58 protein-coding genes and 1 pseudogene (1 of these 59 only partly in view) are annotated in these 53304 nt (G+C 74.9%); 33 read left to right on the top strand and 26 right to left on the bottom strand.

Going from position 1 to position 53304, the window contains the following annotated elements:
* Nucleotides 1-119: 119 nt before the first annotated feature.
* From ACGFSC_RS12810 to ACGFSC_RS12800, 3 genes are all read right to left on the bottom strand, one after another.
* Nucleotides 120-1364, bottom strand: a complete 1245-nt coding sequence (locus tag ACGFSC_RS12810; RefSeq protein WP_359912978.1) for a cytochrome P450 — start codon at nucleotides 1362-1364, stop codon at nucleotides 120-122.
* A 367-nt stretch (nucleotides 1365-1731) separates the two neighbouring features.
* Nucleotides 1732-2328 (bottom strand): GNAT family N-acetyltransferase, encoded by a 597-nt coding sequence (locus ACGFSC_RS12805; protein ID WP_359912980.1) that lies wholly within the window; start codon nucleotides 2326-2328, stop codon nucleotides 1732-1734.
* Between the two features lie 8 nt (nucleotides 2329-2336).
* Nucleotides 2337-3773 (bottom strand): ATP-grasp domain-containing protein, encoded by a 1437-nt coding sequence (locus tag ACGFSC_RS12800; protein ID WP_359912983.1) that lies wholly within the window; start codon nucleotides 3771-3773, stop codon nucleotides 2337-2339.
* A gap of 162 nt (nucleotides 3774-3935) precedes the next feature.
* Between ACGFSC_RS12800 and ACGFSC_RS12795 the strand changes: the two genes are divergently transcribed.
* The 3 genes from ACGFSC_RS12795 (at nucleotide 3936) to ACGFSC_RS12785 (ending at nucleotide 5603) form a co-directional block, all read left to right on the top strand.
* Nucleotides 3936-4541, top strand: a complete 606-nt coding sequence (locus ACGFSC_RS12795; protein ID WP_359912986.1) for a putative glycolipid-binding domain-containing protein — start codon at nucleotides 3936-3938, stop codon at nucleotides 4539-4541.
* A 116-nt stretch (nucleotides 4542-4657) separates the two neighbouring features.
* Nucleotides 4658-5146, top strand: a complete 489-nt coding sequence (locus ACGFSC_RS12790) for an SRPBCC family protein (protein ID WP_359912989.1) — start codon at nucleotides 4658-4660, stop codon at nucleotides 5144-5146.
* 202 nt (nucleotides 5147-5348) lie between these two features.
* A complete protein-coding gene (locus ACGFSC_RS12785; protein WP_359912992.1) occupies nucleotides 5349-5603 on the top strand; it encodes an acyl carrier protein in 255 nt (84 codons plus the stop codon).
* A gap of 55 nt (nucleotides 5604-5658) precedes the next feature.
* Here ACGFSC_RS12785 and ACGFSC_RS12780 read toward each other — a convergent pair whose 3' ends face one another.
* A complete protein-coding gene (locus ACGFSC_RS12780) occupies nucleotides 5659-5994 on the bottom strand; it encodes a cupin domain-containing protein (protein WP_359912995.1) in 336 nt (111 codons plus the stop codon).
* 71 nt (nucleotides 5995-6065) lie between these two features.
* Between ACGFSC_RS12780 and ACGFSC_RS12775 the strand changes: the two genes are divergently transcribed.
* The 5 genes from ACGFSC_RS12775 (at nucleotide 6066) to ACGFSC_RS12755 (ending at nucleotide 11667) form a co-directional block, all read left to right on the top strand.
* Nucleotides 6066-7049 (top strand): helix-turn-helix domain-containing protein, encoded by a 984-nt coding sequence (locus ACGFSC_RS12775; protein WP_359912998.1) that lies wholly within the window; start codon nucleotides 6066-6068, stop codon nucleotides 7047-7049.
* 263 nt (nucleotides 7050-7312) lie between these two features.
* On the top strand, nucleotides 7313-8419 hold the full coding sequence (locus ACGFSC_RS12770) for a hypothetical protein (protein ID WP_359913001.1): 1107 nt from the start codon (nucleotides 7313-7315) through the stop codon (nucleotides 8417-8419).
* An 86-nt stretch (nucleotides 8420-8505) separates the two neighbouring features.
* Entirely contained in the window at nucleotides 8506-9006 is a 501-nt protein-coding gene (locus tag ACGFSC_RS12765) for a peptidylprolyl isomerase (protein WP_359913003.1), read from the top strand.
* A gap of 155 nt (nucleotides 9007-9161) precedes the next feature.
* Entirely contained in the window at nucleotides 9162-9839 is a 678-nt protein-coding gene (locus ACGFSC_RS12760; RefSeq protein ID WP_359913007.1) for a GNAT family N-acetyltransferase, read from the top strand.
* A 205-nt stretch (nucleotides 9840-10044) separates the two neighbouring features.
* Nucleotides 10045-11667 carry a serine hydrolase gene (locus ACGFSC_RS12755; RefSeq protein ID WP_359913009.1) on the top strand — a complete coding sequence of 541 codons (1623 nt, stop codon included), beginning with the start codon at nucleotides 10045-10047 and terminating at the stop codon, nucleotides 11665-11667.
* A 9-nt stretch (nucleotides 11668-11676) separates the two neighbouring features.
* Here the strand turns inward: ACGFSC_RS12755 and zapE are convergent, their stop codons facing one another.
* A complete protein-coding gene (zapE, locus tag ACGFSC_RS12750) occupies nucleotides 11677-12753 on the bottom strand; it encodes a cell division protein ZapE (RefSeq protein ID WP_359913012.1) in 1077 nt (358 codons plus the stop codon).
* Between the two features lie 180 nt (nucleotides 12754-12933).
* Nucleotides 12934-13449 (bottom strand): DinB family protein, encoded by a 516-nt coding sequence (locus tag ACGFSC_RS12745; protein WP_359913014.1) that lies wholly within the window; start codon nucleotides 13447-13449, stop codon nucleotides 12934-12936.
* Between the two features lie 197 nt (nucleotides 13450-13646).
* Here ACGFSC_RS12745 and ACGFSC_RS12740 point away from each other — a divergent pair, with 197 nt between their 5' ends.
* Nucleotides 13647-14609 (top strand): phosphatidylinositol-specific phospholipase C, encoded by a 963-nt coding sequence (locus tag ACGFSC_RS12740; RefSeq protein WP_359913017.1) that lies wholly within the window; start codon nucleotides 13647-13649, stop codon nucleotides 14607-14609.
* A gap of 59 nt (nucleotides 14610-14668) precedes the next feature.
* On the opposite strand, the gene ACGFSC_RS12735 is transcribed toward ACGFSC_RS12740, so the two are convergent.
* The 4 genes from ACGFSC_RS12735 to ACGFSC_RS12720 form a co-directional block, all read right to left on the bottom strand.
* Nucleotides 14669-14872, bottom strand: a complete 204-nt coding sequence (locus tag ACGFSC_RS12735; protein WP_359913018.1) for a DUF397 domain-containing protein — start codon at nucleotides 14870-14872, stop codon at nucleotides 14669-14671.
* A 113-nt stretch (nucleotides 14873-14985) separates the two neighbouring features.
* Entirely contained in the window at nucleotides 14986-15234 is a 249-nt protein-coding gene (locus tag ACGFSC_RS12730; protein ID WP_359913019.1) for a hypothetical protein, read from the bottom strand.
* 193 nt (nucleotides 15235-15427) lie between these two features.
* Nucleotides 15428-15634, bottom strand: coding sequence for a DUF397 domain-containing protein (locus tag ACGFSC_RS12725; RefSeq protein WP_359913022.1), 207 nt, complete (start codon nucleotides 15632-15634; stop codon nucleotides 15428-15430).
* Nucleotides 15619-16461: a helix-turn-helix transcriptional regulator gene (locus tag ACGFSC_RS12720; protein ID WP_359913025.1), complete on the bottom strand. Its 843-nt coding sequence runs from the start codon at nucleotides 16459-16461 to the stop codon at nucleotides 15619-15621. Before ACGFSC_RS12720 ends, ACGFSC_RS12725 begins: the two co-directional genes overlap by 16 nt.
* 118 nt (nucleotides 16462-16579) lie before the next feature.
* On the opposite strand from ACGFSC_RS12720, the gene ACGFSC_RS12715 reads away from it, so the two are divergent.
* From ACGFSC_RS12715 to ACGFSC_RS12695, 5 genes are all read left to right on the top strand, one after another.
* Nucleotides 16580-16780 (top strand): hypothetical protein, encoded by a 201-nt coding sequence (locus ACGFSC_RS12715; protein ID WP_359913028.1) that lies wholly within the window; start codon nucleotides 16580-16582, stop codon nucleotides 16778-16780.
* 1 nt (nucleotide 16781) lies between these two features.
* A complete protein-coding gene (locus tag ACGFSC_RS12710) occupies nucleotides 16782-17027 on the top strand; it encodes a hypothetical protein (RefSeq protein ID WP_359913031.1) in 246 nt (81 codons plus the stop codon).
* Between the two features lie 36 nt (nucleotides 17028-17063).
* Complete coding sequence (locus ACGFSC_RS12705; protein ID WP_359913034.1) at nucleotides 17064-17531, top strand: NUDIX hydrolase; 468 nt, start codon at nucleotides 17064-17066, stop codon at nucleotides 17529-17531.
* 332 nt (nucleotides 17532-17863) lie between these two features.
* Nucleotides 17864-18217, top strand: coding sequence for a VOC family protein (locus ACGFSC_RS12700; RefSeq protein WP_359906643.1), 354 nt, complete (start codon nucleotides 17864-17866; stop codon nucleotides 18215-18217).
* A gap of 131 nt (nucleotides 18218-18348) precedes the next feature.
* Nucleotides 18349-18960: a DUF2306 domain-containing protein gene (locus ACGFSC_RS12695; RefSeq protein ID WP_359906641.1), complete on the top strand. Its 612-nt coding sequence runs from the start codon at nucleotides 18349-18351 to the stop codon at nucleotides 18958-18960.
* On the opposite strand, the gene ACGFSC_RS12690 is transcribed toward ACGFSC_RS12695, so the two are convergent.
* Nucleotides 18923-19111 carry a hypothetical protein gene (locus tag ACGFSC_RS12690; RefSeq protein ID WP_359906639.1) on the bottom strand — a complete coding sequence of 63 codons (189 nt, stop codon included), beginning with the start codon at nucleotides 19109-19111 and terminating at the stop codon, nucleotides 18923-18925. The genes ACGFSC_RS12695 and ACGFSC_RS12690 overlap by 38 nt on opposite strands.
* Before the next feature lie 197 nt (nucleotides 19112-19308).
* On the opposite strand from ACGFSC_RS12690, the gene ACGFSC_RS12685 reads away from it, so the two are divergent.
* Nucleotides 19309-19698 carry a hypothetical protein gene (locus tag ACGFSC_RS12685; RefSeq protein ID WP_359906637.1) on the top strand — a complete coding sequence of 130 codons (390 nt, stop codon included), beginning with the start codon at nucleotides 19309-19311 and terminating at the stop codon, nucleotides 19696-19698.
* A 66-nt stretch (nucleotides 19699-19764) separates the two neighbouring features.
* Here the strand turns inward: ACGFSC_RS12685 and sigJ are convergent, their stop codons facing one another.
* Nucleotides 19765-20730 (bottom strand): RNA polymerase sigma factor SigJ, encoded by a 966-nt coding sequence (gene sigJ / locus ACGFSC_RS12680; protein ID WP_359906635.1) that lies wholly within the window; start codon nucleotides 20728-20730, stop codon nucleotides 19765-19767.
* A gap of 173 nt (nucleotides 20731-20903) precedes the next feature.
* Between sigJ and ACGFSC_RS12675 the strand changes: the two genes are divergently transcribed.
* From ACGFSC_RS12675 to ACGFSC_RS12660, 4 genes are all read left to right on the top strand, one after another.
* Nucleotides 20904-21380 (top strand): carboxymuconolactone decarboxylase family protein, encoded by a 477-nt coding sequence (locus tag ACGFSC_RS12675; protein ID WP_359906633.1) that lies wholly within the window; start codon nucleotides 20904-20906, stop codon nucleotides 21378-21380.
* A 31-nt stretch (nucleotides 21381-21411) separates the two neighbouring features.
* The gene (locus ACGFSC_RS12670) at nucleotides 21412-21798 is read left to right on the top strand and encodes a DoxX family protein (RefSeq protein WP_359906631.1); all 387 of its coding nucleotides are present in this window, start codon (nucleotides 21412-21414) and stop codon (nucleotides 21796-21798) included.
* Nucleotides 21799-22001: 203 nt separating this feature from the next.
* Nucleotides 22002-22304 carry a trypco2 family protein gene (locus ACGFSC_RS12665; RefSeq protein ID WP_359906629.1) on the top strand — a complete coding sequence of 101 codons (303 nt, stop codon included), beginning with the start codon at nucleotides 22002-22004 and terminating at the stop codon, nucleotides 22302-22304.
* A gap of 84 nt (nucleotides 22305-22388) precedes the next feature.
* Entirely contained in the window at nucleotides 22389-26033 is a 3645-nt protein-coding gene (locus ACGFSC_RS12660) for a serine protease (protein ID WP_359906627.1), read from the top strand.
* 36 nt (nucleotides 26034-26069) lie between these two features.
* Here ACGFSC_RS12660 and ACGFSC_RS12655 read toward each other — a convergent pair whose 3' ends face one another.
* Entirely contained in the window at nucleotides 26070-26777 is a 708-nt protein-coding gene (locus ACGFSC_RS12655; protein ID WP_359906624.1) for a histone deacetylase, read from the bottom strand.
* Between the two features lie 442 nt (nucleotides 26778-27219).
* Between ACGFSC_RS12655 and ACGFSC_RS12650 the strand changes: the two genes are divergently transcribed.
* From ACGFSC_RS12650 to ACGFSC_RS12640, 3 genes are all read left to right on the top strand, one after another.
* Entirely contained in the window at nucleotides 27220-31194 is a 3975-nt protein-coding gene (locus ACGFSC_RS12650; RefSeq protein ID WP_359906621.1) for a Pls/PosA family non-ribosomal peptide synthetase, read from the top strand.
* Nucleotides 31195-31293: 99 nt separating this feature from the next.
* Entirely contained in the window at nucleotides 31294-31557 is a 264-nt protein-coding gene (locus ACGFSC_RS12645) for a DUF4287 domain-containing protein (protein WP_359906618.1), read from the top strand.
* A 228-nt stretch (nucleotides 31558-31785) separates the two neighbouring features.
* Nucleotides 31786-32292 carry a hypothetical protein gene (locus ACGFSC_RS12640; RefSeq protein ID WP_359906615.1) on the top strand — a complete coding sequence of 169 codons (507 nt, stop codon included), beginning with the start codon at nucleotides 31786-31788 and terminating at the stop codon, nucleotides 32290-32292.
* Between the two features lie 88 nt (nucleotides 32293-32380).
* On the opposite strand, the gene ACGFSC_RS12635 is transcribed toward ACGFSC_RS12640, so the two are convergent.
* Nucleotides 32381-33106 carry a class I SAM-dependent methyltransferase gene (locus tag ACGFSC_RS12635; RefSeq protein ID WP_359906612.1) on the bottom strand — a complete coding sequence of 242 codons (726 nt, stop codon included), beginning with the start codon at nucleotides 33104-33106 and terminating at the stop codon, nucleotides 32381-32383.
* Here ACGFSC_RS12635 and ACGFSC_RS12630 point away from each other — a divergent pair.
* A pseudogene (locus ACGFSC_RS12630) lies at nucleotides 33094-33351 on the top strand (lasso peptide biosynthesis B2 protein); the annotation flags it as partial. The gene ACGFSC_RS12635 and the pseudogene ACGFSC_RS12630 sit on opposite strands and share 13 nt — an antisense overlap.
* A gap of 297 nt (nucleotides 33352-33648) precedes the next feature.
* Here the strand turns inward: ACGFSC_RS12630 and ACGFSC_RS12625 are convergent.
* Nucleotides 33649-34425, bottom strand: a complete 777-nt coding sequence (locus ACGFSC_RS12625; RefSeq protein WP_359906609.1) for a MerR family transcriptional regulator — start codon at nucleotides 34423-34425, stop codon at nucleotides 33649-33651.
* 4 nt (nucleotides 34426-34429) lie between these two features.
* Nucleotides 34430-35578, bottom strand: coding sequence for a serine hydrolase domain-containing protein (locus ACGFSC_RS12620; protein WP_359906606.1), 1149 nt, complete (start codon nucleotides 35576-35578; stop codon nucleotides 34430-34432).
* Between the two features lie 387 nt (nucleotides 35579-35965).
* On the opposite strand from ACGFSC_RS12620, the gene ACGFSC_RS12615 reads away from it, so the two are divergent.
* Nucleotides 35966-36556 carry a hypothetical protein gene (locus tag ACGFSC_RS12615; RefSeq protein WP_359906603.1) on the top strand — a complete coding sequence of 197 codons (591 nt, stop codon included), beginning with the start codon at nucleotides 35966-35968 and terminating at the stop codon, nucleotides 36554-36556.
* A 105-nt stretch (nucleotides 36557-36661) separates the two neighbouring features.
* On the opposite strand, the gene ACGFSC_RS12610 is transcribed toward ACGFSC_RS12615, so the two are convergent.
* The 3 genes from ACGFSC_RS12610 to ACGFSC_RS12600 form a co-directional block, all read right to left on the bottom strand.
* A complete protein-coding gene (locus tag ACGFSC_RS12610) occupies nucleotides 36662-37294 on the bottom strand; it encodes a flavin reductase family protein (RefSeq protein WP_359906600.1) in 633 nt (210 codons plus the stop codon).
* A gap of 156 nt (nucleotides 37295-37450) precedes the next feature.
* A complete protein-coding gene (locus ACGFSC_RS12605) occupies nucleotides 37451-38029 on the bottom strand; it encodes a carbonic anhydrase (RefSeq protein WP_359906652.1) in 579 nt (192 codons plus the stop codon).
* 295 nt (nucleotides 38030-38324) lie between these two features.
* On the bottom strand, nucleotides 38325-39509 hold the full coding sequence (locus tag ACGFSC_RS12600; protein WP_359906598.1) for a PP2C family protein-serine/threonine phosphatase: 1185 nt from the start codon (nucleotides 39507-39509) through the stop codon (nucleotides 38325-38327).
* 273 nt (nucleotides 39510-39782) lie between these two features.
* Between ACGFSC_RS12600 and ACGFSC_RS12595 the strand changes: the two genes are divergently transcribed.
* Complete coding sequence (locus tag ACGFSC_RS12595) at nucleotides 39783-40244, top strand: helix-turn-helix transcriptional regulator (RefSeq protein ID WP_359906649.1); 462 nt, start codon at nucleotides 39783-39785, stop codon at nucleotides 40242-40244.
* A gap of 5 nt (nucleotides 40245-40249) precedes the next feature.
* Entirely contained in the window at nucleotides 40250-40666 is a 417-nt protein-coding gene (locus ACGFSC_RS12590) for a VOC family protein (protein ID WP_359906595.1), read from the top strand.
* Between the two features lie 44 nt (nucleotides 40667-40710).
* On the opposite strand, the gene ACGFSC_RS12585 is transcribed toward ACGFSC_RS12590, so the two are convergent.
* Nucleotides 40711-41094, bottom strand: coding sequence for a VOC family protein (locus tag ACGFSC_RS12585; protein WP_359906592.1), 384 nt, complete (start codon nucleotides 41092-41094; stop codon nucleotides 40711-40713).
* Nucleotides 41095-41186: 92 nt separating this feature from the next.
* Here ACGFSC_RS12585 and ACGFSC_RS12580 point away from each other — a divergent pair, with 92 nt between their 5' ends.
* A complete protein-coding gene (locus ACGFSC_RS12580) occupies nucleotides 41187-41714 on the top strand; it encodes a RidA family protein (RefSeq protein WP_359906590.1) in 528 nt (175 codons plus the stop codon).
* A gap of 183 nt (nucleotides 41715-41897) precedes the next feature.
* Complete coding sequence (locus tag ACGFSC_RS12575) at nucleotides 41898-44114, top strand: MMPL family transporter (RefSeq protein WP_359906587.1); 2217 nt, start codon at nucleotides 41898-41900, stop codon at nucleotides 44112-44114.
* 72 nt (nucleotides 44115-44186) lie between these two features.
* On the opposite strand, the gene ACGFSC_RS12570 is transcribed toward ACGFSC_RS12575, so the two are convergent.
* On the bottom strand, nucleotides 44187-44984 hold the full coding sequence (locus ACGFSC_RS12570; protein WP_359906584.1) for an NAD(P)-dependent oxidoreductase: 798 nt from the start codon (nucleotides 44982-44984) through the stop codon (nucleotides 44187-44189).
* A 65-nt stretch (nucleotides 44985-45049) separates the two neighbouring features.
* Between ACGFSC_RS12570 and ACGFSC_RS12565 the strand changes: the two genes are divergently transcribed.
* Nucleotides 45050-45937 carry a LysR family transcriptional regulator gene (locus ACGFSC_RS12565; protein ID WP_359906581.1) on the top strand — a complete coding sequence of 296 codons (888 nt, stop codon included), beginning with the start codon at nucleotides 45050-45052 and terminating at the stop codon, nucleotides 45935-45937.
* 113 nt (nucleotides 45938-46050) lie between these two features.
* Here the strand turns inward: ACGFSC_RS12565 and ACGFSC_RS12560 are convergent, their stop codons facing one another.
* Nucleotides 46051-47586 carry an alpha/beta fold hydrolase gene (locus tag ACGFSC_RS12560; protein ID WP_359906578.1) on the bottom strand — a complete coding sequence of 512 codons (1536 nt, stop codon included), beginning with the start codon at nucleotides 47584-47586 and terminating at the stop codon, nucleotides 46051-46053.
* Between the two features lie 141 nt (nucleotides 47587-47727).
* On the opposite strand from ACGFSC_RS12560, the gene ACGFSC_RS12555 reads away from it, so the two are divergent.
* Both ACGFSC_RS12555 and ACGFSC_RS12550 read left to right on the top strand, forming a co-directional pair.
* Nucleotides 47728-48192: a MarR family transcriptional regulator gene (locus ACGFSC_RS12555; protein WP_359906575.1), complete on the top strand. Its 465-nt coding sequence runs from the start codon at nucleotides 47728-47730 to the stop codon at nucleotides 48190-48192.
* A gap of 135 nt (nucleotides 48193-48327) precedes the next feature.
* Nucleotides 48328-48831 carry a cupin domain-containing protein gene (locus ACGFSC_RS12550; protein WP_359906572.1) on the top strand — a complete coding sequence of 168 codons (504 nt, stop codon included), beginning with the start codon at nucleotides 48328-48330 and terminating at the stop codon, nucleotides 48829-48831.
* A 292-nt stretch (nucleotides 48832-49123) separates the two neighbouring features.
* Here the strand turns inward: ACGFSC_RS12550 and ACGFSC_RS12545 are convergent, their stop codons facing one another.
* On the bottom strand, nucleotides 49124-49906 hold the full coding sequence (locus ACGFSC_RS12545) for a hypothetical protein (RefSeq protein ID WP_359906569.1): 783 nt from the start codon (nucleotides 49904-49906) through the stop codon (nucleotides 49124-49126).
* A 230-nt stretch (nucleotides 49907-50136) separates the two neighbouring features.
* Here ACGFSC_RS12545 and ACGFSC_RS12540 point away from each other — a divergent pair, with 230 nt between their 5' ends.
* Nucleotides 50137-50517 (top strand): VOC family protein, encoded by a 381-nt coding sequence (locus tag ACGFSC_RS12540; RefSeq protein WP_359906566.1) that lies wholly within the window; start codon nucleotides 50137-50139, stop codon nucleotides 50515-50517.
* Nucleotides 50518-50566: 49 nt separating this feature from the next.
* Here ACGFSC_RS12540 and ACGFSC_RS12535 read toward each other — a convergent pair whose 3' ends face one another.
* The 3 genes from ACGFSC_RS12535 to ACGFSC_RS12525 all read right to left on the bottom strand — a co-directional run bounded on the left by ACGFSC_RS12535 (nucleotide 50567) and on the right by ACGFSC_RS12525 (nucleotide 52785).
* Nucleotides 50567-50872: a hypothetical protein gene (locus ACGFSC_RS12535; protein WP_359906563.1), complete on the bottom strand. Its 306-nt coding sequence runs from the start codon at nucleotides 50870-50872 to the stop codon at nucleotides 50567-50569.
* Between the two features lie 50 nt (nucleotides 50873-50922).
* Complete coding sequence (locus ACGFSC_RS12530) at nucleotides 50923-51579, bottom strand: hypothetical protein (protein ID WP_359906560.1); 657 nt, start codon at nucleotides 51577-51579, stop codon at nucleotides 50923-50925.
* A gap of 249 nt (nucleotides 51580-51828) precedes the next feature.
* Nucleotides 51829-52785 carry an alpha/beta hydrolase gene (locus ACGFSC_RS12525; RefSeq protein ID WP_359906557.1) on the bottom strand — a complete coding sequence of 319 codons (957 nt, stop codon included), beginning with the start codon at nucleotides 52783-52785 and terminating at the stop codon, nucleotides 51829-51831.
* Nucleotides 52786-52828: 43 nt separating this feature from the next.
* Here ACGFSC_RS12525 and ACGFSC_RS12520 point away from each other — a divergent pair, with 43 nt between their 5' ends.
* Nucleotides 52829-53304, top strand: partial view of a MarR family transcriptional regulator gene (locus ACGFSC_RS12520; RefSeq protein WP_359906554.1) — the 5' portion only. It continues 7 nt past the right edge of the window; the window shows 476 of its 483 coding nt (coding positions 1-476); its start codon is at nucleotides 52829-52831; the stop codon falls past the right edge of the window.

Raw genomic sequence — 53304 nt, 5'->3', positions numbered from 1 at the left:
ACCGGCCCGCCCCGCTGCGCCACCCGGGCGAGCACGCGAGGGCAGCGGGCGCGGGGGCGCGGGCGCCGGAGAGGGCCGGCGGTGCGCGTGGCGGGCCGGCCGGCCGGGGCGCCGGAGCGTCAGGACGCCTGCGGCGCCTGCGGGCCGAGCAGCACCGGCAGCGCCCGGTGCCCGTTGGAGATCAGCGAGTCGACCGGCTCCAGCCGCGCGTCCGGGGCGAGGGCGAGGTCGGGGAAGCGCTCGAACAGCCGGCTCAGCGCGGTGCGCCCCTCCAGGCGGGCCAGCGGCGCGCCGAGGCAGAAGTGCACCCCGTGCCCGAAGGCGAGGTGGTCCTTGACCGGCCGGGTGACGTCGAAGTCGGCGCCGCTGTCGCCGTAGCGCACCGGGTGGCGCCCGGCGGCCGCGTAGGCGGCGAGGATCGCCTCGCCCCGGCGCACCGTCACCCCGCCGGGCAGCTCGATGTCCTCCACCGCGTAGCGCATCGGCAGGTGCGCGACCGGCGCGTTGCGGCGCAGCGCCTCCTCGACGACGTCGTCCCAGCCGGCCTTGCCCGCGCGCACCAGGGCGAGCTGCTCGGGGTGGGTGAGCAGGTCGGTGATGCCGTTGTCGATCAGGTTGACGGTGGTCTCGTAGCCGGCCGAGACGATCAGCAGCACGGTGTCGCGCAGTTCCTCCTCGCTCAGCGCGCGGGCTTCGCCGTCGCTCTCGTGGTCGCGGGCGGCGATCAGCGCCGAGGTCAGGTCCTCGCCCGGCTCGCGGCGCTTGGCGGCGATCAGCTCCTCCAGCAGGGCCAGGAACGCGGTCACGGTGGCCGCCGACTCCTCGGCGGACAAGGTGGTGGAGAAGACCTTGTCGACCATGCCCCGGAAGGTGTCCGTGATGTCGTCGGGCAGGCCCAGCAGCCGGGAGATGACCTGGATCGGCAGCGGGTAGGCCAGGCGCTCGCGCAGGTCCACCACCTCGCCGGGGGCGCAGGCGGCCAGGCCGTCCAGCAGTGCGTCGGTCAGCTCCTCGACGCGGGCGGTCATGGTGGCGACCTGGCGGGCGGTGAAGGCGCCGCCCACCAGCCGGCGCAGCCGCCGGTGGTCGGCGCCGTGCGCGTTGAACATGTTGTGCGCGCTCACCCAGATCGCCAGCGGCCAGGTCCGCACCACCTCGGCGAAGTCCGGCCAGTGCTGCGCGCCGTCCTTGGAGACGCGCGGGTCCTTGGTCAGCTCCTCCAGCAGCACCGGGTCGGACACCGACCAGGCCCGCACGCCCAGGATGTCGACGGGCGTGGCCGCTCCGCGCGCGCACAGCTCGGCGCTCTCGGCATCGCGGGCGCGGCCGGTCGGGTCCAGTACGAGACGCTCCACGGGGTCCACGGGGGTTCCTCCACTCGACGCGGGGACGGTGCGCGGCCGCACGCCGCGCACCGGGACACGAGGATGCTCGCCCGCGGCGGTCCGCGTCGAGAGGGCGTGGCGCCCGGCGCGTCGTCACGGGCCGGCACGGCAGCCACCGCCCGGCCCGCGACGACGCGCCGACCCGGCCGGGCGTTCGGGCACCGAACCCGGCTTCGGCGCCCGGGGCCTGTGCCGCCCCCGACCTCGCCCCGCCCCCGCCCCAGCCCCCGCCCTCGCGGCGGCCCCGACCTCGCGGCGCCCGGCAGGGGCCCGCGCGGCGCGCCCCTGCGGTCCGTCACGAGCGGTCCGTCACGGGCGGGCACGCCACGGGCGGGCAGGGCCCCGCTCACGCCCGCACACGGCCCGCCTCGTGGACCCACGGCGGCGCCACCGCGCTCGTGACGCGTTCGAACAGGGCGCCGCTGCGGCTGTGGGCCACCGTGCGCACCCAACGCCAGCCCTGCGAACGGTAGTAGGCGTGCAGGGCGGCGTTGTCGCTCCACACGTTCGCCCGCAGCAGCCCGGCGCCCGCCCGCGCGGCCCGCCAGGCGGCCCAGTCGCCCAGACGGGCGCCGATGCCGCGCCCGGCGTACCGGCGGTCCACCGTGAAGGAGCTCACGTAGCGGGCCGGGCGGGCGAGTTCCTCGCCGCTCCACAGGCGGGGGCTGCCGGTGGGGCGCAGCGTCACGGTGGCGACGGCCTCGCCCTGCGGCGCCAGCGCGGCGACCACCGTCGCGCCCCGGGCGATCAGCGTCAGGCCGCGCTCGGGGTCGTACGGGGCCGACCACTGGGCCGAGCCGTGCTCCAGCGCGATCCAGGCGGCCGCCTCCGCCCGCAGGGCGGCCAGCCGGGGCAGGTCGGCGGGCACCGCGGCGCGGACGTACAGCGGCACGGGCGTCCCCGGCACCGGCGTCCCCGGCACCGGCACAGGTCTCCTCGGCACGGGTCTCCTCACCGCGACGCGCAGGGGACGGCGGATCCCACGGGTTCGTCGAGGGGTTCGAGGACGAAGCCCGCGCGCAGGGCGTCCACCAGCCGCCGTCCGGGCGCGGTGAGCGCGGTCCCGTCCGGGGTGGTCAGCGGGTGCCGGGCCACGACCCGGGCGAGCGGCACCCCGGGGAGCAACACCGTCCCGGGGGAGGGCAGTTGCAGCAGCACGCAGTCGTCGGGCCCGCACTCCAGCAGGCCGAACCCGGCGCCGCAGTACCGCAGCCGCCCGTCCTTGAGCCGGTGCAGACCGCCACCGGGCGCCGCCGCCACCCGCACCGGGGCTCCGGTGTGCCGCACCACCAGCTGCACGGCGCCCGCCGCGTCCGTACGCGGCTCGCCGCCGGTGGCGTGCCCGTAGAGCTCCAGCACGTGGCGCAGCGCGGACGGCAGCGCGTGCTCGGCCAGTTCGAGCTCACCCAGCAGCCAGGTCGAGCCCTGCATGCGGCAGTTGAGCTCCAGCAGCAGCGGGCGCTCGCCGTCCAGGACGAAGTCGGCACCGAACAGGCCCCGGTAGCCGAGCGCGGCCAGCGCCTCGCCGACACGCCGCGCCGAGGCGCCGGCCCGGGCCAGGGCGAGCGGCGACAGCAGGGCCGGGGCCGCGAAGTCGCAGCCGGAGTAGGCGCCGAAGGGCGCGCCGACACCCTCGATACGGGTCAGCTGGACGGACGGGCGCAGCACCCGCACCGTGCTGTCCGCCGAGACCAGGACGTGCAGGTTGACCGCGACGCCCTCGACGTAGCCGCTCACCAGCCAGGGCCCGCCGCCGACCCGGCGGATCGGGGGCAGGTCCGCCTCGTCGACGACCAGGTGGGTGCCCTTGCCGCTGGAGCCCACCGGCGTCTGCACCACGTAGGGGGAACCGAAGCGGCGGCGCAGCTCCCGGTGGTCGAGCGCCGGGACCACCGCGTCCGGCGGGGTCGCGGCCCCCACCGACCGCAGCCACGCGCGCTGCGCCCGCTTGTCGCCCAGCATCGGCAGGGCCACGTGCGAGGGCGGCTCCAGCAGGCGGGCGCCGAGCGCGCCGAGTGCCGTGCGCCACTCGGCCTTCATCGCCGAGTAGGGCAGCAGCGCCAGCTCCCGGCCCCGCCAGCCGCCACCCGCCGCGCCCGCGCCCGGGCCCGCGTCCTCGCCCTCGCCCGAGGTGCAGGCGATCGCGCGCAGCACCGCGTGGACCCCGGCCCCCGCCGAGGTGTGGTCGCGCACCCCCCGGTCCGGTTCCAGCGCGTGGAAGGAGGCCCCGAACTCGTCCGCCCAGCCCGCGTCCGGGCCCTCCACACTCACCACCGCGGACAGGCAGCCGGTGCGCAGCAGCGGCAGCACGTTCAGGGGACGGGCACAGCACGACAGTCCGGGCAGGGCCCGCAACCGGGCCACCGCTTCGTCACAGGATGTGATCACCCACGCGATTATGGAGAGCCCGGGACCGGGCCCGCCGCCGCCCCGGACCCCGCCCCGCCCCGCACGAGGCACGCCCCGCCCTCACCCTCACCCGAACGAATGAACCCCCCGCGTTGACGGCCCGTCGGGCCCGCTGTCGGCACCCGGCAGTACCGTGCACGAATGAACAGCCGCACCGCCCCCGACCCGAACCGCCCCGCCGCACCCACCGCCGCACCCACCTGGCGGGTCACCGAGACCGCCGGCCTGGAGACCTCCTGGATCGACCTGCGCCCCACCGCCCTGACCGCCCGCGGCCGCGTCGCCGCCGCCGAACCGGCCCCGTACTGGCTCGACTACGAACTCGACACCGGCGACGGCTTCACCACCCGCCGCATGCACGTCACCGCCCGCACCCCCGACACCGTCCGCACCCTCGACCTGCGCCGCGACGAGACCACCGGCCACTGGACCGTCGACGGCACCCCGCGCCCCGACCTCGACGGCGCCCTCGACTGCGACCTCGGCCTGTCCCCGCTCACCAACACCCCGCCCGTCCTGCGCCACGCCCTCCACCGCGGCCCGGGCGAACACCACTTCCTGATGGCCTGGATCCGGGTGCCCGAGCTGGTCGTCGTGCCCTCCCGCCAGACCTACACCCACCTGCACCGCCACGAGGACGGAGGCGCCACCGTCCGCTACGCCTCCGGCGACTACCGGGCGGACCTGCTGCTGGACGCGGACGGCCTGGTCGCCGACTACCCGGGCCTGGCCCACCGCATCGCCTGACGGCTCCGGTCCGACGGCCCGGCCAGGCCCGACGGGGAGCCCGACCTGACGGGGCGCCCGGTTCCCCCGCCCGGTACGCTCGGGCGCATCCCCCGACCCGCCACGAGGAGGCCCCGATGCCCTGGTTCGCACTGGAGCGCTTCGACGCCTCCTTCTTCGACACCGCCCCGCACCGCCACCGCCACGTGATGGACCTGCCGGTGGCACCGCGGAGCGTGTGGGCGGGACTCGCCGGCCCGGCACCGCTGTCCTGGTGCCGGGGCCTGGCCGGCGGCCGCTACACCTCACCGGCCCCGCACGGCGTCGGCACCACCCGGGAGATCACCGCGCTCGGGACGCTGCGGCTGCGCGAGGAGTTCACGCTCTGGGAGGAGGGAACGCGGCACGCGTTCCGCGTCACCGAGGCCTCCCTGCCGCTGTACCGGCGCTTCGGCGAGGACTACCTCCTCGAACCCCTCCCGGGCGGCGGCACCCGCTTCACCTGGACCTTCGCCTACGAGCCGGCCCCACTGCTGCGCCGCCCCGCGGCACTGACCGACATGCCCGGGACGGCCTTCCAGCGGACGCTGATCGCCGACACCAAACGGCACTTCGGCGCGGCCTGAGCCCGCCGGGCCACGGGCGCCCGGTCCGGCGCCCGCCCCGCCCGGCGGGCCGTCCCGACCGTCTCCGTGAAAGCCCTCACGCGTACGAGTGAACGAGCTGGACCGGACGCCTCGCGACCACGTACAACTGCGCGCACAGGGCCACCCGTTGAACGACCCGACCGCCGTCGGCCCTGCCACCCACGCACCCCCGGAGGGCCCGATGGCCACGGAGATCACCTACGAGGAACTGGCCACCCTGGTCAGGACCCGCGCCGGCGTCCAGGTCACCGCCGAGGAACTCGCCGACCCCGGCCGCATGTTCCTCGACCTCGGCGTCGACTCCCTGGGCGTGCTGGGCGTCCTCGCCGACCTGGAGAACCGCTACGGCGTCTCCCTCGACAGCTCCGACCTCCTCGGCCGCCCCGTCGCCGAGTTCCTCAAGGACGTCAACGCCTCGCTGAACCCCGGCTCCTGACCGGCCCGGAGCGGGGCGGGAAGCCCGACCCCGGCGGCCTCCCGCCCCCGCGGCCCTACCCCTGCGGGTAGAACACGAACAGCGTGCAGCCGACGGCCGTCGACGGCACGTGCCACGACCCCGCCGGAGCGTGCAGGAACGTACCGGCCGGGTAGTCCCGCGCCCCGTCGTTGAAGACGCCCGCCACCACGAACACCTCCTCCGGCCCCGGCTCGTGGACGTCACGGTGCGGCCAGCGGGAGCCCGCCGCCATCTCCAGCACATGGGCGTGCGCGCCGTCCGGCCCCCGCCACAGGGCCCGCAGCCGGACACCGGGGAACAGCTCGCGGACCGGGGACTCGTCGACGGACACGGACGTGTAGCCCTGCTGGGCAAGGATCTCCGGGTACATGCCCGCAACGGTGCCGCGCCCCGGCCGGCCCGGACAGGCCCCACCGCGACACCCTGGGGTACTTTCCTGCCATGCACCGCGTGGTGGCCCTGGTCCGGCCCGTCCAGTCGACCTTCGAACTCGGCTGCGCCGCCGAGGTCTTCGGCACACTGAGACCCGGCCTGCCGCAGCACTACACCTTCGCCACCTGCACGCAGGTCCCCGGCCCGGTGCCCACCACCGGCGGCTACACCATGTCCGTGCCGCACGGCCTCGACGCGCTCGACACCGCCGACACCGTGATCGTCCCCGGCTGGCTGCCCGTGGACGAACCCCTCACCGACCCCGTGCGCCGCGCCCTGCTGCGGGCGCACGCCCGCGGGGCCCGGCTGGCCGCCATCTGCTCCGGAGTGTTCGCCCTGGCCCGCACCGGACTGCTCGACGGCCGCACCGCCACCACCCACCGGGCCCGCGCCGACCAGCTGCGCCGCGCGTACCCCCGGATCCGGGTCGAGCCGCACCGGCGCTACGTGGACCACGGCGACGTCGCCACCAGCGCGGGCGCCGGCGCCGGCCTCGACCTGTGCCTGCACCTGGTCCGGCGCGACCACGGCGCCGCCCACGCCGCCGCGCTGGCCCGGCACATGGCGATGGCTCCGCACCCCGACGACGACCGCACGCCCTGCGCGCCGCAGCCGGTGTCGCCGTCACTGCTGCCGCCGGCACCGCCGGTGCCGGTGCCGGTGCCGTCGGGGCAGGCGCTGGACGGCCTGCTCGCCTGGGCCGACGAGCGCCTGGGCGCGCCCCTGTCGGTCGAGGCCCTGGCCGCCCGCCTCGGCGTCTCGCCCCGCACCCTGGCCCGGCGTTTCGCCGACCAGCTCGGCACCAGCCCGGGCGCCTGGCTGCTCGCCCGCCGGCTGGCCGCGGCCCGCGTCCTGCTGGAGGACACCGACCTGCCCGTCGACGCGATCGCTGCCCGCGTCGGGCTGACCTCCGCCGTCAACCTGCGCCGCCGCTTCCGCGCCCGCACCGGCACCACCCCCGGCGCCTACCGGCAGGCCTTCCGCACCCGCTGAGCCCTCCGCACCCGCTGAGCCCTCCGCACCCGCTGAGCCCTCCGTGCCCGCTGAGCCCTCCGTCCCGCGCCATGCGCTGCGGGACGCACGGCTCAGCGGCCGCGCCGGAGGCCCGCCATCACCCGATCGAGTGGCCGGCGCCGCCGTTTCCCGTGCCGGTGACGTGCGCGTGGGTAGCGTCGGTCCATGATCGTGGACTCGTCAACAGGTCTGACATGTCGACGATTTGACTTATTGTCATACAAGTAAAGAGGCATCGTCGCATGGCAGAGAAGCGCCTGAAGTCCTGGGGCAACAACCGCTCCGGCCAGCTCGGGGACGGCACCTGGGCCGACCTCCGCACCACGGCCACCGCCGTGCTCGGGCTGACCAGCGCCGACGTGGTGAAGATCGCCGCCGGCGGGGCCGGTGCCACCCTCGGCCACGGGCTGGCCCTGCTGGCCGACCGCACGGTGCAGTCCTGGGGCGTCAACGGCTCGGGCCAGCTCGGCGACGGCACGGTGTTCAGCCACAACGCGCCCGGCCAGGTGGTCGGTCTCACCGACGCCACCGACATCGCCGCCGGCGGCGCGCACAGCCTCGCCCTGCTCGCCGACGGCACCGTCTGGGCCTGGGGCCAGAACAACCACGGCCAGCTCGGCAACGGCACCGGCGCCGACAGCGGCGTCCCGGTGCGGGTCGAGGGCCTCCACAAGGTCGTCGCCATCGCCGCCGGCCTCCACCACAGCCTCGCGCTGCGCGAGGACGGCACCGTCTGGGCCTGGGGCTACAACAGCAACGGCCAGCTGGGCGACGGGACTTCGACGAACCGAGGCCTCCCCGCGCGGGTCGTCGGACTGACCGGTGTCAGCCGGATCGCCGCCGGCGCGAGCCACAACCTCGTCCTGGTCGGCACGCCCGGCGCCGGCGCCGCCGTGAAGGCCTGGGGCTACAACGCCACCGGCCAGCTCGGCGACAACACCACCATCAACCGCTACACCCCCGTCACCACCCACGGGGCCTGGACCGGCGGGGTCACCCGGATCGCGGCCGGCTGCAACCACAGCATGGCCGTCGTCGACACCGACCACCGCCTCAAGGCCTGGGGCCAGAACACCGCCGGCCAGCTCGGCGACGGCACCACCGTCTTCCGCGTCACCCCCGTCACCGTCCCCGGCCTGAGCGGCGTACGGCTGGTGGCCGGCGGCCGGGAGCACACCGTGGCCCTGTCCGGGACCAGCACCGTGCACTCCTGGGGCAGCAACGGCTCCGGCCAGCTCGGCGACGGCACCACCGCCGACAGCAGCACCCCGGTGCCCACCCTCACCGCCCTCACCGGCATCGACAAGCTCGCCGCCCCCGTCGGCGGCGACTTCACCCTCGCCAACTGAGGCGCCTCGACGGTGCCCGGCCGTCCCTCCTGTCACAATGCGCGTGAGCAATCCGTAGCCGCCGCAACCCGTACAGTGAGGTCATCGTGTCGAAGGTCAAACTGAGCACCAACCACGGCGACATCGTCCTGCGCCTCGACGCGGAGAAGGCCCCGGCGACGGTGGAGAACTTCCTCCAGTACGTCCGGGACGGCTTCTACGACGGGACGGTCTTCCACCGGGTCATCAACGGCTTCATGGTCCAGGGCGGCGGGATGGAGCCCGGCATGAAGCAGAAGAAGACCCGCGCCCCCATCCAGAACGAGGCCGACAACGGCCTGAAGAACACGCGGTACACCGTCGCGATGGCCCGCACCGGGGACCCGCACTCGGCCACCGCCCAGTTCTTCATCAACGTCGCCGACAACGACTTCCTCGACCACAGCGGCAAGAACGCCCAGGGCTGGGGCTACGCCGTCTTCGGCGAGGTGGTCGAGGGCCAGGACGTCGTGGACGCCGTCAAGACCGTGCCCACCGGCTCCAGGAGCGGCCACCAGGACGTCCCCAAGGAGGACGTGGTCATCGAGAAGGCCGAGGTCGTCGAGTAGGGCGGGGTCGTCGGCCAGGGGCGGGGACGTCGCCCAGGGGCGGGGGAGCGGGCGTGCGCACGGGAAGCCGGCCCGGCCGACTTCCCGTGCGAACGACCCCGCCCCGGGGCCGAAAACCGGATGACCGCGGCCCCGGCCGCCTCCGACAATGACCCATGCCGACCGACCACTGGCCCCTGCGGAGCCTGCGGCTGCGCACACGCCGCCTCGAACTGCGCCTGCCCGACGACGACGAACTCGCCGCCCTCGCTGACCTCGCGGCCGAAGGCGTCCACGACCCGGACCGCATGCCCTTCATCGTGCCGTGGACCGATCTGCCCCCGCGGGAACGGGCACGCTCGGTGGTGCAGCACCACTGGCTGCGCCTGGGCACGTGGTCCCCGCAGGACTGGGCACTGAACCTGGCCGTCTTCGAGGACGGCCGGGTCGTCGGCCTGCAGGTCCTCGCCGCCCGCGACTTCGCCGTCCTGCGGGAGGCCACCACCGCCTCCTGGCTCGGCGCCCGCCACCAGGGGCGAGGCATCGGCACCGAGATGCGAGCCGCCGTCCTGCACCTGGCCTTCGCGGGCCTGGACGCGACCGGGGCCAGGTCGGGCGCCTTCGAGGACAACCCCTCCTCGTACGCCGTCTCCCGCAGGCACGGCTACGAACCCGACGGCATCGCCCGCCACGTGGTCCGCGGCCGGGCGGTGACGGAGCGCCGGCTGAGGCTGACCCGGGAGCGCTGGCAGGCGCGGTGCGAGATGCCCGTCACGGTCGACGGGCTGACGCCCTGCCGGCCGCTGTTCGGCCTGCCGGGCGACGGCGGCGAGGGCCGCCCCGGCCCCGGGTGAGCGGGAAGTCGGCCCGGCCGGCTTCCCGCTCCGCGCCGCCCGGGGCGGCCCCGGCGGGCCGCCCCGACCCCTGCCCGCCGCCGCACGGGTGAATGCGCCCACGGCGGTGCGCGGCGCCCGCCCGGGCCGCGCCGGGCCGTCGAATACTCACGTACTCACGCGATGAGGCGCACGGCCCGTGCCGCCCGGACGAGGGAGGACCCGCATGCACCGCCGCACCGCCGCCAGGCCGGGACACCGCATCGCCGCGCCCCTGCTGGCCGGCCTGCTGCTCGCCGGGTGCACCTCCGCCGCCTCCGACCCCGAGGCCGCCCCCGGCTCCTCCGGCGCCGTGCCCACCGCGCCGCCGCAGCCCTCACCGCAGCTGAGCGACCAGCAGGTGGCCTTCGCCGTCGACCGGATCGACGCCTACGTCCAGGACGCCCTGCGCAGGACCGGCGTGCCGGGCCTGGCCCTGGCCGTCGTCCACAAGGACAAGGTCGTCCACGCCAAGGGCTTCGGCGTCCGCGAGCTCGGCAAGCCGGACACCGTCGACCCCGACACCGTCTTCCAGCTCGCCTCCGTCTCCAAGCCGATCTCCTCCACCGTCGTCGCCACGGCCGTCGGCCAGAAGGCGGTCGCCTGGGACGACCCCGTCATCGCCCACGACCCCGGCTTCACCCTCGCCGACCCCTGGGTCGGCCGCCACGTGACGCTCGCCGACCTCTTCTCCCACCGCAGCGGCCTGCCCGACCACGCCGGCGACCTCCTCCAGGACCTCGGCTACCAGCGCGACTACATCCTCCAGCACCTGCGCGACCAGCCCCTGGCCCCCTTCCGCGCCACCTACGCCTACACCAACTACGGCCTCACCGAGGCGGCCGTCGCCGTCGCCAGGACCAGGGGCACCGCCTGGGAGACCCTGGCCGCCGACACCCTCTACAAGCCGCTCGGCATGACCTCCACGAGCTCCCTGCGCTCCGCCTACGACAACGCGGCCGACAAGGCCGTGCCGCACGTGCGCACCGGCGACGGCGGCGGCTGGCAGGTCAGCACCACCGAGAACGCCGACCCGCAGTCCCCGGCCGGCGGCGTCAGCTCCACCGTGCAGGACCTCGCCCGCTGGATGCGGCTGCAGCTCGCCGACGGCTCCTTCGAGGGCAAGCAGATCGTCGACACCGCCGCCCTGGGCGAGACCTGGCTGCCGCACAGCCTCTCCAACCCGCCGTCCGCACCCGACGGCAACCCCGGCCAGTACGGCCTGGGCTGGAACGTCGGCCGCGACAACGGCGGCCGGCTGCGGCTCAACCACTCCGGCGCCTTCGAACTGGGAGCCGCCACCGTGGTCACCCTGCTGCCCTCCGAGCAGTTGGGGATCGTGGTGCTGACCAACGGCCAACCGGTCGGCCTGCCCGAGGCGGTGGCCGAGGAGTTCTTCGACCTCGCCGAGGAGGGCCACGAGACCGTCGACTGGCTCGCCTTCTTCGGCAAGGTCGTCCCCGCCGCCGCGCTGACCGGCGTCTCGCCCACCGACTACACCAAGCCCCCGGCCGACGCCGCCCCCGCCAAGCCCGACGCGGCCTACGTCGGCACGTACGCCAACGGCTACTACGGCCCGCTGACCGTGACCACCGGCAACGGCGGCGCCCTGGTGATGAGCCTGGGCCCGGACGACCTGCAGTTCCCGCTCCAGCACTACGCCGGGGACGTGTTCAGCTTCCGCACCCGCGGGGAGAACGCCGTCGGCCTGTCCGGGGTGACGTTCGGCGTGGGCGCCGACGGCCGGGCCTCCACGGTGGTGGTCGAACAGCTCGACCACGAGGGCCTCGGGACCTTCACCCGAAGCTAGGGTCCGTCGTCAAACCCCTGCCTGCGGGGCCGGGTGCCGCAGGAGGGCGAGACGGCTGGCGGTGCGGTCGAGGTCGCGCATGAGGGCGGACCCGGCGGGCAGGCCGGCGAGCGGGTCGGCGCCGATCAGGACCAGGCGGACGTCGCGGTCGCAGCAGACGTCGACCAGGTTGGCGAAGCGCCGGCGGCCGTCGGGGGAGGCATCGGTGAGCGGCGGGACGCCGTCGAGGACGACGGTGGGGAAGCGGTCGGCGAGGGCGAGGTAGTCCGCGACGGAGGTGAGGCCCTCGCACAGCTCCGGGAAACCGAACCACACGTGGTCCTCGCGGACCGCCCGGGCCGGCAGCTCGCGGTGGTGGGCGGCCACCGGACCCGCTTCCTCGGGCCGGGGCGCCGTGAGGCCGGCCGCGGCCTCGTCGCCGGGGCGGAGCCGGGCACCGAGGCCGAACCCGTGGGCGCGCTCCGACCCGGGCAGGCGCCGGAAGTCGACCTGCCCGCAGACGTCGACCACGTCCATCCGCTCCTCGATCAGCCTGATCGTCGGTTCGAAGAGGTGGTGGTACAGCGGGTCGGGCATCAGCCCGGCGGGCGGGTAGTTGGACGTGGTGACCAGGGTGATCCGCCGCTCCAGCAGGGTGTGCAGCAGACGGGCCACCAGCATCGCGTCACCCGCGTCGTGGGCGTGGAACTCGTCGAAGACCAGGACCCGGCAGTCGCCGAGCAGCTCGTCCACGGCCCGGTCCACGGCCGCGCCGTCCGCGCCGCGACTCCCGGCGTGGTGGGCGACGCCCTCGTGCAGCCGGCGGAAGAAGTCGTGGAAGTGCAGCCGCCGCTTGCGCGGGGTCGCCAGCCCGTCGAGGAAGGTGTCCACCAGCCAGCTCTTGCCGCGGCCGACCGGGCCCCAGAGGTAGAGGTGCCGCGGACCGCGGCGCAGCCGCCAGGCCGGGTGGGCGAGCTCGCCGGCCAGCCGGCTGAGCCGCTCGACCGGGAGCTCCTGGGCGGGGTCGAGCGTGAACCCGCGCTGCCCGGCGGCCCGGTGGAAGTGCCCGCGCATCGCCTCGTACTGCTTCTGCACCCTGTCCGTCACGGGTCGGGACCCTAGCAGGGCGTCATCGGCGTCCGGATCAGCGGGAGTTGCCCGGTCACGGGCCCCTTCACGGCCGGTCCGGCGCGGGACGGGACCTGACGGAGCGTCCCGCACCCGCCCGGCCGGACCTCCCGCTCCCGGGCCGCCGGCCGGCGGAAGCGGTGAAGTCCGGTGGAACCGCTAGTAGTAGCCCTTCGAGCCGTCGAGGAGCTCGCGGACGATGTCGGCGTGCCCCGCGTGGCGGCCGGTCTCCTCGACGAGGTGGATCAGCATCCAGCGCAGGTTGGCGCCGCCGGCGCGGAAGCCGGGCTTGCGGCCGACGTCGTCCAGGGAGGCCGCCGCGACGATCTCGTTGCTGCGGGCGCACTGGGCCTCGTACTCCGCGAGCAGGTCGGCGAGGGGGCGGTCGTCGGTGTGCCAGTCGGCGTCCTCGGTGGACTCGTCGAAGGACGGGTTCTGCTTCTCGTCACCGCCGAGGAACATCACCTCCAGCCAGAGGTGCTCGGTCCAGCGCATGTGCGAGATGAGGCCGGCCATCGTCATGGCCGGCGAGGTCGGGACGACCGCCCGGTGCGCGTCCCGTTCGTCCAGCCCCTCGCACTTCCAGCGCAGGATCTTCCGCTGCAGGTCCAACCAGCCGATGAGCGCGGTGCGTTCGTCCGCCTGGAGTGGGGGGCGTTCCAGTTCCGATGCCATGGCGGTGCAGGCTACCGAGGTGTCGCGCCGGGTGCACCGGGTTTTCCGCGTGCCGCCCGCCGGCGCGGCCGCGGTGCGGGTGGCGGACGTTCGGTTCGCGGACGATGAACCGGCCTCGGACGGAGGCCCGTTGGAGTCGGAAAGGAGAACGTTCACGCCCGATCACCATCGGGGCCCCGAGTCCGGAGGCTTCTTGCATGTCGATCAACCGTAGGACCCTTCTCAGGGGCGCAGCGCTCGCGGCCACGACCGGGGCCCTGGGCATCGCCGGCTCGGGCGCGTCGGCCGTCGCCGCGCCGGACCGCCTCGTCCACCGCCCCACCGACAAGTGGATGTCGCTGCTGGGCGACAACGTGAAGCTGTCGCAGCTGACGATCCCCGGAACCCACGAGACCTGCGCGCTCTACGACGGCGGCGCCTTCGGCTTCGCCCAGTGCCAGGAGTGGCGCATCAACCAGCAGCTCCAGGCGGGCGTGCGCTTCCTCGACATCCGGTGCCGGGTGGCGGGCGACGTCTTCACCATCCACCACGACAAGATCTACCAGAAAATCAACTTCGGTGACGTGCTGAACCTCTGCATCGACTTCCTGAAGGCGAACCCCCGCGAGACGATCATCATGCGGGTCAAGAAGGAGTACACCGAGGGGCAGGACTACCGCTTCAGCGAGATCTTCAACTACTACATGGACGGCTACGACGGGAAGGGCAACTACCGGCCCTGGTTCTGGCTCCCCAAGGCCGGATCACTGCCCGGCGGACTGCCCACGCTCGGGCAGGTGCGCGGCAAGATCGTCCCCATCATGTCGGACTTCACCTGGGGCGACGGGCGCTACGACCCGCTGCAGTGGGGGGACAGTTCCCGGATCTGGCTGCAGGACGCGTGGAGCGACGGGCCCAGCCGCAAGGTCCAGCGGGTCAGGGAAGGGCTGGACACGGCGTTCTACGGCCAGAACGACGGCAAGCTGTACCTCCACTTCGCCAGCTCCAGCAGCTTCCCGGACACCCCGTACCAGATCGCCAAGGTCGTCAATCCCTCCATCCAGGACTACCTGACGCCGCGCATCTCCCAGCGCGCCCACTACGGCGTGATCGCGATGGACTTCGTGGACGAGCGCAAGGACCTGCTGCAGATGATCGTCGACTGGAACTTCGGACTCTGACCACAGCCACCGGCCCCGCCGCCCCGAGCATGGGGTGGCGGGGCCGATGGTGGCTGTGGTCAGTGGGTGTCGAACTCGCCGGTGCGGACGGCGGTGACGAAGGCCTGCCAGGCGGGGGTGGGGAAGAGGAGGGCCGGGCCGGAGGGGTCCTTGGAGTCGCGTACGGGCATGACGCCGGCGAAGCCGTCGGCAACCTCGACGCATGCGCCGCCGCCACCGCTGTACGAGCTCTTCCGCCAGGTGGTGATGTGGGTGGTGTCCATCGCGCGCCCTCCTGGGGTCGTGCCCGCCAACTGGTGACCAGGGTAGGGGAGAAGGGCGGGAAGCCGGCCATGCCGCCCGGCTTCCCGCCCCTCAGATGGTCACCCGGTGGTTTCTAGTAGAACCAGACGGAGAGGCGGGCGGTGGTCGGGGCGACGTCGCAGAAGTAGTTGACCGCCTCCCCGCGGGCCACGTAGGCCTTGCCGGCCGCGTCGCACGCGGCGCCGCTCGGGTACATGCCGATGTAGGTGTAACCGGTCGTCCTCGTGGTGGACGCCTGGGCAGCGGGGGCGACCATCAGGCCGCCCGCCACCGAGAACAGTCCGGCCAGGGCCATGCTGGTAACCGCCTTGCGAAGTGCCATGTCGGTGTCTTCCTCGCTCAAGGGAGAACACCGGAGTCCGCTTCCCGGTGCTCGGCGGCGAGCCTTCCGGAATCCCGGATTCGGGGCAATGGTAGAGACCAATTTGGCAGAAAAGAGCCGCCCGCTGCGCAGTTGCGCACACCTCGGCCCCGCCGCCCCGAGTATGGGGCGGCGGGGCCGATGGTGGCTGTGGTCAGTGGGTGTCGAACTCGCCGGTGCGGACGGCGGTGACGAAGGCCTGCCAGGCGGGGGTGGGGAAGAGGAGGGCCGGGCCGGAGGGGTCCTTGGAGTCGCGTACGGGCATGACGCCGGTGAAGCCGTCGGCGACCTCCACGCACGTACCGCCGCTGCCGCTGTGTGAACTCTTCCGCCAGCGGGCGCTAGTCAGGTCGACATCCATTCAAAGTCCCTCCGTACCGCACGGATCATGGCTACCGATTCGGTCTGGCCCAAGGCCTCCACCACGAGCCGATCGTAGTCGTTGCCAAGTGCCGTGATCGCGTCGGAATCCCGATCGAGGTAGCCGCGCTGCTCAGTCTCACCGTAAGCAAGCTTTTTGCGGTCGGGCATGGTAAGGAGGTGCACCAGCCGGGTGAACGGCCTGTTCTCGCCCAGCGAGTACGGCGCCACCTGGAGGATGATGTTGGGTTGAGCAGCCATTTCTTCGAGGTGGATCAGCTGTTCGACCATGACGTTCCGGCCGCCGATGGGTCGCCTGAGGCAGCTTTCATCGATCACCGCGTGCAGGAGCGGCGGTGGTGTGCGGTTGTAGATGTGCTGTCGGGCAAGCAGAAATTCGATTCGCTCATGGGCCTGCTCCTGCGTGACGGTGCCTCGCCGGAGATTTCCCTGCTCCCAGGCGACTGCGTACGGCCGGGTCTGCAGCAGCCCAGGGATGACGTTGATCTCGAAGAGCTTGATCTTCTCCGCGCTCGCCTCGTAGTTGGCGTACTCAGGGAAGCCCGGAACCAAGGCCGTGTGCTTGGCCTGGAAGTACATCAGCATCAAAGTCCCGCCCGTCTCCAGGACTTCGTCGGCCTTGGTAGCAAACTTCTTACTCGGCGGTCGGCGCGCAAGTTCAACGAACGAGACGTAAGACGAGCTGACTCCGCACTTGCGGGCGAGCTGGTGCTGCAGGAGCCCCTTTGCCTTGCGTGAGTTGCGGAGTTGGATGGCGAAGGGGGCCCAGGGGCCGGACTCCGGGTCAATCTCCTTGATGTTCACCATGGCTGCTCCAAATCCACGCTTGCGCCGCAGTCAAGTTGTTTGCGCTTCCGATCGTAGGCGTCGGCGGGCCACCATGTACACAGAACGTGAAACTCCGATCGCAGAGGGTTCCCTTCTCATGCACCACGACCAACTCCCTCGCCTCCACGGCTACGGCGTCCGCTGGGACGCCGAGGCCGACCGCTACCGGGTCCGCAACGAGCTCACCGGGGAGTGGCTCCGCGGCGCCAGCGGCGAACTCGCGGCCTTCACCTTCTTCGGGGACGCGTACAGTGCCTGGCGCGCCTTCGAGGTCCACAAGCGGCCCGGGGAGAAGTGAGATGTCCTCCACCCTCTCCCGTGCGACCGCCGAGCAGCGCCGGCAGGCCGCCGACGTCCTCGACGACCTCGCCACCGTCCTCGCCCTCGGCGGCGTCAAGCTCCCCACGCTCGAAGTCGACTGGGCGGACGGCCGCCTGACGTGCAGCTACCTGCTGCGCCTCACCGCGCGCCCGCTCGACCTCCTGCGCATGGTCGACCTGCTGCGCAAGGGTCTGCGCTACGAACGCCTCACCCACGACGACTGAACGTCCCCCACCGCGTCGAGAAAGCGACCTCCCCCCATGCAAGACCCCCGCCTGCTGGCCAAGCCCCCCGTCTGCCGGCTCGGCTGCCTCGTCCTCGTCCGCAACCAGCGCGGCGACGTCCTGCTGGTCGACCCCGACTACATGGACGGCATGATCCTTCCGGGCGGCTCCGCAAAGCCCAACGAGCCCCCGCACCTGGCCGCCGCCCGCCACCTGCACGCCGAGACCGGTCTGATCGTCCGCCTCACCGACGTCCTCGCCGTCGACTTCACCCCCGCCGACCGCCACTTGGAGCGTCTCACCCTGGTGTTCGACGGCGGTACCGTCCCCGACGGCACCCTCATCACCGTCCCCGCGCAGCGCAGGAGCGGCCTGTTCGGCGCCCGCTTCGTCCCCGCCCGCAGCCTCCCGGACTTCATGGCCCCCTCCCAGGCCGCCCGCGCCGCCGAGGCCCTCGCCGGCCGCTCCCTGCCCGCCCTCCTGCTCGGCCAGCGCGCCGCGTGACGGCACGCGGACACGCCCCGGCCCGGCGCGGGCTCCCCGCGCCGGGCCGGGGCGGTTCCGTCAGTCCCTCGGGGCGCGGCGACAGGCGTCCGCCGCGACGGTGGCGGCGATTCGTCGTACCAGCTTCATAGTGATCAAATCGTCTCGGGTGGCATGGAGTTGGCGGGATGACGGGAGCATGATCCGCCCACGATCCCCGGCCCGGGACATGCATACCGGACCGCGCGCCGTGCCCGTCCGGACGCCGCGCCGACACCCGACCAAGATCACCCGAAGACGAGGAGGGAGGGTCGTGCCGGGCCCGCCGACCACCGTGGTGGCAGGATGGCGGCATGGAACGAGTAGTGGGCATCGGCGGGTACTTCCTGCGGGCCGCCGACCCCGCGGCGCTGGGCGCCTGGTACCGCGACTGCCTGGGGCTGGACGCCGACGAACACGGCCTGTGGCGCCAGGAGCCCGGGCCGACGGTCTTCGCGGCCTTCGAGTCCGGGACCGACTACTTCGGCTCCCGCACCCAGCGGACCATGCTCAACTTCCGCGTCCGCGACCTGGACGCGATGCTCGCCCAACTGCGTGCCCGGGGGGCGGACGTGGCCGAGGAGACCCAGGACATGGCGGGCGTCGGCCGGTTCGGCTGGGTCACCGACCCCGAGGGCAACCGGATCGAGCTCTGGCAGCCCGCCTGACCGGGCCGAGCCGCGGCGGGCCGGGGTGATCATCTCCCCATCCCGGCACCGGAGATGAGGGTTCTCTGAGGGTGCTTTCTCGGGGACAACCCCGATGCCGGACCCGGCCGTCGGGCCCGAGACTCGGGTGCATGCGCATCACACGGGCCGGCTGGGCCGTCATGACGGTGCTCTCCACCCTCATCGTCGCCGTCTCCGCCAAGTACCTCAGCTTCGATCCGGCGGTCTTCATCGAGCAGCAGCGCGCCACCTACCTGAGTCACGAAGTGCCGCTCTACATCCACATATTCGGCGCGCTCACCGCTCTGCTGGTGGGGCCGTGGCAGTTCTCCCGCCGCCTGCGGAACCGCCGCCCGCGCCTGCACCGCCGCATCGGCGTCACCTACCTGATCGGCTGCCTGGTCGGCGGGGCGGGCGCGCTGCTGATGGCGCCCGTCGCGTTCGGCGGCGCGGTCTCCGGGACCGGCTTCGCCTGCCTGGCCGTCGCCTGGCTGGTGACCGGCGGCGCCGGGCTGCGGGCGATCCTCGACGGGCGGGTGGTCGACCACCGCCGCTGGATGGTCCGCAGCTTCGCGCTCACCTTCGCCGCCGTCACCCTGCGGCTCATGCTGACCGTCGCCATGGCCGCGCACCTGGACTTCCGCACCTCCTACACCGCCATCGCCTGGCTGTGCTGGGTGCCCAACCTGCTGCTGGCCTGCTGGTTCACCCGCCGCCGCCCCGCCGCCGGGGCGCCGGCGTGACCGGTGCCCGGACCCGGGCGCGGACGTGGGCGCGGACGTCAGCGGTGGGGGTGCGGCCCGGGGTGCGGACGATGCGCAGGGCGTGGCGCCGGCCGATGACGCGGGCCGAGGCATCGAACTGGCGGAACCGGCCGAGGTGACGGCTGCTCATGTTTCCGCCGCTGGACCGTCGTTGACCGAACCGGGGAGTGCGGCCCCCGTTAGCCCGGCCGGGCAGCGGGGTTCCTCCGCCCGGGTAGCGGATGCCTTCCCCGGCGGCGGACCAGGGTGGTTCGGGTACGGATCGGGGTCGAGGCGGGGAACGGCCCGCCGTCGACACAGCCCGACCCCACACCCCAGGAGGCCGCCGTGGCCCGTACGAAGCCCCTCGTCCTGACCGCCCTGACCGCCTTCAGCGTCCTGGCCGCGAGTGCCGCCGTCGCCTTCGCCGACGGCAAGCCCGCCGGCAAGCCGGGCGTCGTGGTGCCCCACGACGAGGCCGCCGCCGACCCCGCGCTGCTGTCCGCGCACAACCAGGTCTTCGGCGACTTCGTCGACGTGGCCCCGGGCGGCAACGGGTTCGCCACCGTGACCTGCCCGTCCGGCCAGGTGCCCACCGGTGGTGGCGGCCAGACCAGCGCCTTCCGGATCTTCTTCACCGACTCCTACCCGAGCGGCAGCTCCTGGGTCGTGCGCGGCACCAACACCGGTACCGCGACGGAGTCGATCCTGGCGACCGCCGTCTGCACCGTCCCCTGACCCTCGGGGTGAACGGCCCGGGTCCGGCGTTCGGGCCCGGGCCGCCGCATGTCCCGCGCACCGGGCTCATTGCCCCGGCGGGGCGACCTCGTCGGAGGGTCGCTTCGGCGCCGGCCGCAGCCCGAGGTCGGAGACCGGCCCGAGGTGGCCGAGCTTGTCCGGGTTGGACACGGAGTGGACGGCCCGCACCGCGCCGTCGGCGTCGATGTCCAGCACGATGACGCCGGCCACGCGCTGCTCGGCGTCGTACACCACCGCGCCCGGGCGGCCGTTGACCCGGGCCGGGACGAGGCGCGCGCCCAGGAGCAGGACGCGGCGCAGGCCGCCGACGAGCAGCCGGGCGACGCGGAGCGGCTCGGTGACCGAGCGTGCCAGCGCGCGGGCCTTGCCGCCGCCGTCGCCCCGGACCACCACGTCGGGGGCGAGCATGCCGAGCAGCGCGTCCAGGTCCCCGCCCTCGGCGGCCTCGAAGAAGCGGCGGGCCAGCTCCTCGCCCTGCGCGCGGTGGGCCGGGGCCGGCAGGACGGGGCCGTCCTCGGCCGCGGCCAGGCGCTTGCGGGCGCGGGAGAGGATCTGCCGGCAGTTCGCCTCGCTCCGGCCGACCGTCTCCGCCACCTCCGGGTAGCCGTACCCGAACGCCTCGCGCAGCGTGAACACCGCGCGCTCGACGGGGGAGAGGGCCTCCAGCAGCACCAGGAACGCCATCGACAGGGTGTCCGCCAGCTCGGCGTGCTCGGCCGGGCCGGGGCGCCCGGTGGTGGTCACGACCGGCTCGGGCAGCCACTCGCCGACATAGGTCTCGCGCCGCACCCGCGCGGACCTCAGGTGGTTGATGCCCAGACGGGTGACGGTCGTGGTCAGGTACGCCTTCGGGTCGGCGATCGCGGTGCCGGCCCGGTCGGCACGGGCGAGGCCGAGGAAGGTGTCCTGGACGAGGTCCTCGGCGTCGCCGACCGAACCCGTCATCCCGTAGGCGATGGAGAACAGCAGCGGCCGGTACCCGGCCGCGCCCGCCACATCCGTCGAACTCACCCCGGACGCCCCCTGTCCCGATCGTGGCCAGCAGGCTACCCGAGGCCCGCCGCGGACCGCGGGCGGGTGGTGTGGCGCAGGTCACGGCGGGCGGGCGGCGCGGGGACGTCACAAAACGGCGGGCTGTCCTGTCTTCAAGGGCAGCAACGGGACCACCGACCGAGGAGCACACCATGGAACCCCGCCTGAACCCCTTCGCCAGCCCCGTCATGGGCAAGGTCTTCAAGCACCTGATCGCCGCCAACAAGCCCGTCGCCGAGTCGAGCCTGCCGTACACCGTCCAGGAGCTGGTGCGGCTGCGCGCCAGCCAGATCAACGGCTGCGGCGCCTGCATCGACATGCACTTCAAGGAGGCCGTGCACGCCGGGGAGGACCCGGTGCGCCTCAACCTGGTCGCCGCCTGGCGGGAGGCCACCGTGTTCACCGACGCCGAGCGCGCCGCGCTGGAACTCGCCGAGGAGGGCACCCGGCTCGCGGACGCGGCGGGCGGGGTGAGCGACGAGGTGTGGGCGAACGCCGCCAAGCACTACGACGAGGAGCAGCTCGCCGCGCTGGTCTGCGTGATCGCGATCATCAACGCCTTCAACCGGGCCAATGTGATGCTCCGCCAGCCCGGCGGCGGCTACGAGGTCGGCATGTACCAGCACTGACCGGCCCGGGGCACGAGGAGAGGGGGACGCCGTGAACGTCGCGCTGTGGATCGTCGCCGGGCTGCTGGCCGCCGTCTACCTGGTGGGCGGCGCGTTCAAGATGCTCGCGCCGAAGGAGAGGATCGCCGCCACCGGGGCCGCCGGCCGCTGGGTGGAGGACTTCACCGAGGGAGGGGTGAAGGCCATCGGCGCGGTCGAGGTGCTGGCGGCGGCCGGGCTGGTCCTGCCCGCCGTGCTCGGCATCGCGCCGGTGTTCGTGCCGCTGGCGGCCGTCGGACTGGTGCTGCTGATGGCCGGTGCGGCGGCCGTGCGGGTGCGCCGTCGGGAGTACCGGCTGGTGGCGGTGGACGCGGTCTACATCCTGCTGGCCGCCTTCGTCGCCTGGGGCCGCCTCGGGCCCGAGTCCTTCCTCAACTGACCTGCCGGGAAGGTCCGGTGGGAGGACCGGGGCCGCTCGACGGTACGGCCGCCGCGAGGGCGCGGCGCCGCGCCGCCGGGCGGCCCCGGCGGCCGTTCACCGGTCGCCCGGACCGGGCGGGTGCCGGTGGCCTACCATGTCCCACTGATGATCATCTCGTGGCCGCACCCGGTGTACGGGGAGCGGGCCGAAGGGGGACGGGTATGGAGATCGGGCTCGCGGACACCATCCGGGCGCTTCGGCAGGAGCTCGCCACCGCGATGGCCGACGGCGAGGGCTCGCCGGTGCGGCTGCGCGTCAACTCCGTCAAGCTCGATGTCGAGGTCGCCGTCACCGCCTCGGCCGAGGTCGAGGGCGGGGTCAAGTTCTGGGTGGTCTCCGGCGGGGCCAAGGCCGCCGGCGCCAGGACCGCCACGCACACGGTGTCGCTGGAGCTGACGGCGGAGACCGAGCAGGGCGGTGCGGTGCTGACCAACTCCGAGGCCGGGATCCTGCTGCCCGACTGACGCCGGGCGGGGCCCGGCGGACGGCGGTAGCCGCCACCGGGGAGGCTTTGCGGAACGGTCCGAACGGCGGGTGGGGGACAGGGCATGCGGCGCGGCCCGAACGGCATGCTGGACAGGGTGGTCATGGTCGCCCGACGGGACCGGACGACCGGCCACTCCCTGTTCCATGCCTCGGGCTTCCTGCTCACGAGCGGTCTCGCACTCTCCGTGCGCCACGCCTTCGAGGACGCCGACCGCTACGCCTACGAGGTCCGTCCGGCGGCCGGAACGGCCGGGGGGAGCGGCAAGCCCGTCGCCGTCGACCTGGTGGTGAGCCACCAGGACCCCTCCCTCGACCTGGCCCTGCTGGTCCTGGCCGAGGACCACGGCGACCTGCCGCCGATCCGGCTCGGCGTCGCGCCCACCCGGCTCGGCCGCATCGCGTTCACCGCGGTCGGCTTCCCGGACTTCGCCATCGACCGGATGCGGCCGACCACCCGGCAGATCGACGGCGACGTGCTGCTCGGCTCCTTCCTGGGCCGCGCCGACCTGGAACTGTCACTGACCTCCCCGCCCCCCGCGACGCCCCCGGCGGCGCCCACCGACCGGCCCGGCCCGGCATCACCGTGGACGGGCTTCTCCGGCGCCGGCGTGTTCACCCGCGACGACGTACTGCTGGGCGTGTGCAGCAGCCACCACACCCGCGGGGGGACCGCGAGCCTGACGGCCACCGGCTTCCAGGGGCTGTCCGAGGACCCCCGCTTCGTCCGCTACCTGCGCGCCCACGACGTCGACCCGGACCCGGTCGCGGTGACCGACCGCGAGGAGTCCGCGCAACGCCTGCGGGAGATCCACAGCCACGACGAGGTCGTCCGGGGACTGCACGGACGCGAGACCCGCCTCGTGGACGACCGCCTCTCCTTCGTCAGCCCCGGCCCCCTCCACGAGGCCCAGCCGCGGAACCTGCTGCGCCGTCTCTCGACACCGGACCCGCGAGGTGTCCTCCTGGTCGGACCGGCCGGCGCGGGAAAGACCCGGACCTGCTTCGAGGTCGCGCGGGCCGCCCATCTCGACGGCTGGCAGGTCCTCCACCTCCAGGCGAACAACTCCGTGACGGTGGACGACCTCTCGCAGGTCGTGCGCGAGGCCGAGCGGCCCCGGGTCCTGCTCGTCCTCGACTCCCTCGACACCTGCGCCCAGCTGGACCCGCGGGCACTCGTCGACGCCCTGCTGCCCGAGGCCAAACGGTGCGGCGTCCACGTCGCGGTGCTCGCCTCGACCCGTCCGGGAGCACGCCACCGGCTCCACCAGCGCGGTGCCGGGCTCCTCTTCGACGAGGTCCTGCTGCGCCAGGACGAGGACCACCGGACCACGGTGATCACCCACATCCTCCGTGAAGTCGCCCCGCAGGCGCTCCAGCGGTGGGGGGAGGAGGAACTCGCCCGGGCCTGCGGGCGCCGTCCGGTCATCGCCCTGCTCATCGCCGACGCCCTCGAACGCCGGATCCGCGCCGGCCACCTCGCCCCGGACCTCGCGCGGGTGCGCCCCGGTGAACTGGTCAGCTGGATCCGGGAGGGAATCCGGCAGGACTCGCTGACCCCCGTCGGCACCGGGGACGCGACCGGCCCGCTGGCCACCGCCCTGCCCGACCTCGCCCACCTGGCCTTCGCCACGGCGGTCAGCATCTGCCCGCAGCCCCGCCCGGCCGTGGAGGAGGCACTCGACGCGCTGCTCGACGCCCACCCCTCCACCGCCGCGGGCGTCATGGGCGGACGGCACGTCACCGACACCCTGGTCTCGCTGGGGTGGATGGACGAGTCCGAGGGCGAACTCCACGTCGTCCACGACATCGTGACGGACGAACTGGTCCTGCACTCCCTCCTGCCGCCACCGGGCTGGAGCATCCACGGCGCATCCGCCGAAACGCTGTTCGACGCCACGTCCCGGCACTCCCGCTCGTTCGCCCTGTTCACCGGCCATCTGCAGCGGCTGGCCTCCGACCTGGACGGGCCGGGAACGGGCCACCGGGCCGGCGCACTGGAGCGCTTCTGCCGGGACTGGGCCACCCGCAACGCCGTCAGGCTGGGACAGCTGCTGGAGCACGCGGGCAGGGACGGCGAGCAGGCGCTGCTCGCCATGACCCTCGACCCGCCCTGGAAGTCCGCGGCCCTGGAGACCTGGGACGCACTGGTCCGCCCCTGGCTGACCCGGGCCGAACTCGACCACGCCGCACGGCCGTTCCTCTCGGCGGCGCTCGGCGATCCGCAGAACGTGCCGCAGCCGCTGATCTCGGCCTCGCTGTCCTGGCTGTCCCGGCGGGCCGGGCAGACCGACGCCGACCACGTCATCCAGGCGCTCCTGGAACGGGACGACCTCTCCTGCGGCCAGGAGCGGCTGGCCGTGGACCACGCCCTGGAGTGGGTCCGCGGACACGCCGGCTGGCGCTCCGCCCCGCTGGTCCTCAAACAGCTGCTCAAGCGGGACCACGACGCACCCACCCGCGGCCGGGTGGTCCAGTGCGCCTTCGACTGGCTGAGCCCGCGCCGCCCGTCCGAGGCGAGCGCCGCCGTCCTGCAGCACCTGCTGACGTACGGGAACCCGGTGGGGGAGCAGCGGGAGGAGGCCGTGCGCCGCACCCTCGCCTGGTTCGCCGACCACCGGGACGCCGCCGGCACCCTGCGGGCCGCGTCGCTCCTGCGCACGCTCCTGAGCCACCCCGCGCTGACGGCGCCCGAGGAGCGCGCGGCGCTCGAACGGGGCCTCGACTGGCTGGCGGAGCACCATGCCGAGGTCCCCACCGCGGGCGCGGTGCTCCGCGTCGTCCTGGAGTGCCACGATCTCACCCCCGACCGGGCGCGGAGGGTGACCCGCTACGTCGAGGTCTGGAGCAGGCTCCATCCCGCCAGCCCGCACCGCAGCCACGTCCTGCGCGTCCTGCTGGCCAGCGAAGGCACCGGCACCGGCGAAGGCACCGGCGCGGGCACCGGACTGCTGCACCAGCTGGCCGGCGATCCCGCCGACCCGGCGGCGGCCGTCGCGCTGCAACGACTGCTCGAACGCCCGCTGACTCCCGAGGAGGCCCGCCCCCTCATCTCCCGGGCGTTCCGGTGGCTGGAGCTGAACGAGACCTCCGCCGACCGCCGGCGCGTCCTCCAGGCCCTGCTGTGGCGGAGGGAGCTGACCGGAGAGCAGCTGACCGAGGTGGCCGATCTGGTGGTGGCGGAGCTCCGCGCCGACCCCGCCCAGCCGGCCCTCCTCGGCTCGCTCCTCGGCCGCCGCACCGGACTGCGGCCCGACCAGGCCCGGTTCGGGATCGACCTCGCGATCGACCTGTGCGCCGCCCACACCACCTTCCACTTCCAGCGGCCGTTCCTGTGCCCGCTCCTGAGGCGGTCGGACCTGACCCCCGAACAGGCCTCCCGGGCGGTGGCGCTGGGACTGGAGCGGCTCTCGGCGAACTTCAGCAACAAGACCCGGGAGATCCTCTGCGCCCTGCTGGAACGGCGGGACCTCTCCCCGGCCCAGCTGTCCCTGCTCCTGCGGCACACGACGGACTGGCTGGCCAGGCGCGGCTCGACGCCGAGGGCCCCCTTCGTCCTGCTGCACCTGCTGGAGCGCGACGACCTGCCGGCCGGGATCGAGCAGGAGGCTCTCCGCAGGGCCCGGGAGGCACTCCTGGCGTACCCGGACGCCCTGCCGGCGGAGCGCCTGCGCGCACGGCTGGCCGGACGCGGCCCGGCCGGGGCCTGAGCGCAGGACACCAGGCCCGGCGGGTCCCGGTGTTGTTCAGCCCAGCACCGCCGCCACCGCGCGCGGCGTCCAGTGCCCGGCCGCGCCCGGGCGGGTGGCGAGGTAGCCGGCCGCGCGCCAGGGGCCCCAGCCGTGGGACTCGGCCAGGCCGGCGGCCAGGGTGCGCAGGTAGGGCGGGGCGGGAGCGTTGAGATCGGCGCCGGCCACGCCCCGGGAGGCGGTGAAGGTCAGCAGCGGGTGGCCGTCCGACTCGCCGACGTGCAGCAGGGTTTCGTAGCGGCCCGGGCCCAGCTCGGCGCGCCCGGTGGCGAGCGCCGGGGCGAGGTCGAGGTCGGCGCCGGGGCTCCGGCGCATCTCCTGGGCGGCGATGTCGCTGAACTGACCGACCGTCACCAGATAGGCGCGGCACGGCACTTCGCCGCCAGTGGCCGGGTCGTAGAAGGCCGAGCCGCCGCCCCAGGTGAGCGAGTGCCCGGCGAAGTAGAGCGTGCCCGGCAGCACGGTGGCCACCGCCCGGCGCGGCGGGCGCGGATCGCGGCAGCCGGGCTGGGCCTGCGCCCCGCCGTCCGGGCGCCCGCCGCGCAGGTAGCAGGCGAGGCGGGCGGCGTGCAGGTTCGAGCCGTACGCCACGTACCAGACGAGCGCGCTCCCGTTGCGGCCGGCGGCGCTGGTCCGCGGCCCCTCGTCCTCGGCGGAATGCCCGGCCGATTCCCGGCCCGAGGGGTCCTTTCCCGGCCCGCTCACAGGACGGAGCCGCGGCGAGGTGTGCGAAAGGGTCCCACACGAAGATGTGAAAACCGTGAACAGTCCGATGATCCGACCAGAACCCCCCGATCCGGTAGCGACCCCCTCGCCACCGGTAGCGTTCCGGACGCCATGGTGTTCATCACCCTTCCCTCTCCCGTCGCGCCGTTCCGGTATTCGGCGATTACTCTTCACCAGCGGAAAAGAGCGAAAACCCGCGAAATGTCATTCGATTCATACCGTTGCTGTTCCCATGCGGCATCGATGATGAGAATTCCCTTTGATCGAACCTTCGCTGCATCCAGCCGACTCCCAGCAGAGTCATGGTGAGTGGGCGCCTCCCGCAGGTGACAACCGGGTCACCCGGCGTCACACCCGTACACCCGTACACCCGTACACCCGTACGCGCCCCCCAGGACTCCGGAGCCAAGGAAACCCATCCATGGACGCACGCCACGACACGGCCGGCCCAGGCACGCTGCACCGCCCCCACCAGGGCCCCGCGGCCGGCTGGCCGGTGGCCCAGGCCGCCCACCCCCGCAGCCTGCTCGACATCGTCGCCGCCACCGCCGACGCCCACCCCCACGCGCCCGCGCTCGACACCGGCGACACCGTCCTCGACTACCGCGCCCTGCTCCACGAGGTCGACACCCTCGCCGGGCAACTGGCCGGCCACGGCATCGGCCGCGGCGACCGCGTCGGCATCCGCATCCCCTCCGGCACCGCCGACCTCTACATCGCCGTCCTCGCCGTCCTGCGCTGCGGCGCCGCCTACGTCCCCGTCGACGCCGACGACCCCGACGAGCGCGCCGGGATGATCTGGCAGGACGCCGCCGTCTGCGCCGTCCTCGGCCCCGGCCGCGTCCTCCACCCCGGCGCCGCCGCCCGCCCCGGCGGCCGCCCCGCCTGGCCCGGCCCCGCCGACGACGCCTGGATCATCTTCACCTCCGGCACCACCGGCCGCCCCAAGGGCGTCGCCGTCACCCACCGCTCCGCCGCCGCCTTCGTCGACGCCGAGGCCCGCCTCTTCCTCACCCACCGGCCGCTCGGCCCCGGCGACCGCGTCCTCGCCGGCCTCTCCGTGGCCTTCGACGCCTCCTGCGAGGAGATGTGGCTGGCCTGGCGCCACGGCGCCTGCCTCGTCCCCGCCCCCCGCGCCCTGGTCAAGGCCGGCACCGACCTCGGCCCCTGGCTCGTGACCCGGCGCATCACCGCCGTCTCCACCGTCCCCACCCTGCTCGCCCTGTGGCCGCAGGAATGCCTGGACGCCGTCCGCCTGATCATCGTCGGCGGCGAGGCCTGCCCCGCCGAACTCGTCGAACGCCTCGCCGTCGACGGCCGCGAGTTCTGGAACACCTACGGCCCCACCGAGACCACCGTCGTCGCCACCGCCGCCCGCCTGCTCCCCGGCGAGCCCGTACGCATCGGCGCCCCCCTCGACGGCTGGGAGATCGCCGTCGTCGACCGGGCCGGAAACCCCGTCCCCTGGCACGCCAGCGGCGAACTGCTCATCACCGGCGTCGGCACCGCCCGCTACCTCGACCCCGCCAAGGACGCCGAGAAGTTCAGCGCCCACCCCGCCCTCGCCTCACCCCGCGTCTACCGCAGCGGCGACCTCGTGCGCAACGACCCCGAAGGCCTCGTCTTCCTCGGCCGCGCCGACGACCAGGTCAAACTCGGCGGCCGCCGCATCGAACTCGGCGAGATCGACGCCGCCCTCCAGGCCCTGCCCGGCATCCGCGCCGCCGCCGCGGCCGTCCGCAGGACCCCCGCCGGCGCCGACCTGCTCGTCGGCTACCTCGTCGCCCACCCCGGCACCACCCCCGACCTCACCACCGCCCGCCGCCGGCTCCTGGAACACCTGCCCGCCCCGCTGGTGCCCGTCCTCGCCCTCGTCGACTCCCTGCCCACCCGCACCTCCGGCAAGGTCGACCGCGGCGCCCTGCCCTGGCCGCTCGCCACCACCGGCACCGCCCCCGCCGCCCGGGCCCTCGACGGCACCGCCGGCCTGCTCGCCGGCCACTGGGAACGCCTGCTCGGCACCACCCCCGGCCCCGACGACGACTTCTTCGCCCTCGGCGGCTCCAGCCTCACCGCCGCCCGCCTCGTCTCCGAACTGCGCACCCGTCACAACGGCGTCTCCGTCGCCGACCTGTACGCCCACCCCGTCCTCGCCGACCTCGCCGCCCACCTCGACACCCTCACCCCCACCACCGCACCCGAGGACACGGCCGCCACCACCGCCGTCCGCGGCCGCACCGTACGCCGCACCCCCCGCAGCGCCGGCCTCTGGCAGACCCTCCTGCTCCTCGGCATGTTCTCCCTCGCCGGACTGCGCTGGATCCTCGTCCTGATCGCCCTCGACAACCTCACCGGCAGCAACCTCGCCTGGGCCCCCCACAGCTCCTGGTGGCCCGTCGCCGCCGGCCTGCTCCTCCTCTACAGCGCCCCCGGCCGCACCCTGCTCGCCGCCACCGGCGCCCGCCTGCTCACCGCCGGCATCCGCCCCGGCAGCCACCCCCGCGGCGGCCACGTCCACCTGCGCCTGTGGGCCGCCGAACGCTACACCGCCATGTTCGGCACCGCCGCCCTCGCCGGCACCCCCTGGGCCCCCCGCTACGCCAAGGCCCTCGGCTGCCGCGTCGGCCCCGGCGTCCAACTCCACACCCTGCCCCCCGTCACCGGCCTCGCCCGCCTCGGCGCCCACGCCTGCGTCGAACCCGAAGCCGACCTCGCCGGCTGGTGGCTCGACGGCGACACCCTCCACCTCGGCCGCATCGACATCGGCGAAGGCGCCCGCATCGGCCACCGCGCCACCCTCATGCCCGGCGCCCGCATCGGCGCCCGCGCCGAGATCGCCCCCGGCTCCTGCGTCACCGCCACCACCCCCGTCCCACCCGGCGCACACTGGACCGGCTCCCCGGCCCGCCCCGCCACCGAAGCCCCCGCCGACTGGCCCACCACCCCCGCCCCCGCCCCCCGCCGCTGGAACCTCGCCTACGGCGCCGGCTTCACCGTCCTCGGCCTCGTCCCGATCATCGCCGCCCTGCCCGCCCTGCTCATCGTCTACCCGATGATCGACACCGACGCCACCCTGGCCGGCGCCCTCGTCCAACTCCTGCCCGCCACCGTCCCCCTCGCCGCCCTCACCATCACCTGCTACGCCACCCTCATAGCGCTCCTCGTCCGCCTCCTGTCCCGCCCGCTGCGCCCCGGCTTCCACCCCGCCACCGGCCGCGTCGCCTTCTGCGCCTGGGCCGTCAGCCGCCTCGCCGACACCGCCCGGCGCACCCTCTTCCCCTTCTACGCCAGCCTCTTCACCCCCGTGTGGCTGCGCCTGCTCGGCGCCCGCGTCGGCCGCCGCGTCGAAGCCTCCACCGTGCTCGCCCTGCCCGGCCTGATGCGGGTCGACGACGGCGCCTTCCTCGCCGACGACACCCTCGTCGCCCCCTACGAACTGCGCGGCGGCTGGCTCCACCTCGGCCCCGCCCACGTCGGACGCCGCTCCTTCGTCGGCAACTCCGGCATCGTCGGCCCCGGCCGCCACCTGCCCGACAACTCCCTCGTCGGCGTACTGTCCGACACCCCCGCCCACGCCCCCGAAGGCTCCTCCTGGCTCGGCCGCCCCGCCTTCGCCCTGCCCCGCGTCGCCGACACCGGCACCGAAGGCCGCACCTACGACCCGCCCCGGCGCCTGATGTGGGCGCGCGCCGGCGTCGAACTCTGCCGGCTGCTGCCGATCGTCCTCGCCGCCCTGCTCGGCGACCTCGTCCTCGCCGCCCTCCAGGAACTGCGCGACGCCTACGGGCTCGGCGCCGCCCTCGGCGCCGCCGGACTCGTCCTGATCGCCGCCGCCGTCACCGCCTGCGCCCTCACCACCGCCGCCAAATGGGTGCTCGTCGGACGCTTCCGCGTCGCCGAACACCCCCTGTGGTCCTCCTTCGTATGGCGCAACGAGCTCTACGACACCTTCGTCGAGGAACTCGCCATGCCCTTCGGCGGCCACACCATCACCGGCACCCCCTACCTGAACGTGTGGCTGCGCAGCCTCGGCGCCCGCATCGGACGCGGCGTGTGGTGCGAGACCCACTGGCTGCCCGAGACCGACCTGGTCACCGTCGAGGCCGGCGCCAGCGTCAACCGCGGCACCGTCCTGCAGACCCACCTCTTCCACGACCGGGTGATGCGCCTGGGCCCCGTCCACCTCGCCGCCGGCTCCACCACCGGCCCGCACTCCATCGTGCTGCTCAACTCCTCCCTCGGCGCCGGCACCACCGTCGGCCCGGCCTCCCTCGTCATGCGCGGCGAGAACGTCCCCGGCGGCGGGCACTGGCTCGGCAACCCCGTCGCCGCCTGGAACGCCGACCCCACCCCGCCCGCCGGACGGCGCCGCCGCCGGGCCGCCGCCGGGGTGTGACGCGGATCACCCACGCGGGGCGATGAGTTCGCGGTGCGGTCACGGTCCATACCCGTGACCGCACCGCTTCCCGCCGTGCCCCGCCGAGAGGAACCGCCCATGACCGCCACCCCCGCCGAGAAGCCCGCCGCCGTGCAGCCCGCCGCCGAGAAGAAGCCGGCCGCCAAGGGCAACCCCGCGTCCTACTTCCCCGCCATCGAGAAGAAGTACGGCCGCCCGATCGAGGAGTGGAAGGACCTCGTCCGCACCTCCCCGCTCGCCAAGCACATGGAACTCGTCGCCTGGCTCAAGACCGAGCACGGCCTCGGCCACGGCCACGCCAACGCCCTCGTCGCCCACACCCTCGCCGAGAAGGCCGCCTGAGCCCGGCGGGAACACGCGGGAGCGCCGCCGCGCGGGCCCGGGAGACGACCCGTCAGGTCGTACGGGCCGCCTCGAACCAGGGCCCCGTGACGGAGGGCCCGGAGGACCCGGCCCCCCGCCGCCCACCCGCCGCCCGACGACTTGCCAGCCGTCCGGCGCTCCCCGACAGTGGGCGCGGGGAGTCGGCGATCACGCCGCTCAACTCCGCTACCGGGACAGGGGATCGGCATGGCAAGGCAGTTCAGGGAGCCCGCGTTCGGTGCGCTCCACCGCAGTGCTTCCGTCATCGGCGTCCCCGGGCTGCTCTGGCAGCTCGGGCGGCGGTTCGTCCTGGTGTTCTGCCTGGTGCTGCTCGTCGGCCTGGTGGTGATGCGGCCGGACAACGCCGTGATCAAGACCGCGATCGTGGTGGCGATCGTCCTGGCGGTCTACGGCCTCGCCTTCGCCTGGCGCTGGGCGGCCGGGCGGCTCGGCATCCGCCAGTGCCGCCTGCACGAGGACGGCGTGGCCGTGACCGACCTCCTCGGCGGCGTCCGGGACGCGGTCGCGTGGCGCGACCTGGCGACGGTCAGGGAGGTCGGCGCGACGGGCGTCCTGACGTCCTTCCGCCGCTTCGAGTTCCAGCACCGGGCAGGACACCTGGCGATGGCGGTCGTCGTCCCCTCGGTCCACCGCGCCTTCGCCAAGGACCTCATCCGCCTCGCCAACCGGAAGATCGGCGCCCAGGGGTCCTGATCCGTCGGCCGCGCCCGCCGCCCGGCCAGGGGAGCGGATCGCGCAGGCTCGCGGGAAGACCGCCGGAGTTCAGGGGAGTTCACGGGGGTCACGGGCGCCGGGCCACGAAGACGAACTCCCGGCCCGGCCGGTCGGGCGCGTCGCGGACCTCCTCCACCACGAAGCCGTGGGCGGCCAGATCCCGCTCGACCTCCTCCCGCTCCCGGAAACGCAGCGTCGAATCCGAGGTCAGCACCTGCCCGTCCGCGGCGAACACGTACGTCCACCGGAACGACACCAGGGGCCAGCGCACCCCGGTCAGGTCGACCCAGCTCTCGACGGGGCCGACCTCCGGGACGTCCGTCACCCGGTGGGAACGCCCACGGGTCCACTCCTGCCAGGCGCGCGCGGCCGGGTCACGGGTCTCGAAGACCAGCCGCCCGCCGGGCCGCAGCGCCCCGAAGGCCCCCCGCAGCGTCCCCTGCCAGTCCCGCGGACCGACGACGGCCTGGGCGACGTTCGCCGTCATCGTCGCCAGGTCGACCCGCAGCGGCGGCAACCGCGTGGCGTCACCGTGGATCCACCGCACCCGCCCGCCGCCCGGCTTGGCCCGCGCGACCTCCACGGACGCCAGTGCGGGATCCACGCCGACCACCTCGACCCCGCGCCCGGCCAGCAGCAGTGCGAACACCCCCGTGCCGCAGCCGATGTCCAGCACCCGGCGCGCCCCGAACTCCCGCACCATCCGCAGGTAGGCGTCGAGATCACCGCGGTCCGGGTCGAGCGGGTCGTAGACCGCGGCCAGCCGCGGGTGCCCGAAGCATGCGTCCACCATGGGTCGAACCTAGGCGAAGCCCCGCCCGGCGCCCAACGGGTCGGCGCCACTTCGTCCACGGCCGGCCGAAACCGGCCCCGTCCCCCGCCCGCCGGGCCGAGGCCCCCACCGCCGGGCAGGCCGTGGTCGCGCTCGGCATGCGCTGCGCCGGCCAGGGCTGTCTTCAACGCCCCATCGCCGCAGCCCTGTTGTGCCGGACCCGGGGCAGCCGGCCGACCTGGCGCACGGGCGTGCGCACCGCCCCCTTCCGCGCCCACGCCTGGATCGAGGCCGAGGGCGAACCCGTCGACGAACCCCGCCGAACCCGCCCACTTCCAGCGGCTGATCACCGTCGCACCGCAGCCCCGCCCGGGACGCCCGGGACGCCCGCCGGGCCGCCGACCGCGGCGGGTCGGTCGGCGAGCGGGGCGGCCGGGCGGTGCAGGAAGTCGGCGGGGTCGACTTCTCGTGCGTTCGGGCGGTGGGTTCGCGGCCGGGGCACGGAGCGCCGCCGGTGCGGGGGAAGTCGGGCGGGCCGACTTCCCACGCACCGGCCGGGGCCGCTACCGGTGCGGGGCCGGGACGCCGGCGGCGCGCAGCCTGGCCTCGGTGAGGGCGGTCAGCCGGGCCGAGACCGGGGCCTCGTCGTCGCGGTGGCGGTCGATCAGGCGGTACTGGACGGAGGCCCTGGCCCAGGCACGCAGGCTGTCGGGGTCCCCCAGGAGCGCGGGGTTGGCCAGGCAGCGGTCGGCCATGGCGGCGGCGAGCTCCTCGATCCTCGGATCGTCCGGCGCCCAGGCCTCGGCCTCCTGGCCGCGTCTGGCCAGATCGACGAACTCCGGGTCGTCCAGGCGGTGTTCGAGCTGGGACAGGAAGCCGTCGAAGCCCTCCGGCACCAGGGCCCGCGCCAGCACCAGGGCCTCGCGCTGCGCCGCCACGTAGTCGGGGCCGAAGCCGAGCCCGGGCATCCGCTCCAGGGCCGCGCAGGCGCGGTCGGGCAGCAGGGCCCGGTCGCCGTCGGCGAGCCGGTGCAGGGTGTCGCGGCGCGCGGTCAGTTCCGCGATCCGTTCGTCCAGCCGCCGCTCCACGTCGGCGAGGGCGGCGGTGAACCGCTCGCCGTCGGCGTCGAGCAGCGGCCCGATCTCCGCCAGCGGCACCCCGGCGGCGGCCAGCGTCCGGACCTGCACCAGCCGCAGCAACTCGCCCGACCCGTACCGCCGGTAGCCGGAGGCGTCGCGCTGCGGCTCGTCGACCAGCCCCTGCCGGTGGTAGTGCCGCACCGTCTTCACCGTGACGCCGACGTACGCCGCCGCCTGCCCGATCGTGACTCCGTTTGTCATTCGTTCAGCCTGCCGTACGACCGGATGCCGCGGGGCCGGGCCCGGTGCCGAACACCTCGTCGACGAGCCGCCGCTGGGCGCCCTGGAACGCCGCCGCGATGGACACGTCGGCGTCGTCCACGTAGTTCAGCCCGGCGGTGAGGGTCGTGCCGCCGTCCGGCGAGCCGTACATCAGCGCCGCCGAGCCGATGGTGGCGCCGTTGTGGTGGAAGACGGTGCCGCCCGCCCTCTCCTGGGCGAACAGCCCCAGTCCGTAGCCGACCGTCGCTTCCGGCGTGCGCATCTCGGCCAGCAGGCCGGGCGGCAGCAGCCTGCCGCCGAGCAGCGCGGAGACGTAGGTGTGCAGGTCCCGGGTGGTGGAGATCATGTCGCCGCCGGCCGCGACCCAGGACGGGTCGTGGCGGGTGACGTCGAGCGTCCGCTCCCGTCCGGCGTCCTCGTAGCGGTAGTAGCTGCGGGCGTGCGGCGCGGGGACCTCCGGCGAGGCGCCCGGCGCCACCGTGCCGGTCAGCCCCAGCGGCTCCAGGACCAGCCGCCGCAGCTCCTCGGCGAAGGGGCGGCCGCCGACCCGCTCGACCAGCAGCCGGGCCAGCACGTAGTTGGTGTTGGAGTAGCTCCAGCCCGCCCCCGGCGCGAACCGCGCCGGCCGGGACAGCGACAGCCGCACCAGCTCCTCGGGCGGGTACGTGCGGAAGCGGGCGTCCACCCACTCCTTGCCCCGCCACGGGACGCCCGGCACGAACGTCCCGTCCTCCGCCAACTCGCCGGTGTGGTTGAAGACCCCGCTGGTGTGCTGCAGCAGCATCCGCACCGTGATCCGCCGGTCCAGCCCGAACCCGGGCAGGTGGTCGCCGGCCGGGTCGTCCAGGGCCAGCCGGCCCTCGGCGACCAGCAGGAGCACCGAGGTCGCGACGAAGCTCTTGGTGACGCTGCCGACGCGGAAGTGCCCGTCGGCCGGCGGCCTGCCGTCGCGGCCCAGCTCGCGGGCCCCGGCGCTGCCGACCCACTCGCCGCGCGCGTCGTTCACCCGCACCTGCACCCCGAGGAAGCCGGATTCGGCGATCTCCTCGATCGCCCGCCGCAGCTCCGGGCGGTCCGGACCGTGGCCGAGGTGGTGGCCGGCGTGGTGGGTGGAGTGGTGGGTGGTGGACATGCTGCCCCCTCGTATCCGTGGGGCCCGCGTGGTCATCGGGCCCGATGAGGGGAGCCTGCACCCTGACCCGAGGTCAACCTCAACCGTGATCCGGCTCACAGCCGCGGCGTGGACGGGGGCGGGAGGACCCGGAGCCGGGGCCGCCGTCGGCACGATCGGGAAGACGGCGGCCCCGGCCCCGGTACGGGTCCGTACGGGCGGGGCATCGACCGCGGGGTTGCCCGTACGGCTGCGGTCGGCACCCATTCCACGACTTCAACAGGACTTGAAGTCAAGCCCCGTCCGAGGCGAGGCCCCGCCCGAGGGTGCCGTTCCGGGGCGGGGTAGCCTCGCTGCGGCGGGGGACTGCGGAGGACAGACACGGACAAGACGGACAGGGGCGGGCGGATGACGGAGCAGCACAGCTACTGGCGGGTGTCGGACGGCGCGGCGGTCGGCGCCACCCAGGCGCACATCGTGTGGACCCGGGCGGCCTACCCCGCCCTGGTGGAGGTGGCGCGCCGCTACCACGCGGTGATCAGCTACGCGGACCTGGCCGAGGCGGTGCAGGAGGCCTCCGGGGTACGCACCCGGGTCAACCAGCGGCACTGGATCGGCAAGGTGCTGTCCCTGGTGATCCGCGAGGCGCACCGGCGCGGCGACCCGCCGCTGACGGCCCTGGTGGTGCACGCCACGGACGGCCGGGTCGGCCCCGGCTACCAGGAGGTGCTGGCGGTGGCCGGACAGCCGCCGGTGGCCGCGGAGATGGACCGCGAGCAGCACGCGGCCGCCGCCCGCCTGGCCTGCTACCGGCACTTCGGCGCCGACCTGCCCGCCGACGGCGGCACGCCCGCCCTGGCCCCGCGCCTGCGCGCCTCGGTGGAGCGCAAGGCCGCCGTCGCCGCCCCGCCGCGCCCGCCGGCGATCTGTCCGACCTGCTTCCTGGAACTGCCCGCGACGCGGGTGTGCGACTCCTGCGGGGCGACCGTCGCGCCGTGAGCGGGGGAGCGCGGCCGTGAGCCGGGGGCCCGAGGGCCGAGCGGGTGGGCCCGAGGGCTGAGCCGGGGGCTGAGCCGGGGGCCCGAGGGCTGAGCCGGCGTCACGTCACACGGCGGCGGGCAGCCGCCCGGGCATCTGCCAGCCCTCGGCGAGGCGGGAGGGGGACAGGCGCCGCCCGTCGCCGAAGAACTCGCAGAACTTCATGATCAGCGGGTCCCAGCCGACCGGGTCGACGTAGTGGTCGCTGCCGGGCACCAGCAGGCTCTCCTCGACGTGGGCGCGCACCACCGACACCTCGAAGGCGGTGCGCCCGCCGCCCGTCAGCGCCGTCGCCGACTCCACCCGGCACTCCAGCTGCACCGGGCACTCGGCGGCACGCGGCGCCCGCACCAGCTCGCCGGGCAGCTCGGTCATACCGGCGGCGGCGAACTTCCGCCGCTCGTGGCGGTAGCCCTGCTTCAGCCGGTACTCGGCGATCCGCGGGGCGGCGGTCAGCAGCGCGAGGGCGTCCACGGCGTCCACCTGCGCGGAGGAGGGCAGGTTGAGCACGCACTCGCCCTCGCGCCGCAGGTTGGCGGCGGTCTGGGAGCTGTCGCCCAGACCCAGCACGCAGGACTGCCCCAGCCACCACGCCGAGGACATCGGCATGAGGTTGGCGCTGCCGTCCTCGTTGCGGGATCCGATCAGCACCACCGGGGTGCCGAAGTAGAGAACCTTGAGATCGATGACCTTGTGCACGGGAACTGCCGTCCTCGGGATGGGGAATCGTTGCGGTCACCGACTCTGCCCCGGCCCGGCCGGGGGCGCTGGCGGTGATCGGACATCACGTTCCCGCAGGTCCCGCAGGTCCTGCGGCTCCCGAGGACGGCAGGGCCCGCCGCGGCGGGCGCTCCGTCAGCCCACCGGCCCCCGGGCGGCGATCAGCCGGGCCCGGCCGTCGCGCAGCCGGTAGGACAGGCCCACCACGGACACCTTCCCCTCGGCGACCTTCGCGGCCAGCGCCTGCGAGCGCTCCACCAGCAGGTCCACGGTCTGGCGGATGTGCTCGTCCACGATCCCGTCGCTGTCCTCGATGCCCGCCGCCTTCGCGGACAGCACGCTCGGGGTCACCCGCTCCACCACGTCCCGGACGAAACCGCCCGGCAGCTGCCCCTGCTCCAGGGATTCCAGCGCCGCCGCCACCGCACCGCAGGAGTCGTGGCCCAGCACCACCACCAGCGGGCAGTCCAGCACGCTCACCCCGTACTCGATGCTGCCCAGCGCCTCCGCACCGGTGACGTGCCCGGCGGTGCGCACCACGAACAGGTCGCCCAGGCCCTGGTCGAAGATGATCTCGGCGGCCAGCCGGGAGTCCGAACAGCCGAACAGCACCGCGAAGGGCCGCTGCGCCGGGGCGAGCGCCGCGCGGCGCCCGGCGTCCTGGTTGGGGTGCTCGGGGTTGCCCGCGACGAACCGGGCGTTGCCCTGCATCATCACCCGCAGCGCCTGGGCGGGGTCGGTCAGGAAGTCGTCCGTGGGGCCGTCGAGCGGGCCGGGCTCGGGCTCGGATATCGGTGTGGGGATCATGTCTGCACCCTAGATCGCCGCAGGTGGAGCCCGCAGCCGGGGGTCAAGGGTCGGACGGCCCCACGGACGGGCCCGTACGACCCCGTGCGATCCGCATGCGACCCCTGTACGGCCTCATGCGCCCCGTGCGGGCCCGTACCGCTCCGACGGGGGCCCGGGCCGCGGGTCCGGCGGCTGCGGGGCGGGGCGGCGGGTGGGGCGGCTACGGGGCGGGGCGCAGGGCGAGGACGGTGACGTCGTCGCGGCTGTGGCCGCCGCTCCAGCGCCGGGCCCGCCGGTCGAGGGCCTCGGGCAGGGCGTCGGCGGGGGTGGCGGCGAGGTCGGCCAGGCCCTGTTCGACCGGGTAGAACGTGCCGGAGGCGTCCTGCGCCTCGGTGATGCCGTCGGTGAGCAGGACCAGCACCCCGTCCCCGGGCAGCGCGAAGCGCCGCACGGGGCGCGGCTCGCCGGGGGCGGCCAGGGCGGCGAGGCCGAGCGGGATGCCGGCGTCCAGGGGGACGGGCTCCACGCGGCCGTCGGCGTGCAGCAGGTAGGGGGAGAGGTGGCCGCAGTTGACGGCCCGTACCTCGGTGGCGGAGCCGTCCCCTTCTCCGGTCCTGGCCCCTTCGCCGGTCCCGTTCCCGGTGCCGTTCCCGTTCCCGGTGCCGGTCCCGTCCGGGCCGCCGACGCACAGCACGGTGGCGGTGACGAACCGCTCCTGCTCGCCGCTCTGCACCGCGTACGCGTTGTGCCGCTCCACCGCCGCCTCCAGGGCGTCGGCGACGGCGGGCAGCCGCGCCTCGCGGAAGGCCGCCTCCCGGAAGGCGCTCAGCACCGCGAAGCCCGTCCCGATCGCGGGCAGGCCCTTGCCCTGGACGTCGCCGACCAGCACCCGGGTGCCGTGCGGGGTCTCGGCGACGTCGTACAGGTCGCCGCCGACCATGGCGTCCTCCTCCACCGGCCGGTACAGCCCGTCCAGGCGCACGTCCGGGGTGGTGACGGGCAGCGGGCGCAGCAGCTGGCGCTGGAGGGCGACGGCGCTCTGCCGCATCCGCGACAGCTGCCGCTCGCGCCGCACCCGCCGCGCGCACAGGCCGATCACGGCAGCCTCGGCGGCGACCACGCCCACCAGGGTGCCCAGCCGGGCCGGCAGGTCGCCGGGCGGGACCACCAGCGAATGGAGCACGACCACGGCGGTCACCCACACCGAGACGGCCACCGTCTGGGCGATGGTGCCCAGACCCGCCATCAGCGCGGGCAGGAACACCAGCAGCAGCACCAGGCGGGAGCTGGTGCCGCTGGCCGCCTGGACCAGCAGCACGGCGGCGGTGGCGGCCAGCACGCCGAGCACCACCGTCCGGTTGGCGGGGGCGCGCGGGGCGGCGGGCTGCTGATCCTTGCGGTCCACCCCTGCCGTCCTCTCCGCCGCCCGGCCGTCCCTCCAGGGTGGTCGGCGCGGCGGGGCGGGCGCGAGCGGGCTGCGCCGGGCGGGGGACGGCGACTGTCGGCGGCGCTCGGTACGGTGGCCGGTGTGTCCTCCCCGTCCACGCCCCCGCCCCCGTCAGCGCCAACGCCGCAGCCTGTGCCGCCGTCCCCGCCCGTGCCGCCGTCCTCCCGTGCGACCCCGGCGGGCCGGGTGCCGATCGACGACCTGGTGCGGCTGCGCCGGGCCCGGGACCGGATGGACCGCGAGTACGCGCAGCCGCTGGACGTGCCGGCGCTGGCCCGTACCGCGCTGATGTCCTCCGGCCACTTCTCGCGCAGCTTCCGCACCGCCTACGGCGAGACCCCGTACAGCTACCTCATGACCCGACGGATCGAGCGGGCCAAGGCGCTGCTGCGGCGCGGGGACCTGAGCGTGACCGAGGTGTGCATGGCGGTGGGCTGCACCTCGCTGGGCTCCTTCAGCACCCGCTTCACCGAGCTGGTCGGGCAGAGCCCCAGCGCCTACCGGGCCGGCGACCACGAGCCGGGCGCGGCGATCCCGGCCTGCATCGCCAAGGTCCGCACCCGCCCGGTGCGCCGCGCCGAGGCCAAGGAGGCCAAGGAGGCCAAGGAGGCCAAGGGGACGAAGGGGGTCAAGGGTGCTGAGGACGCCGAGGGTGCCCGGCGGGACGGCGGCCCCGGCGCTCCCGTAGCGTGACGCGCATGAGCATCGAACTCGCGCAGTGCTTCATCGCCGTCGACGACCACGACCGGGCGCTCGCCTTCTACCACGACGTCCTCGGCTTCGAGGTGCGCAACGACGTCGGCTTCGAGGGCATGCGCTGGGTCACCGTCGGCTCGCCCGACCAGCCCGGTGTGGAGATCGTCCTGGAGCCGCCGCTGGCCGACCCGCACGCCTCCGAGACCGACCGCCGGGCCGCCGCCGAACTCCTCGCCAAGGGCCTGCTGCGCGGTGTCATCTTCCGCACCGACGACTGCGACGCCACCTTCGAGCGGCTGCGGGCGGCCGGCGCCGAGGTCCTCCAGGAGCCGATGGACCAGCCCTACGGGGTGCGCGACTGCGCCTTCCGCGACCCGTCGGGCAACATGCTGCGCTTCAACCAGCCGCGCACGAGGTAGCGGCCGGCCGGCGGCCTGTGCGGCCTGTGGCGGCCCGGGGCGGGTCAGACGGGCTGGAGCCGGGTGCGCAGCAGGCAGAACTCGTTGCCCTCCGGGTCGGCCAGGACGTGCCAGGCGGCGTCGGCGGGCTGGCCGACGTCGACCGGCTCGGCGCCGAGGGCGAGCAGCCGCTCCAGCTCGGCGTCCTGGTCGCGGTCGGTGGGGTTGACGTCGATGTGCAGCCGGAGCTTGCCGGGCCTCGGCTCGCTGTTGGGGAGGAAGAAGAGGGTGGGCTGCGGGCCGCCGAAGCCGGTGCCGGGCGGCCCGATCTCGATGGTGCCGCCGCCCTCGCGGCCGACTTCGACGTAGCCGAGGACCTCGCTCCAGAACGCGGCGAGCCGCTCGGGGTCGGCGGCTTCGATGACCAGTTCGCTGATGCGGCATGCCATGGTCCGTCAGCCTACGTCGATCATGTCGCGGCGCAAGGGGATTGATCCGCCCGCCCGGACGACGGTACGCCTCCGGGGCCGGAGGCCGATGCGTGGGGATCCCGATCCCGCTCGACCTCGAAGGGCCCGACGGGTCCGCGGACGCCTGCCCGCGGGCCGGGCGGCGCGCGGGGGCGTTCGCGCAGGCGGACGGCCCGGCGCGCACCCCGGTGCGGCACGATGGGGCGATGGAGAGCACTCGACAGACAGTCAGTTCCGGCTCGCCCCTCGAACCGCGGATCGGTTTCTCCCGGGCCGTGCGCAAGGGCGATTACGTCGCGGTCGCGGGCACCGCCCCGATCGGCGAGGACGGCGCGCCGGTCGGCCAGGGCGACGTCCACGCCCAGACCGTCCGCTGCCTGGACATCGCCGAGGCCGCCCTGCGGGAGGCGGGCGCCACGCTCGCGGACGTCGTGCGGACCCGCATCATGCTCACCGACATGAGCCAGTGGCGGGAGGCGGCGCGCGCCCACGGCGAGCGCTTCGCGCAGATCCGCCCGGTCACCACCTTCGTGGAGGTGTCGCGTTTCATCGACGAGCGGTGGCTGGTGGAGGTCGAGGTGGACGCGGTGATCGGCTAGCGGGCCGACCGGGCCGACCGGGCCGACCGACCGGGGCGGCGGCGCTACGGGCGGGGCCGCCGGACGGTGGTCGGCCGGTGGGGGAATGAACCGCGGGATGGGTGCTGTTGTCGCAGGTCGAGATACCCCCACCCGTATTTTTTCGGGCATCCGGCACCCCGGACACCCGAGAACGGAGCCCCCGTGAACCGCCCCGCCGAAGCCGTACGGCCCGCCGCCCCGCCCCCCGACGCCCCCGCGAGCGGCGGCGCCCCCGAGGGCGGCCGACCCGGGCCGCTCGGCCGCCTCGGCGTCTGGTCCACCCGGCACTTCAAGGCCGTCCTGGTCGGCTGGCTGATCGTCGTCATCGGCCTCGGCGCCTTCGCCCCCAAGGTCACCACCGCACTGTCCGGCGCCGGCTGGCAGGCCAACGGCTCCCAGTCCGTCCAGGTCCGCGAACTCGCCGAGCAGCACTTCGCCGGCAACGCCTCCTCCGCGATCCAGATCGTCGTCGCCGCCGACCGCCCCGTCACCGACCCGGCCGTCCAGCAGGTGATCACCGCGGCCGGCGACCTCGCCGCCGCCGACCCCCGGGTCTCCACCGTCATCGCCCCCCAGCCCGGCGCCACCATCAGCCCCGACGGCCGCACCGCCGTCCTGCTCGCCGGTGCCAAGGCCTCGCCCGACGACATGGTCCGCGCCGCCGACGACCTCAAGGAACCCCTGGGCGCCCTGTCCACCGACGGCGTCGGCGTCCACGCCACCGGCGCCTCCGTCCTGTGGAGCGACTTCAACAAGGCCAACCACGACGCCATGATGAAGTCCGAGTTCATGTCCTGGCCGGTCACCCTCGCCATCCTGGTGCTCGCCTTCGGCTCCCTCGTCGCCGCCGGCCTGCCCCTGCTGCTCACCATGGCCGGCCTCGCCGCCTCCGCCGGCTCCCTGGTGCTGATCAGCCACCTCTTCCCGGTCTCCGTCTGGGCGATGAACTTCGCCATGATGTTCGCCCTCGCCCTGGGCATCGACTACGCGCTCTTCCTCGTCGTGCGCTTCCGCGCCGCCCGCCGGGCCCGCACCGCGCGCGGCACCGCCGGGGCCGCGGACGCCGTGCGCGCCGTCGCCGAGACCATGGACACCGCCGGCAAGGCCGTCCTGCTCTCCGGCGCCACCGTCCTGATCAGCCTCTCCGCCGTCATGCTCGTCCCCTCCCCGGCGTTCCGCTCGATGGCCGGCGGCATCATGCTCGCCGTCCTCTTCGTCCTCGCCGCCACCCTCACCCTGCTGCCCGCCGTCCTCGGCCGGCTCGGCCACCGCGTCGACGCCCTCGCCCTGCCCCGGTCCAGGTCCGCCCGATCCGACACCTCCGCCTCCCCGCGCTTCGCCGCCTGGGGCGAACGCCTGTGGAAGCACCCGCTGCGCTACGGCGCCCTCGCCCTCGCCGCACTGATCGCCCTCGCCGCCCCCGTCATCGGCCTGCGCACCGCGATGCCGTCCATCACCGTCCTGCCCGAGGACGCCAGCGCCCGCGCCGGCTACACCGCCGTCCAGCAGGCCTTCGGCCCCGGCGCCCCCGGCACCCTGCAGATCCTCACCCCCACCGACCGGGCCGCCGACGTCACCGCCCGGGTCGCCGCCACCCCCGGCATCGCCGCCGCCATGCCCGCCCAGCCGGCCGCCGACGGCTCCGGCTGGTCGATGATCCAGGCCGTGCCCACCGTCGACCCCTCCAGCCCCGACCTCTCCGGCACCGTCCACACCCTGCGCGCCGAACTGCCCGCCGACACCATGGTCGGCGGCGCCGCCGTCGAGAACCTCGACCTGCAGCACCTGCTCACCGAGAAGACCCCGCTGGTCATCGGCGTCGTCATGGCCCTCGGCTTCCTGCTGCTGCTCGCCGCCCTGCGCGCCCCGCTGATCGCCGCCCTCGGCACCGCCGCCAGCCTGCTGTCCACCGGAGCCGCCTTCGGCGTCGCCCGCCTGGTCTTCCAGGACGGCCACGGAGCCGGCCTGCTGGGCTTCACCCCGCAGGGCTTCCTCGACGGCTGGGCACCGGTGTTCTTCTTCGCGATGATCTTCGCCATCGCGATGGACTACACCGTCTTCCTCCTCGCCTCCGCCAAGGAGCACTACGAACGCACCGGCGACCCCAAGGCCGCCATGACCGGCGCCCTGGCCCACTCCGGCCGGGTCGTCTTCGCCGCCGCCGGCGTCATGGTCGCGGTGTTCTTCACCTTCGCCCTGTCCGGCCCGCTGCCGCCCAAGGAGATGGGCATCGTGCTCGGCACCGCCGTCCTCCTCGACGCGGCCCTGGTGCGGCTCGTCCTGCTGCCCGTCCTGCTGCGCCTGACCGGGCACGCCGCCTGGCACACCCCGCGCCGGCTGGACCGGGTGCTGCCGCGGATCACCTTCTCGCACGACTGACGGGCCACCCGCCCCGCGCACCGGCGCCCCGGCCCCCTGGTCGGGGCGCCGGCGCGCGGGCGCCGGGCCGCCCTACCGGCCGCGCCGCAGCGCCCCCAGCACCGCCGACAGGTCCTGCTCGGCGATCTCCGGGTGCGCCAGCAGCACCTCGCGGGCCGCCGCCAGCACCGGGCCGCCGCCCGCCAGGGCGAGGTCCTTGGCGGCCAGCCGGACCGGAAAGTCCGACTCCGTGCCGAACGCCCGGGCCGCCACCCCCGCGAGCGGCCCGGCCGACAGCACCTCCCGCGCCTGCTCCTGCGGCACGCCCAACTCCTCGGCCACCGCCAGGACTTCGCCCAGGGCGGTGACGCAGGCGACGATCGCGCCGATCACCACCACCTTCAGCGCCGCGCCCGAGCCCGGGCCGCCGCAGCGCCGCACCCGGCCCAGCTGCTCCAGGACGGGCTGCGCGCGGTCCAGGTCCGCGTCCTCGCCGCCCGCGAAGACCGTCAGACCGCCGGTGGCCGCCGGGCCCGTGCTGCCCAGCACCGGGGCGTCCACCAGGGCGACGCCGTCCGGCAGCCCGGCGCGCAGGTCGGCGGTCGCCCGCGGGCCGATCGAGGACATGTCGATCCACAGCGCGCCCGGCGCCAGCTCCGCCGCGCACCGCCCGGCCACCTCGGCGACGGCCGCCGGGTCGGACAGCATGGTGACGACGACGTCCGCGCCGCGCACGGCCTCGGCCGGGGTGGCGGCCTCGGTGACCCCGGCCAGGTCCTCGGCGCGGCCGGGGGAGCGGTTCCAGACGGTCAACGGGTGCCCGGTGTCGGCGAGTCGGCGGGCCATCGGCAGGCCCATCCGGCCCAGTCCCAGAAAAGCGGTCTTCTTCATGGCCGCCACGCTAGGCAGCCATGAGCCAGGCGACAAGCGAATGTCCGGCATGGTAGTCATGCGCAATGGACATGGCTTGGCTGGACGTCTTCCGCACCGTCGCACACCTGGGCTCCTTCACCGCCGCCGGCGAGCGCCTGGGCTACACCCAGTCCGCGATCTCCCGCCAGATCGCCACCCTGGAAGGGGAGTTGGGCACGCCGCTGTTCGACCGGCTGGCGCGCGGCGTACGGCTGACCGAGCACGGCCGCGCCCTGCTGCCGCACGCCGAGGCGATGCTGCAACGGCTCGACGCCACCCGGCGCGACCTGACCGCCCTCACCGAACTCACCGCGGGACGGCTGCGGGTGGGCGCCTTCGACAGCGCCAACGCCGACCTCGTCCCCGGCGCCCTCGCCGCCTTCCGCGCCGCACACCCGGACGTGGAGATCGGCCTCACCGAGGGGCTGGCGGCGCACCTGCTGGACCTGCTCGCCGAGGGGGCCGTCGACCTCGCCCTCGTCGCCTCGTACACCGAACCCGCCGACGACGGCGACCGCTTCGACTTCCGCCCGCTGATGGACGACCCGGTGCTGGTCGCCCTCCCGCGCGGGCACCGCCTCGCCGGACGCCGCCGCCTGCGGCTGGCCGAACTCGCCGACGAACCCTGGATCGCCGCCCGCCGCCACGCCGAATCCACCCTCCTCGCCGCCTGCGTCCGCAGCGGGTTCCAGCCCCGCATCGAGTACACCGTCGGCGCCTGGACCGCCAAACTCGGCCTGGTCGCCGCCGGGTTGGGCGCCACCCTGATCCCCTCCCTCGCCGCCCGCGTCGGCCGCCCCGGCATCGCCCTGGTCCCCCTGCACCCGGACGACACCCCGGTCCGGCAGGTGTACACGGTGACCAGGCGCGGGCAGCGGGTGCCGCCGGCGGTGGCGGCCTTCGAGGCGCTCCTGCGCGAGGGCGCCGGTTAGCGGCGCAGGGCGAGCACGGCCGGATGGCGGGGCCGGGACTGCAGGGTCGGGCGGAAGCCGCCCACGCGGAACTCCGGGAACGGGCGAGGGGGCCGCTGTGCACGCGCATCGGCTCAGCAGACGGTGTCCGCGGTCGGCAGTGCCCCCGTCGACAGATAGGCGTCCACCGCCGCGTTCGCGCACGCGTTGTAGGCGTTGAGGTAGAGGGTGTGGACGCGGCCCGGGACGGTCACCAGGCGGGAGCCGGGCAGGCGGGAGTGCAGCGCCAGGGCGCCCTGGTAGGTCGCGTGGGTGTCGCCGGTCGCGTGGAGCTGGAGGGCGGGGACGGCGTTGCGGACCTCGACGGGCGGCTCCAGCGGGGCGCTGCGCCAAGCGGCGCACGGGACGGGGGCGTTGTAGACCGGGCCGAAGACCGGTTCGGCGGCGCGGGAGCGCTCGACGGCGTCGCGGTACCAGGGGGCCGAACGCGGCATCGCCACGTCGTCGCACAGGATGCCGAGGGCGGACGACAGGCCGGCGCCGGCCTCCGGGCCCGGGGCGAGGAGCATGGTCAGCAGCTGGTGCAGGGCCGGGCCCGCCTGGACCGGCCGGCCGTCGGCGGCGTCCAGCAACTGCCGCAGCACGTCCGCGCACAGGGCGCCGTCGCGGTCGTCGCTCAGGCAGACCGCGAGCAGCACCGGCAGCAGGGCCCCGTCGAGCCGGAAGCCGTCGACGGCGATCGGCGCCGCCTCGGCCCGGCGCACCAGCTGCTCGACGGTGGCCCGCACCGCCGCCGGGGTGGCGCCCAGGTGGTAGGCGCCGTCCTGCGGCGCGGCCCAGGCGGCGAACTCGTCCAGGGCGCGCTCGTTGGCGCCGGCCATGTCCTGGAACGCCCCCATGCCGTACCGCGCCGGGTCCAGGGCGCTGTCCAGCACCAGCCGGTCGACGCGCTGCGGGAACAGCTGCGCGTACACCGCCCCCAGCATCGCGCCGTAGGACTGCCCGAAGAAGGAGGTCCGCTGCTCGCCCAGCGCCGCGCGCAGCACGTCGACGTCCCGGGCGGTGTTGCGGGTGGTCAGGTGGGGCAGCAGATCGGGGTGCTTGTTCCAGCAGGCGTCCGCGTCGGCCTTGGCCAGGCGCCAGGCCTGCTCGAAGCCCGCCCGGCCGGTGCCGGCCGAGCGCAGCCACGTGCCGCGGGTCAGGCCGCAGTCCGGGCTCCCGGCGCCGACCCCGCGCGGGTCCATGCCGACGATGTCGTAGGCCGCCGCCGTCCCGGGGGCCAGCTGCTCCCGCAGCGCGACCGGCATGTCCAGCCCGCGGTCGCCGGGGCCGCCGGGGTTGGTCTGCAGGACGCCCCGGCGCTTGGCCGGGTCCGCGGACCTGATCCGGGAGACGGCCAGGGACAGGGTGCGGCCCCGCGGCTCGCGGTAGTCCAACGGCACGGTCAGGGAGGCGCATTCGGCGCCGGCGGCGGCCAACTGCGGCTCCTGGCAGGCGGCCCAGGCGAGCGGCTGGCGGCGGTAGGGCTCCAGCTGATCGGCGCCGGCCGAGGAAGCGGAGGCGGGGGCGGCGAAGGGCGCCGAGGGAGCGGAGGAGGCGGGGACGGCTGCGGTGAGCACGGTGGCCGCGGACAGGGCGAGGGCGGTGGCGAGCGCCGGTGCGGTCTTCATATCGGCCAGCCTAGAAGGGAGTTGGCCGCAACCGGGGATCCGGCCCCCCGATCCGCCTTGACCTCAAGTCGGCTTGAGGTCCTACGGTCGGTCGCGTCCTGACGATCAGTCGATCGTCGATCGGCCGAAGGAGCACCGGACATGACGATCAAGACCTACGAACCGCAGATCATAGCCGCCCAGCCCATCGGGGCATGGACCGGCGAGGTCTACCGCCGCCTGGTGGTGGACGGCCTGCGCGAACAACTGGCGGTGGAAGGCCTCACCCAGCCCCACTGGTGGACGCTCAACCACGCGGCCGGCCGCCCCGGCGGATGGACCCGCACGACCCTGACCGAGCGGCTCACCCCCTACGACGACCAGGACACCGCCTTCGACACCGTCTACGACGACCTGATCGCCCGCGGCTGGCTGACCGAGGACGCCGACGGCGCCCTCACCCTCACCGAGGAGGGCGAGGCCGGCCGCCTGCGCGCCCGCGAACGCAACCTGAGGATCAGCGAACGCGCCCACCAGGGCATCGACACCGACGAGTTCGTGACCACCATCAACGTGCTGCGCCGCATGGTGGCGAACCTGGGCGGCAACGGCAACCTCCCCGACTGACCACCCCCGACCGACCGCCTCCGACCGAGCGCCCCAGCAGGACGGTACGGGCCCGTTCGCAGGACGGAATTGACCCATGGAAACGATCGCCGATTGCCACCCGATCGGCGGTCTTTCCACTCATAGGCTGGTCACATGACGACGACGAAGAACACCGCCGCCCCCGTCCTGACCCGCTGCGCCGAGGCCGAGACCTGCACCGATCCGAGCTCCACCATGACCCTGCTGGCCGACTCGGCCCCGGAGGAGGGCGGCTTCACCGTCTACCGCTCCACCTTCGCCGCCGGCGCCCCCGGAGCACCCGCCCACTTCCACACCCGGGCCTGGGAGTTGTTCTTCGTGATCAGCGGTTCGCTGCGGGTGCTGGTCGGCGAGGAGGTCTCCGTGCTGGGCGCGGGCGACTTCCTCGCCGTGCCCCCGCACACCCCGCACGCCTTCGCCGCGGCCCCCGGCGCCGAGGCCGACGTGCTGTGCGTGTTCACCCCCGGCATGGACCGCTTCGACTACCTGCGCCTGCTGGGCAGCGTCATGCGCGGCGAGAGCGACCCGGGCGCGATCGCCGCCTCGGCGGAGCGCTTCGACAACCACTACGTGGACAGCCCGGCCTGGCGGGCGGCCCTGGCGGGCGACGGCGCCTGAGCCCCGCACGCCGCCGCCCGACGGGTCCGGGCCACCCGACGGCTCCGGTCCGCTCGACGGGCCGGGCCCGCCCGGGTGTGGAACGGTGGTAGCCCGGGAGTGTCCCGGTCGCGAGAGGAGTGGCCATGTCGTCGAAGCGCCGACGCAAGAAGAAGGCCAGGGCCAGGCGCGGGGCCAACCACGGCCGCCGCCCCCAGTGCTGAGCCGCGGCTGAACGGGTGAGGCGCGCCCGGACGGCCTTCCCGGCCGCTCCGGGCGCCGCCCGAAGCGCCCTTGCCCCCGGAGCCCCGGCTCAGAGCCGCCCGCGTCCCAGGAAACCGCCGCGCGCCACCTTGTGGTACTGGCAGTAGCCGACCCAGTTCGCACCGAACGCCAGCTCCAGGACCACGCCCCGCCCGTCCGCGCGGACCTCGCTCAGCAACTGCGCCGCGTCCACGTCCGCCGGCGTCTGCTCGAACACGTAGAGCCGGTTGATGTACGGGCCCGCCGGGATCGGGTCCCGGTTGGGGATGCCGTCCCGGTCCCAGGTCAGCGTCGCGCCGGGGCTGGACAGGCAGGGGGACTGCATCCGCCGGCCGTCGGCGTCGACTCCGCCGTCGCGGTGCCAGCGCAGCGCGTGGTCGAGGCTGCCGGCCGGGTCCGGCCCCTGGCCGTGGGCCTGCCACGGGGCCACGTCCGCCGCCTCGATCCGCCGCAGGGCGTCGAGGACGTCGAGGACGTCCCCGGCGTCCTCCCGGACGACGAAGTAGGCGCGGGCGTAGATCCGGCAGACCAGCAGGGTGTCCCGGGGGTGGTCCAGGCCGTAGGAGGACGGGAGGGTGGACTGGTCCAGGACCTGGGTCAGCACGTGCTCGACCCCCTCCACCGCCCCCAGCGCCTCGACCAGTCCCCGGATCCGCTCCCGCTCCGCCGCCCGGGCCGCCCGCGCCGCCGGCGAGTCGATCAGCTTCAGCCTGCGCCGCTCGGTGGGCCAGTGCATCGCCCGCAGCGACTGCACACCGTTGAGGACCGGGTTCACCAGCATGACGACGAGGTGGACGAGGCTCGTGGCCACGTCCTTCAGCAGCTTCTTCACCAGCAGGGGGTCCTCTCGGGTCGCACACGCGTCTGCGCCCCACACCCTGTCCCGCCCGCACCCGGCCCCGCAATCCGCGCCCGTACTCAACTCCCCTCCGTGCCCGGCCGGTTGCCGAGCGCGTCCACCGCCGGCCGCCGGGTCGATTCGGAGCAGCCGTGCCGCAGCGGCCACCGGTTCGCCGCCCCGCCGCCGGGGCGATCGTCGGCGGCGTGGCCTACGGTGGCGCCATGGACGAGTACGCGGTGCCGGTCCTGCCCAGCCGGGACCTGGACGAGACCCAGGAGTTCTACGCCCGCCTGGGCTTCGAGCCGCGCGGGCGCTGGGACGGCGAGGACGGCTACCTGATCCTCGTCCGGGGCACGGTCGAACTGCACTTCCGCCACGACCCCGGGGTGGACCCGCTGTCCACCGCCGCCGGTTGCTACCTGCAGGTGCGGGACGCGGACGCACTGCACCGCGACTGGGCCCGGCTCGGCGTGCCCACCGACCCGGCCACCGGCAGCCGCCTGACCCCGCCCGCCGACACCGCCTACCGGATGCGGGAGTTCGCCTTAGTCGACCGCAGCGGCAATCTGCTGCGGATCGGCAGCCCGCACGGGCCCCGGTAGGCCCGGGCCACGTCCGTACGGCGACCCGTTCGCGAGGGCCCGCGCGCGCTCAGGGGCTCGCGGGCTCCGCGGGCCGGCCACCGGGGGCCGGCGACGGCGTGCGGGAGCGGCTTCGCAGGCCGGTGACGACGAACCACAGGCAGGTCAGCAGGGCCATGGCGGAGAACGTCGCGATGAGCAACTGGGTGTCGGGCATGTCGTCGTCGGGGTAGTGGGTACCCAGCACGCGGGCCGTCGCCGGGTGGTCCGCGGCCACCTCCAGGGGAACGGTCACGCCGACGGCCGGGTGGGCGCCGGCGCGTCCGAGCCGCCACGGCCCGGGCGGGTCCACGGAGTTGAGCGAACGGACGCCCATGTGATCGCGCGTCGGTGCGCGTCGGTGCATGTCGGTACGCGCCAGCGCCGTCAGCGCGGGGCCACGGTGGTCGTCACGCGGACGAGCGAGGGCCGCCGCGGGGTGGAACCGAAGCCGAACCGCACCGGTGCGACCGGTGCGAGCGGGCCGAGCCGTCGGCCGTCGAGCACGGCGGTCACCGCGGTGACCGCGTGGAGGTCGCGGACGCCGTACCACTCGCGCCGGCCCCGGCCCGCGGTGCCGCGGGTCCGCACGCCGAGCAGGAGCCGGGCGAGCGGGTCGGTCAGCGCGGTCCAGCCGGGCCGGGCCGCGATCGGCCCGGGCACCGCCCTGAGCGCGAGCCCCAGAACGCCGCGCCGCCCGGTGGTGAAGCGCAGGTCGAGCGGGCCCGCCGTGACCCGCCAGCGCGTCGCGCCCCGCTGCACCGCGACCGGTACGACCCGCACCCGGTCGAAGGCGTACGTGTCGGCGATGAACTCCGCCGTCCCCTCGGTGGGCGCCAGCAGGATCCGGGTGCCGTCGGCGTGCTCGACCATGACGTCGGAGAACGGCCCGAACGGCGAGGCCGCCCAGTGGCCCACGACCACGCGCGTGCCGGAGGCCGTGCCGATGCCGGCGATCCAGCCGTCGAAGCGCAGCCGGCGCGGGCCCGCAGGGCCCCGGGCGGTCGCCGGGCGACGGGCCCGGGCCGTGTGCGACGGATCCATCGCTCCTCCTCGCACGCCCGGCGGGCCGCCTGCGGCATCCATCCTCGACGGCCCCCCGGGCCGTGTCCACGCGGGACCGGACGGCGCCCGGGGGAGAGGGGCCGGCACCCGGGCCGCCTCCGCCCCGCGGTCGGGGCCGCCGTCCGTCGGCCGACCCCGCGGCCGACCGAGCGGCCGACCGGCGACCGACCGAGCGGCCGACCGGCGACCGACCCCGCCCGGTCGCGCGAGAAGGGCCGAACCGGCCTGCTACACCGTGCCGTTGGTCCGCAGGGCGGCTGCCGCGCGGACTCGCCGGCGCAGGAACAGGGCGGCGCGGTCCAGCGCCTCGTCCGCCTCGTCGAGGACGCCGGCGAACGCCTGGAACACGTGCGGCACGTCGGCGGTGACGTCGAGGACGACGTCCACGCCCGCCGCGTTCGCCCGGGCGGCCAGGCGGGTGGAGTCGTCCAGCAGCATCTCGTTGCCGCCGACCTGGAGCAGCATCGGGGGGAAGCCGGTCAGGTCGGCGCAAACGGCCGGGCTGAGCAGCGGCTGGTGCGGGTCGGCCCCGGCGAGGTACATGGCTCCGGTGCGTTCCAGTCCCGCGCGGGTGAAGACGGGGTCGACGCCCTCCCTGGTCTCCATGCTCGCGCCGCTGCGGGTCGCGTCGAGGCCCGGGGAGAAGGCCAGCAGGGCGGCGGGCAGCGGCAGGCCCGCGTCCCGCGCGGCGAGGCAGGTGGTGACGGCCAGGCCACCGCCGGCGGAGTCGCCCGCGAAGACGACGGCCGAGGGGTCCTCGCCCCGGTCGAGCAGGGCGCGGTAGGCGCTCAGGGCGTCCTCGATCGCGGCCGGGAAGGGGTGCTCGGGGGCGAGCCGGTAGTCCAGCGAGTACGCCCCGAGGCCGGTCCTGGCCACGAGGTTCCCGGTCAGGGAGAGGGCGGTCCCTGGCGAGCCGAAGACCCAGCCGCCGCCGTGGAAGTAGAGGATCGTCCCGGCGGCGCCCGGGGCCGCCCGCTCTCCCGTGCCGGGCCCGCCGATCGGCTCCACCCGCAGGGCGGGGCGGCCGCCGAGCGTCGTCGGGGCGGTGCGGATGCTGTCGTGGGGCACGATCATCCGGGCCATCAGCTCCCGGAATCCGGCCCGGATCTCCTCGACCGACCGGGGCCCCGCGGGGCCCTGCTGCCGCAGGAACCCGTCGACCCGGATGCGCTGCTCCCTGCTCATGGGCGTGCTCCTGCCGTAAGTAGCTTCCGGTACACTATATGCCGTGGAATATACATCGAGCGGTGACCGTGCCGAGGCCGGGCTCCCCGGGCTCTTCGCCGACCTGGTCCGGTGCGAGACGCGCCTGTACAACGCCCTCGGCGACCGCCTGCGCGAGCGGCACGGGATCGTCCTCTCGCAGTACGAGTTCCTCGGCTACCTGCGCGACCACCCGGGCTGCCGAGTGGCGGACATCGCCGCCGAGTTCGCCATCGGCGTCGGCGCGACCAGCAAGGGCGTCGACCGCCTGGAGAAGCTGGGATGGGCGGCCCGCCGGCCCAACCCCTCGGACCGCCGGTCCTCGCTGCTGGACCTCACCGACGCCGGTGCGCGGCTCGTCCGGGACGCCGAGCGGACCTACACGGGCGGCCTGGCCGAACTGCTCGGAGGCGCCCTCGACGCCCCCTCGCTGTCGGCGGTCGCACGGGCCCTGTCGACCCTGCGGTCCGCCCTCGAACGCGACCGGGTCGGCACGCCCAC

Origin of the sequence: Kitasatospora sp. NPDC048715 (assembly GCF_043198905.1) — a bacterium.
GTDB lineage: Bacteria > Actinomycetota > Actinomycetes > Streptomycetales > Streptomycetaceae > Kitasatospora > Kitasatospora lactacystinica.
Note: the sequence above shows the minus strand (reverse complement) of the source record. Positions and strands in the feature narration are given on the sequence as shown.

What these genes read in the sequence shown, in the direction of transcription:
- ACGFSC_RS12795 (WP_359912986.1), top strand. Translation starts at nt 3,936, where the DNA reads ATGAACAGCCGCACCGCCCCCGACCCGAACCGCCCCGCCGCACCCACC.
- ACGFSC_RS12790 (WP_359912989.1), top strand. Translation starts at nt 4,658, where the DNA reads ATGCCCTGGTTCGCACTGGAGCGCTTCGACGCCTCCTTCTTCGACACC.
- ACGFSC_RS12785 (WP_359912992.1), top strand. Translation starts at nt 5,349, where the DNA reads ATGGCCACGGAGATCACCTACGAGGAACTGGCCACCCTGGTCAGGACC.
- ACGFSC_RS12780 (WP_359912995.1), bottom strand. Translation starts at nt 5,994, where the DNA reads ATGTACCCGGAGATCCTTGCCCAGCAGGGCTACACGTCCGTGTCCGTC.
- ACGFSC_RS12775 (WP_359912998.1), top strand. Translation starts at nt 6,066, where the DNA reads ATGCACCGCGTGGTGGCCCTGGTCCGGCCCGTCCAGTCGACCTTCGAA.
- ACGFSC_RS12770 (WP_359913001.1), top strand. Translation starts at nt 7,313, where the DNA reads ATGGCAGAGAAGCGCCTGAAGTCCTGGGGCAACAACCGCTCCGGCCAG.
- ACGFSC_RS12760 (WP_359913007.1), top strand. Translation starts at nt 9,162, where the DNA reads ATGCCGACCGACCACTGGCCCCTGCGGAGCCTGCGGCTGCGCACACGC.
- ACGFSC_RS12755 (WP_359913009.1), top strand. Translation starts at nt 10,045, where the DNA reads ATGCACCGCCGCACCGCCGCCAGGCCGGGACACCGCATCGCCGCGCCC.
- ACGFSC_RS12745 (WP_359913014.1), bottom strand. Translation starts at nt 13,449, where the DNA reads ATGGCATCGGAACTGGAACGCCCCCCACTCCAGGCGGACGAACGCACC.
- ACGFSC_RS12740 (WP_359913017.1), top strand. Translation starts at nt 13,647, where the DNA reads ATGTCGATCAACCGTAGGACCCTTCTCAGGGGCGCAGCGCTCGCGGCC.
- ACGFSC_RS12735 (WP_359913018.1), bottom strand. Translation starts at nt 14,872, where the DNA reads ATGGACACCACCCACATCACCACCTGGCGGAAGAGCTCGTACAGCGGT.
- ACGFSC_RS12730 (WP_359913019.1), bottom strand. Translation starts at nt 15,234, where the DNA reads ATGGCACTTCGCAAGGCGGTTACCAGCATGGCCCTGGCCGGACTGTTC.
- ACGFSC_RS12725 (WP_359913022.1), bottom strand. Translation starts at nt 15,634, where the DNA reads ATGGATGTCGACCTGACTAGCGCCCGCTGGCGGAAGAGTTCACACAGC.
- ACGFSC_RS12720 (WP_359913025.1), bottom strand. Translation starts at nt 16,461, where the DNA reads ATGGTGAACATCAAGGAGATTGACCCGGAGTCCGGCCCCTGGGCCCCC.
- ACGFSC_RS12715 (WP_359913028.1), top strand. Translation starts at nt 16,580, where the DNA reads ATGCACCACGACCAACTCCCTCGCCTCCACGGCTACGGCGTCCGCTGG.
- ACGFSC_RS12710 (WP_359913031.1), top strand. Translation starts at nt 16,782, where the DNA reads ATGTCCTCCACCCTCTCCCGTGCGACCGCCGAGCAGCGCCGGCAGGCC.
- ACGFSC_RS12705 (WP_359913034.1), top strand. Translation starts at nt 17,064, where the DNA reads ATGCAAGACCCCCGCCTGCTGGCCAAGCCCCCCGTCTGCCGGCTCGGC.
- ACGFSC_RS12700 (WP_359906643.1), top strand. Translation starts at nt 17,864, where the DNA reads ATGGAACGAGTAGTGGGCATCGGCGGGTACTTCCTGCGGGCCGCCGAC.
- ACGFSC_RS12695 (WP_359906641.1), top strand. Translation starts at nt 18,349, where the DNA reads ATGCGCATCACACGGGCCGGCTGGGCCGTCATGACGGTGCTCTCCACC.
- ACGFSC_RS12690 (WP_359906639.1), bottom strand. Translation starts at nt 19,111, where the DNA reads ATGAGCAGCCGTCACCTCGGCCGGTTCCGCCAGTTCGATGCCTCGGCC.
- ACGFSC_RS12675 (WP_359906633.1), top strand. Translation starts at nt 20,904, where the DNA reads ATGGAACCCCGCCTGAACCCCTTCGCCAGCCCCGTCATGGGCAAGGTC.
- ACGFSC_RS12665 (WP_359906629.1), top strand. Translation starts at nt 22,002, where the DNA reads ATGGAGATCGGGCTCGCGGACACCATCCGGGCGCTTCGGCAGGAGCTC.
- ACGFSC_RS12660 (WP_359906627.1), top strand. Translation starts at nt 22,389, where the DNA reads ATGCGGCGCGGCCCGAACGGCATGCTGGACAGGGTGGTCATGGTCGCC.
- ACGFSC_RS12650 (WP_359906621.1), top strand. Translation starts at nt 27,220, where the DNA reads ATGGACGCACGCCACGACACGGCCGGCCCAGGCACGCTGCACCGCCCC.
- ACGFSC_RS12645 (WP_359906618.1), top strand. Translation starts at nt 31,294, where the DNA reads ATGACCGCCACCCCCGCCGAGAAGCCCGCCGCCGTGCAGCCCGCCGCC.
- ACGFSC_RS12640 (WP_359906615.1), top strand. Translation starts at nt 31,786, where the DNA reads ATGGCAAGGCAGTTCAGGGAGCCCGCGTTCGGTGCGCTCCACCGCAGT.
- ACGFSC_RS12635 (WP_359906612.1), bottom strand. Translation starts at nt 33,106, where the DNA reads ATGGTGGACGCATGCTTCGGGCACCCGCGGCTGGCCGCGGTCTACGAC.
- ACGFSC_RS12625 (WP_359906609.1), bottom strand. Translation starts at nt 34,425, where the DNA reads ATGACAAACGGAGTCACGATCGGGCAGGCGGCGGCGTACGTCGGCGTC.
- ACGFSC_RS12620 (WP_359906606.1), bottom strand. Translation starts at nt 35,578, where the DNA reads ATGTCCACCACCCACCACTCCACCCACCACGCCGGCCACCACCTCGGC.
- ACGFSC_RS12615 (WP_359906603.1), top strand. Translation starts at nt 35,966, where the DNA reads ATGACGGAGCAGCACAGCTACTGGCGGGTGTCGGACGGCGCGGCGGTC.
- ACGFSC_RS12605 (WP_359906652.1), bottom strand. Translation starts at nt 38,029, where the DNA reads ATGATGCAGGGCAACGCCCGGTTCGTCGCGGGCAACCCCGAGCACCCC.
- ACGFSC_RS12595 (WP_359906649.1), top strand. Translation starts at nt 39,783, where the DNA reads ATGGACCGCGAGTACGCGCAGCCGCTGGACGTGCCGGCGCTGGCCCGT.
- ACGFSC_RS12590 (WP_359906595.1), top strand. Translation starts at nt 40,250, where the DNA reads ATGAGCATCGAACTCGCGCAGTGCTTCATCGCCGTCGACGACCACGAC.
- ACGFSC_RS12585 (WP_359906592.1), bottom strand. Translation starts at nt 41,094, where the DNA reads ATGGCATGCCGCATCAGCGAACTGGTCATCGAAGCCGCCGACCCCGAG.
- ACGFSC_RS12570 (WP_359906584.1), bottom strand. Translation starts at nt 44,984, where the DNA reads ATGAAGAAGACCGCTTTTCTGGGACTGGGCCGGATGGGCCTGCCGATG.
- ACGFSC_RS12565 (WP_359906581.1), top strand. Translation starts at nt 45,050, where the DNA reads ATGGACATGGCTTGGCTGGACGTCTTCCGCACCGTCGCACACCTGGGC.
- ACGFSC_RS12560 (WP_359906578.1), bottom strand. Translation starts at nt 47,586, where the DNA reads ATGAAGACCGCACCGGCGCTCGCCACCGCCCTCGCCCTGTCCGCGGCC.
- ACGFSC_RS12555 (WP_359906575.1), top strand. Translation starts at nt 47,728, where the DNA reads ATGACGATCAAGACCTACGAACCGCAGATCATAGCCGCCCAGCCCATC.
- ACGFSC_RS12550 (WP_359906572.1), top strand. Translation starts at nt 48,328, where the DNA reads ATGACGACGACGAAGAACACCGCCGCCCCCGTCCTGACCCGCTGCGCC.
- ACGFSC_RS12540 (WP_359906566.1), top strand. Translation starts at nt 50,137, where the DNA reads ATGGACGAGTACGCGGTGCCGGTCCTGCCCAGCCGGGACCTGGACGAG.
- ACGFSC_RS12535 (WP_359906563.1), bottom strand. Translation starts at nt 50,872, where the DNA reads ATGGGCGTCCGTTCGCTCAACTCCGTGGACCCGCCCGGGCCGTGGCGG.
- ACGFSC_RS12530 (WP_359906560.1), bottom strand. Translation starts at nt 51,579, where the DNA reads ATGGATCCGTCGCACACGGCCCGGGCCCGTCGCCCGGCGACCGCCCGG.
- ACGFSC_RS12525 (WP_359906557.1), bottom strand. Translation starts at nt 52,785, where the DNA reads ATGAGCAGGGAGCAGCGCATCCGGGTCGACGGGTTCCTGCGGCAGCAG.